The organism is Komagataeibacter xylinus (assembly GCF_031081985.1).
In the GTDB taxonomy this organism is placed as follows: Bacteria; Pseudomonadota; Alphaproteobacteria; order Acetobacterales; family Acetobacteraceae; genus Komagataeibacter; species Komagataeibacter xylinus_E.
In genome coordinates, this window is sequence record NZ_JARWSK010000008.1 from 114,093 (window position 1) to 169,936 (window position 55,844).

44 protein-coding genes and 6 pseudogenes (1 of these 50 only partly in view) are annotated in these 55,844 nt (G+C 58.0%); 27 read left to right on the top strand and 23 right to left on the bottom strand.

Going from position 1 to position 55,844, the window contains the following annotated elements; genetic code table 11:
• Positions 1 to 615, top strand: the 3' portion of a protein-coding gene (locus QEG70_RS14660; protein ID WP_308721311.1) for a LysR family transcriptional regulator. Its footprint begins 309 nt before the window's first position; only the last 615 of its 924 coding nucleotides appear in the window; its start codon lies beyond the left edge, outside the window; it ends in the stop codon at positions 613 to 615.
• Between the two features lie 95 nt (positions 616 to 710).
• Positions 711 to 1,163 carry a Ros/MucR family transcriptional regulator gene (locus tag QEG70_RS14665; RefSeq protein WP_193731315.1) on the top strand — a complete coding sequence of 151 codons (453 nt, stop codon included), beginning with the start codon at positions 711 to 713 and terminating at the stop codon, positions 1,161 to 1,163.
• A 160-nt stretch (positions 1,164 to 1,323) separates the two neighbouring features.
• On the opposite strand, the gene serA is transcribed toward QEG70_RS14665, so the two are convergent.
• Positions 1,324 to 2,589: a phosphoglycerate dehydrogenase gene (gene serA, locus QEG70_RS14670; protein WP_308721312.1), complete on the bottom strand. Its 1,266-nt coding sequence runs from the start codon at positions 2,587 to 2,589 to the stop codon at positions 1,324 to 1,326.
• A gap of 383 nt (positions 2,590 to 2,972) precedes the next feature.
• Between serA and QEG70_RS14675 the strand changes: the two genes are divergently transcribed.
• From QEG70_RS14675 to QEG70_RS14685, 3 genes are all read left to right on the top strand, one after another.
• Positions 2,973 to 4,058 (top strand): Dyp-type peroxidase, encoded by a 1,086-nt coding sequence (locus QEG70_RS14675; protein ID WP_374762614.1) that lies wholly within the window; start codon positions 2,973 to 2,975, stop codon positions 4,056 to 4,058.
• 1 nt (position 4,059) lies between these two features.
• Positions 4,060 to 4,878 carry a family 1 encapsulin nanocompartment shell protein gene (locus tag QEG70_RS14680; RefSeq protein WP_308721313.1) on the top strand — a complete coding sequence of 273 codons (819 nt, stop codon included), beginning with the start codon at positions 4,060 to 4,062 and terminating at the stop codon, positions 4,876 to 4,878.
• A gap of 106 nt (positions 4,879 to 4,984) precedes the next feature.
• Positions 4,985 to 5,227, top strand: a complete 243-nt coding sequence (locus QEG70_RS14685) for a hypothetical protein (RefSeq protein WP_308721314.1) — start codon at positions 4,985 to 4,987, stop codon at positions 5,225 to 5,227.
• Positions 5,228 to 5,696: 469 nt separating this feature from the next.
• On the opposite strand, the gene QEG70_RS14690 is transcribed toward QEG70_RS14685, so the two are convergent.
• Positions 5,697 to 6,323, bottom strand: coding sequence for an SOS response-associated peptidase (locus tag QEG70_RS14690; protein WP_308721315.1), 627 nt, complete (start codon positions 6,321 to 6,323; stop codon positions 5,697 to 5,699).
• Between the two features lie 264 nt (positions 6,324 to 6,587).
• Between QEG70_RS14690 and QEG70_RS14695 the strand changes: the two genes are divergently transcribed.
• Genes QEG70_RS14695 through QEG70_RS14705 form a run of 3 tightly spaced genes read left to right on the top strand, consistent with a single transcriptional unit; the run spans position 6,588 to position 11,966 of the window.
• Positions 6,588 to 7,364 (top strand): ImuA family protein, encoded by a 777-nt coding sequence (locus QEG70_RS14695; protein WP_308721316.1) that lies wholly within the window; start codon positions 6,588 to 6,590, stop codon positions 7,362 to 7,364.
• Positions 7,264 to 8,802, top strand: a complete 1,539-nt coding sequence (locus QEG70_RS14700) for a Y-family DNA polymerase (protein ID WP_308721317.1) — start codon at positions 7,264 to 7,266, stop codon at positions 8,800 to 8,802. Before QEG70_RS14695 ends, QEG70_RS14700 begins: the two co-directional genes overlap by 101 nt.
• Positions 8,799 to 11,966, top strand: coding sequence for an error-prone DNA polymerase (locus tag QEG70_RS14705; RefSeq protein WP_308721318.1), 3,168 nt, complete (start codon positions 8,799 to 8,801; stop codon positions 11,964 to 11,966). Before QEG70_RS14700 ends, QEG70_RS14705 begins: the two co-directional genes overlap by 4 nt.
• Before the next feature lie 319 nt (positions 11,967 to 12,285).
• Here the strand turns inward: QEG70_RS14705 and QEG70_RS14710 are convergent, their stop codons facing one another.
• From QEG70_RS14710 to QEG70_RS14720, 3 genes are all read right to left on the bottom strand, one after another.
• Positions 12,286 to 13,845: an ATP-dependent nuclease gene (locus tag QEG70_RS14710; RefSeq protein WP_308721319.1), complete on the bottom strand. Its 1,560-nt coding sequence runs from the start codon at positions 13,843 to 13,845 to the stop codon at positions 12,286 to 12,288.
• Positions 13,846 to 14,232: 387 nt separating this feature from the next.
• On the bottom strand, positions 14,233 to 15,126 hold the full coding sequence (locus QEG70_RS14715; protein WP_308721320.1) for a nucleotidyltransferase domain-containing protein: 894 nt from the start codon (positions 15,124 to 15,126) through the stop codon (positions 14,233 to 14,235).
• 9 nt (positions 15,127 to 15,135) lie between these two features.
• Positions 15,136 to 16,089 (bottom strand): patatin-like phospholipase family protein, encoded by a 954-nt coding sequence (locus QEG70_RS14720; protein ID WP_308721321.1) that lies wholly within the window; start codon positions 16,087 to 16,089, stop codon positions 15,136 to 15,138.
• A 41-nt stretch (positions 16,090 to 16,130) separates the two neighbouring features.
• Here QEG70_RS14720 and QEG70_RS14725 point away from each other — a divergent pair, with 41 nt between their 5' ends.
• Positions 16,131 to 17,903: a diadenylate cyclase gene (locus tag QEG70_RS14725; RefSeq protein ID WP_308721322.1), complete on the top strand. Its 1,773-nt coding sequence runs from the start codon at positions 16,131 to 16,133 to the stop codon at positions 17,901 to 17,903.
• A gap of 29 nt (positions 17,904 to 17,932) precedes the next feature.
• On the opposite strand, the pseudogene QEG70_RS14730 reads toward QEG70_RS14725, so the two are convergent.
• Positions 17,933 to 18,181: pseudogene (locus tag QEG70_RS14730) on the bottom strand (IS110 family transposase); the annotation flags it as partial.
• Between the two features lie 415 nt (positions 18,182 to 18,596).
• Here QEG70_RS14730 and QEG70_RS14735 point away from each other — a divergent pair.
• Both QEG70_RS14735 and QEG70_RS14740 read left to right on the top strand, forming a co-directional pair.
• Positions 18,597 to 18,962, top strand: a pseudogene (locus tag QEG70_RS14735) (antitoxin Xre/MbcA/ParS toxin-binding domain-containing protein); the annotation flags it as partial.
• Between the two features lie 17 nt (positions 18,963 to 18,979).
• Positions 18,980 to 19,417: an RES family NAD+ phosphorylase gene (locus QEG70_RS14740; RefSeq protein WP_244192241.1), complete on the top strand. Its 438-nt coding sequence runs from the start codon at positions 18,980 to 18,982 to the stop codon at positions 19,415 to 19,417.
• A gap of 197 nt (positions 19,418 to 19,614) precedes the next feature.
• Here the strand turns inward: QEG70_RS14740 and QEG70_RS14745 are convergent, their stop codons facing one another.
• On the bottom strand, positions 19,615 to 21,033 hold the full coding sequence (locus QEG70_RS14745; RefSeq protein ID WP_007396762.1) for an alkaline phosphatase family protein: 1,419 nt from the start codon (positions 21,031 to 21,033) through the stop codon (positions 19,615 to 19,617).
• Between the two features lie 604 nt (positions 21,034 to 21,637).
• Here QEG70_RS14745 and QEG70_RS14750 point away from each other — a divergent pair.
• Positions 21,638 to 22,162 (top strand): heavy metal-binding domain-containing protein, encoded by a 525-nt coding sequence (locus tag QEG70_RS14750; RefSeq protein ID WP_180967616.1) that lies wholly within the window; start codon positions 21,638 to 21,640, stop codon positions 22,160 to 22,162.
• Between the two features lie 397 nt (positions 22,163 to 22,559).
• Here the strand turns inward: QEG70_RS14750 and QEG70_RS14755 are convergent.
• A protein-coding gene (locus QEG70_RS14755; RefSeq protein ID WP_085948970.1) for an IS5 family transposase occupies positions 22,560 to 23,314 on the bottom strand; the annotation gives its coding sequence in 2 pieces (ribosomal slippage) (positions 22,560 to 22,975 and positions 22,975 to 23,314; 756 coding nt in all).
• A 339-nt stretch (positions 23,315 to 23,653) separates the two neighbouring features.
• Here QEG70_RS14755 and QEG70_RS14760 point away from each other — a divergent pair.
• A pseudogene (locus QEG70_RS14760) lies at positions 23,654 to 24,764 on the top strand (IS3 family transposase).
• A 25-nt stretch (positions 24,765 to 24,789) separates the two neighbouring features.
• On the opposite strand, the gene QEG70_RS14765 reads toward QEG70_RS14760, so the two are convergent.
• Positions 24,790 to 25,674, bottom strand: coding sequence for an iron-containing redox enzyme family protein (locus tag QEG70_RS14765; RefSeq protein ID WP_007396755.1), 885 nt, complete (start codon positions 25,672 to 25,674; stop codon positions 24,790 to 24,792).
• A gap of 19 nt (positions 25,675 to 25,693) precedes the next feature.
• Positions 25,694 to 26,602: a methyltransferase gene (locus tag QEG70_RS14770; protein WP_010509896.1), complete on the bottom strand. Its 909-nt coding sequence runs from the start codon at positions 26,600 to 26,602 to the stop codon at positions 25,694 to 25,696.
• A gap of 40 nt (positions 26,603 to 26,642) precedes the next feature.
• Between QEG70_RS14770 and QEG70_RS14775 the strand changes: the two genes are divergently transcribed.
• A complete protein-coding gene (locus tag QEG70_RS14775; protein ID WP_039998446.1) occupies positions 26,643 to 27,728 on the top strand; it encodes an ATP-grasp domain-containing protein in 1,086 nt (361 codons plus the stop codon).
• Positions 27,729 to 27,824: 96 nt separating this feature from the next.
• Here the strand turns inward: QEG70_RS14775 and QEG70_RS14780 are convergent, their stop codons facing one another.
• Both QEG70_RS14780 and QEG70_RS14785 read right to left on the bottom strand, forming a co-directional pair.
• Positions 27,825 to 28,634, bottom strand: a complete 810-nt coding sequence (locus QEG70_RS14780) for an ABC transporter permease (protein ID WP_010509899.1) — start codon at positions 28,632 to 28,634, stop codon at positions 27,825 to 27,827.
• Positions 28,631 to 29,260 carry an ABC transporter ATP-binding protein gene (locus QEG70_RS14785; RefSeq protein ID WP_025440182.1) on the bottom strand — a complete coding sequence of 210 codons (630 nt, stop codon included), beginning with the start codon at positions 29,258 to 29,260 and terminating at the stop codon, positions 28,631 to 28,633. Before QEG70_RS14785 ends, QEG70_RS14780 begins: the two co-directional genes overlap by 4 nt.
• A 341-nt stretch (positions 29,261 to 29,601) precedes the next feature.
• Between QEG70_RS14785 and QEG70_RS14790 the strand changes: the two are divergent.
• Positions 29,602 to 30,079 (top strand): annotated as a pseudogene (locus tag QEG70_RS14790) (multicopper oxidase domain-containing protein); the annotation flags it as partial.
• A 25-nt stretch (positions 30,080 to 30,104) separates the two neighbouring features.
• Here the strand turns inward: QEG70_RS14790 and QEG70_RS14795 are convergent.
• On the bottom strand, positions 30,105 to 30,500 hold the full coding sequence (locus QEG70_RS14795) for an RcnB family protein (RefSeq protein ID WP_308721323.1): 396 nt from the start codon (positions 30,498 to 30,500) through the stop codon (positions 30,105 to 30,107).
• A gap of 122 nt (positions 30,501 to 30,622) precedes the next feature.
• On the opposite strand from QEG70_RS14795, the gene QEG70_RS14800 reads away from it, so the two are divergent.
• From QEG70_RS14800 to QEG70_RS14825, 6 genes are all read left to right on the top strand, one after another.
• The gene (locus tag QEG70_RS14800) at positions 30,623 to 30,976 is read left to right on the top strand and encodes an ArsR/SmtB family transcription factor (RefSeq protein ID WP_048852226.1); all 354 of its coding nucleotides are present in this window, start codon (positions 30,623 to 30,625) and stop codon (positions 30,974 to 30,976) included.
• Positions 30,973 to 31,395: an arsenate reductase (glutaredoxin) gene (gene arsC, locus QEG70_RS14805; RefSeq protein ID WP_007396746.1), complete on the top strand. Its 423-nt coding sequence runs from the start codon at positions 30,973 to 30,975 to the stop codon at positions 31,393 to 31,395. The genes QEG70_RS14800 and arsC overlap by 4 nt, the downstream gene beginning before the upstream one ends.
• Positions 31,395 to 32,690: an arsenic transporter gene (locus QEG70_RS14810; RefSeq protein ID WP_007396745.1), complete on the top strand. Its 1,296-nt coding sequence runs from the start codon at positions 31,395 to 31,397 to the stop codon at positions 32,688 to 32,690. The genes arsC and QEG70_RS14810 overlap by 1 nt, the downstream gene beginning before the upstream one ends.
• Before the next feature lie 20 nt (positions 32,691 to 32,710).
• Entirely contained in the window at positions 32,711 to 33,409 is a 699-nt protein-coding gene (arsH, locus tag QEG70_RS14815) for an arsenical resistance protein ArsH (protein ID WP_007396744.1), read from the top strand.
• A 628-nt stretch (positions 33,410 to 34,037) separates the two neighbouring features.
• Positions 34,038 to 35,639, top strand: a complete 1,602-nt coding sequence (locus tag QEG70_RS14820; protein ID WP_007396741.1) for a B12-binding domain-containing radical SAM protein — start codon at positions 34,038 to 34,040, stop codon at positions 35,637 to 35,639.
• Between the two features lie 294 nt (positions 35,640 to 35,933).
• Entirely contained in the window at positions 35,934 to 37,184 is a 1,251-nt protein-coding gene (locus QEG70_RS14825) for a carbohydrate porin (protein WP_265176191.1), read from the top strand.
• Between the two features lie 73 nt (positions 37,185 to 37,257).
• On the opposite strand, the gene QEG70_RS14830 is transcribed toward QEG70_RS14825, so the two are convergent.
• Entirely contained in the window at positions 37,258 to 38,799 is a 1,542-nt protein-coding gene (locus tag QEG70_RS14830) for a carbohydrate porin (protein WP_039998442.1), read from the bottom strand.
• 569 nt (positions 38,800 to 39,368) lie between these two features.
• On the opposite strand from QEG70_RS14830, the gene QEG70_RS14835 reads away from it, so the two are divergent.
• The 3 genes from QEG70_RS14835 (at position 39,369) to QEG70_RS14845 (ending at position 41,376) form a co-directional block, all read left to right on the top strand.
• Positions 39,369 to 39,851: a hypothetical protein gene (locus tag QEG70_RS14835; protein ID WP_029335552.1), complete on the top strand. Its 483-nt coding sequence runs from the start codon at positions 39,369 to 39,371 to the stop codon at positions 39,849 to 39,851.
• Positions 39,852 to 40,109: 258 nt separating this feature from the next.
• The gene (locus tag QEG70_RS14840; protein WP_231289985.1) at positions 40,110 to 40,679 is read left to right on the top strand and encodes a cytochrome b; all 570 of its coding nucleotides are present in this window, start codon (positions 40,110 to 40,112) and stop codon (positions 40,677 to 40,679) included.
• Complete coding sequence (locus QEG70_RS14845; protein ID WP_308721328.1) at positions 40,669 to 41,376, top strand: VIT1/CCC1 transporter family protein; 708 nt, start codon at positions 40,669 to 40,671, stop codon at positions 41,374 to 41,376. The genes QEG70_RS14840 and QEG70_RS14845 overlap by 11 nt, the downstream gene beginning before the upstream one ends.
• Before the next feature lie 431 nt (positions 41,377 to 41,807).
• Here QEG70_RS14845 and QEG70_RS14850 read toward each other — a convergent pair whose 3' ends face one another.
• The gene (locus tag QEG70_RS14850) at positions 41,808 to 42,494 is read right to left on the bottom strand and encodes a response regulator transcription factor (protein WP_007396728.1); all 687 of its coding nucleotides are present in this window, start codon (positions 42,492 to 42,494) and stop codon (positions 41,808 to 41,810) included.
• Between the two features lie 453 nt (positions 42,495 to 42,947).
• Here QEG70_RS14850 and QEG70_RS14855 point away from each other — a divergent pair, with 453 nt between their 5' ends.
• The 3 genes and pseudogenes from QEG70_RS14855 to QEG70_RS14865 all read left to right on the top strand — a co-directional run.
• The gene (locus QEG70_RS14855) at positions 42,948 to 44,345 is read left to right on the top strand and encodes a sensor histidine kinase (RefSeq protein ID WP_053324002.1); all 1,398 of its coding nucleotides are present in this window, start codon (positions 42,948 to 42,950) and stop codon (positions 44,343 to 44,345) included.
• 190 nt (positions 44,346 to 44,535) lie between these two features.
• A complete protein-coding gene (locus QEG70_RS14860) occupies positions 44,536 to 45,282 on the top strand; it encodes a sulfite exporter TauE/SafE family protein (RefSeq protein WP_241503147.1) in 747 nt (248 codons plus the stop codon).
• Positions 45,283 to 45,491: 209 nt separating this feature from the next.
• Positions 45,492 to 46,246: pseudogene (locus QEG70_RS14865) on the top strand (IS5 family transposase); the annotation flags it as partial.
• A 244-nt stretch (positions 46,247 to 46,490) separates the two neighbouring features.
• Here the strand turns inward: QEG70_RS14865 and QEG70_RS14870 are convergent.
• From QEG70_RS14870 to QEG70_RS14905, 8 genes and pseudogenes are all read right to left on the bottom strand, one after another.
• Positions 46,491 to 46,901 (bottom strand): RrF2 family transcriptional regulator, encoded by a 411-nt coding sequence (locus QEG70_RS14870; RefSeq protein WP_082267083.1) that lies wholly within the window; start codon positions 46,899 to 46,901, stop codon positions 46,491 to 46,493.
• A gap of 167 nt (positions 46,902 to 47,068) precedes the next feature.
• Positions 47,069 to 48,406 (bottom strand): histidine kinase dimerization/phospho-acceptor domain-containing protein, encoded by a 1,338-nt coding sequence (locus QEG70_RS14875; protein ID WP_014106854.1) that lies wholly within the window; start codon positions 48,404 to 48,406, stop codon positions 47,069 to 47,071.
• Complete coding sequence (locus QEG70_RS14880; RefSeq protein WP_014106853.1) at positions 48,403 to 49,074, bottom strand: response regulator transcription factor; 672 nt, start codon at positions 49,072 to 49,074, stop codon at positions 48,403 to 48,405. Before QEG70_RS14880 ends, QEG70_RS14875 begins: the two co-directional genes overlap by 4 nt.
• Positions 49,074 to 52,148, bottom strand: coding sequence for an efflux RND transporter permease subunit (locus QEG70_RS14885; protein ID WP_308721324.1), 3,075 nt, complete (start codon positions 52,146 to 52,148; stop codon positions 49,074 to 49,076). The genes QEG70_RS14880 and QEG70_RS14885 overlap by 1 nt, the downstream gene beginning before the upstream one ends.
• The gene (locus tag QEG70_RS14890; protein WP_110569787.1) at positions 52,148 to 53,299 is read right to left on the bottom strand and encodes an efflux RND transporter periplasmic adaptor subunit; all 1,152 of its coding nucleotides are present in this window, start codon (positions 53,297 to 53,299) and stop codon (positions 52,148 to 52,150) included. The genes QEG70_RS14885 and QEG70_RS14890 overlap by 1 nt, the downstream gene beginning before the upstream one ends.
• Positions 53,296 to 54,543 carry a TolC family protein gene (locus QEG70_RS14895; protein WP_019092071.1) on the bottom strand — a complete coding sequence of 416 codons (1,248 nt, stop codon included), beginning with the start codon at positions 54,541 to 54,543 and terminating at the stop codon, positions 53,296 to 53,298. The genes QEG70_RS14890 and QEG70_RS14895 overlap by 4 nt, the downstream gene beginning before the upstream one ends.
• Positions 54,544 to 54,554: 11 nt before the next feature.
• Positions 54,555 to 55,031 carry a hypothetical protein gene (locus QEG70_RS14900; RefSeq protein ID WP_370664434.1) on the bottom strand — a complete coding sequence of 159 codons (477 nt, stop codon included), beginning with the start codon at positions 55,029 to 55,031 and terminating at the stop codon, positions 54,555 to 54,557.
• Between the two features lie 198 nt (positions 55,032 to 55,229).
• Positions 55,230 to 55,742, bottom strand: a pseudogene (locus QEG70_RS14905) (transposase); the annotation flags it as partial.
• Positions 55,743 to 55,844: the final 102 nt, after the last annotated feature.

Sequence of the window (55,844 nt, forward strand, 5' to 3'; positions counted from 1 at the left end):
ATCATCCCTCTCCTTATGGATGCGGTAAAGGAGCGTATCGGGGACTTCGTATGTGACGTTCTGGTTCTTTCCAACGCAGAAATCATTGAAAAGCTGAATATAAAGCAGCTGGACATTGGCATCATGTATTGCGAGGAGTGCCCCAGAGCACCAGCCTTCGCCATGCACGAACTTTATAAGGAAAACCAGGTCCTTGCCGGAGCGGCGGATTACGATTTTCCGCCAGGCGATGAAGTCAGTTGGGAGACGGCCGGACAGTTTCCGCTTGCTTTACTTAACCGAAGCATGCGCTGCAGGCAGTTTATCGATGTGGGGTTCCAGACCGCGGGGGTCAAGCCGGCTGTCCGGCTTGAAACCACCTCGCTGGAACTGATCCATGCTGCGATCATGAAGGGAACGCATGCGACAATATTGCCAATTTCCTCGTTTCCGCTAAGGGTGCCCCCTCGGGGCAGATTGCAGATACGGCGTCTTTCCGGGTTTTCCGCGGGTTCGATTGGTCTGGTGAGATTGTATGAATCCCCGTTGCCCTCTTTTGTGGGGGAGGTCTGGAAGATCATCGTAAAGATAGATTTTGAAGGACAACTGGATGATCTCTGTCGCCAGCAGCCATAATGAATAAAAAACCTTACATAACGAATATATATTAAAAATAAACGCATAAATACGGTTTATGTTTTTCACCATTTAGAACATATATGGAGCATTCGATGCATGACTGCCCGATCGTTACGCGTATAGGTAGAGACGATATCCGGAGACAGGTTGTAACTATTGTTTTGTCGTATATAAATAACAATAAGATTGCGGCAGATGATATTGATCCATTGATCAGATCTGTCTACGCTGCGCTCAGCGGTGAACGACCCGGGAAATCGGGAAAGGGTCTCAAGAAGAAACCAGCCGTCCCTGTAAGCAAATCAGTGTTTCCTGAATATATCATCTGTCTGGAAGACGGTACAAAGCGTAAAATGCTTAAACGCTATCTCCATACTGTTTACGGTATGACGGTAGATGAATATCGTGAACGATGGGACTTGCCCCGGCACTATCCCATGGTTGCGCCAAATTACGCGATACGACGATCAGCTATCGCACGCGTGGCGGGTTTTGGGCGCGTAGTTCAAAGTCGCGCCGGCGACGATATAGACAAGGGTGTCTAACTTCTTTCGGGCATTCGACGGGCTGTCATATTCTGGATACACTTATCGTTTTAGATATATATGTGTATATAGGCATAAATAAAAATATACATAGACGAATATATTCGGTGAAAGGGACACACCATTCGGTGTGTCCCGATATGATATCTAGAATAATTGTCTACTTCTGCTTGTACAACAGGCGGGCACGCAATGTGCCCCTGAGTGCGCGCAGGCGGTCAAGGAGACGGTTGTCTTTTTCGACATCGTGGCCGGTATCGGCTTCCACCACCACATAGCCCAGTTCGCCCGCTGTCTGCAGGTACTGCGCGGTGATGTTGCAGGACTCACTGGAGAAGATCTCATTGACCCGTGACATGATGCCTGGCACGTTTTTATGCACATGCATGAAGCGCGTGCCGCGCGGGTTCTCGGGCAACTGCACGGTAGGGAAGTTCACCGCGCCCAGCGTGGAGCCGACATCCGAATATTCCGCCAGCTTGCGCGCCACTTCCACGCCGATGCGCTCCTGCGCTTCCGCTGTGGAGGCGCCGATATGGGGCGTGAGGATCACATTATCCAGGCCACGCATGGGCGTTTCCAAAGATTCACCGGCCTGCTTTGGCTCCTTGGGGAACACGTCGATCGCGGCACCCAGCAGGTGGCCGTCCTTCAGGGCGGCGGCCAGCGCGTCAAGGTCCACCACGTTGCCACGGGCGTTGTTGATCAGGAACGCCCCCTTTTTCATCGCGCGGATCTGGGCTTCGCCAATCATGCCCGCCGTTTCCGGGGTCTGGGGCACGTGCAGGCTGACAACGTCGCTCAGCGCCAGCAGGGTTTCCAGCGAATCGACCGGCGTTGCGTTGCCATGCACCAGCTTGTCGATCACGTCGTAATAGAACACGCGCATGCCAAAGGCTTCGGCCAGCACGGAAAGCTGCGAGCCAATCGAGCCATAGCCCACGATGCCCAGCGTCTTGCCGCGTACTTCCCAGCTGTTGGTAGCGGATTTTTTCCAGATCCCGGCATTGCATTCTTCCGACTTGGGGAAGATGCGGCGCATCAGCATCACGATCTCGCCCATGACCAGTTCTGCCACCGAGCGGGTGTTGCTGTACGGCGCATTGAACACCGGGATACCGGCCTCACGCGCGGCATCCAGGTCCACCTGGTTGGTGCCGATACAGAAGCAGCCGATGGCGATCAGGCGGTCCGCCTTCTCGATCACTTCGCGCGTCAGCTGCGTGCGCGAACGGATGCCCACGATATGCACGCCTTCAAGCGCCTTCTGCAGGGCTTCGCCTTCCAGCGCCGTTTTCAGGAATGTGATGTTTTCGTAGCCGTTGACCTGTAGGATTCTGACGGCGCTTTCATGAACTCCTTCAAGCAGGAGGATACGGATCTTGTCCTTGGGAAAGGAAAGGTGCCCGTTGGATTGGCTGGTCATATCGCATGCTTTCGCTTCGGTAGGGAAAGGCTGGGGCAGGCCGCGCGAATAGCCGACACGGTCCAGTTGCCGGAATGCGGCGTAACGACAGGGAACGGATCCTGTCCGGCGCAGGGCGGAGTTTAAGGGATTTGCCTGCCTTCCGTCCGGATCGGTCTTATCGTCCATGTACGAATAAACGTCTGCCCCCAAAACATCCCGACGCTGTCTGTTGTATTTTGATATGCTGTCTATATCGTCATGTAATTAGGTGTCTAATACTATCTGTTTATCTTAATATGCGGTTTGGTTATGATGATATCTGTATTCCTTTGCTCCCGGTTATGCTGTAAGGTCATCAAATCAGGATTATTTGTCAGGTTTTTCGCCAGAACGCTTTCTCCATGTCTTTCGAAAGCGATACAAGGAGGTTCCATACATTGGTCACACCTCAATCCGTTGATACCAGGCTGACCCGGGCGGCTGTATTCCTCGTCCTTACCCTGAACGAAGGCGATCGCACCGTTCTTGGCAAACAGGTTCGTGATTTGCTTGGTGACATGTCTTCGTTATTGCGTGGCGTCGGTTTTCGCATACCCGATGGACGCCTGACCTGTGTGACCGGGATTGGGTCGTCAGCCTGGGACGTGATCTTCGGTGTGCCGCGTCCAAGGGATCTGCATCCGTTCAGGGAAATCCATGGCGTTCATCATGCGCCAGCAACATCTGGTGACTTCCTGTTTCACATTCGGGCTACACGAATGGATCTGTGTTTTGAACTTGCTGCGACAATTGTTTCACGCCTTGAAGGTGCAGCAACGGTTGTCGATGAGGTCCACGGGTTCAAATATTTTGACGAGCGTGATTTGCTTGGTTTTGTGGATGGGACCGAGAACCCGTCCGGTCAGGCGGCCATCAACTCTACGATCATTGGCGAGGAAGATTCGGAATTCGCTGGCGGCAGTTATGTCATTATTCAGAAATACCTGCACGACCTGAAAAAATGGAACGCCCTTCCGACCGAGACGCAGGAGGACGTCATTGGTCGCAAGAAGCTTTCCGACATTGAACAGGCGGATGCCGCCAAGAAAAGTTATGCCCACAACGTTCTGACGACGATTGAAGAAAATGGCGAGCAACTTCAGATCGTCCGCGACAATATGCCGTTTGGCCAGGTGGGGAAGGGCGAATTCGGTACATATTTCATCGGATATGCCCGTTCCCCCGCGCGGATGGAACAGATGCTACGAAACATGTTCGTTGGACAGCCGCCGGGGAATTACGACCGTATTCTGGATGTCAGCACGGCAGTCACCGGCGCGCTTTTTTTTATCCCGACAGCTGACTTTCTGGATGGCGCGCCGGACATGGGGCCGCCCGCTTCTTCGGCTGATGCCGCCTTCCATGCAGAGGTATCTCCAGCGCCCGCAATCGTAGCAGCAGCCGATGGCACGTCCCTGCGTATCGGTTCACTCAAAGAGGACTCATGATATGAATAATCTCCATCGTCATCTTGCCCCAATTTCCAGTCCGGCGTGGAGCCAGATTGAAGAGGAAGCTTCACGCACCATCCGGCGCCATCTGGCGGGTCGATGCATTGTTGATATGCCTGAGCCAAAGGGACTGCCGCTGGCGGGTATCGGAACTGGGCGCGGCAGCGAGATCGCATCGCCGGATAATGGTATTCATGTTATAAAGCGAGAGGTCCTGCCGCTCATCGAACTGCGTGTTCCCTTTACGCTTTCACGCGACGAAATTGACGCCGTGGAGCGCGGTTCCCAGGACTCCGACTGGCAGCCGGTGAAGGACGCGGCAAAGAAAATCGCTTTTGCTGAAGACCGGGCCATTTTCGATGGTTATGCAGCCGCCGGGATTCCAGGCATTCGGGCAGCCACGTCCAATATTCACCTGAAACTCCCGTCCGTCGTAAAGGATTACCCGCGCGTCATTGCCCAGGCGCTGACCGAACTGCGTCTGGCCGGTGTTAATGGTCCGTATTCGATTGTTCTGGGCGCGCAGGCCTATCAGGCAATCAGCAGTGGCGATGATGATGGCTATCCTGTTCGTAAACACATCGAGGCCATAATTGACGGCAAACTCATCTGGGCGCCTGCTATTGAAGGGGCATTTGTCGTTACCATGCGTGGTGGTGATCTTGTACTGGATATCGGACAGGATTTTTCGATCGGTTATCTGGCTCACACGGCCGATACTGTCGAACTGTATCTGGAAGAAAGTTTCGTTTTCCGTGTACTGACGACCGAAGCGACGGTCGCCATTGATCAATCTGGTCAGTCTACAAGGTCCTGATACGCAGAAAAGTCGCTATTCTTCGGCGTTGGTCCATGACCGATAATATAAATCATGGCATATCTTGTCGATTAGGTTTCTTTTTATAGCATAAAAGGTTTGAGTTATGTCTGATGATCGCGTTCTGCATGCGGCAAGTTCACTGCGAGACCTTGGACGAAAAGCCTTGCATTCGCCAAAACTTCTTACGCGTGAAAAAGTTATCCGCCTTGCCGAGCACGTGCTCAAAGGCGACGAGCATGCAAACGAACTGGAACGAGAAATAGCCAAAAAGGCAACGCACAATCCCGAAGGCGTTGAAGTCGATCAGTTGGAGCTTCTTGAGAAAAAGATACTCAAAGACAAATAATAGTATCTTATTGTGCGGATCTCGTTGCGGCGTCCTTTGTTTTGTCGTTAGACGAGTATCAACAAACGGGCATTGCTGTTCAGAAACGGAGAAAACATTATGATCCCTTTATTTCTCGATAAAACGACGAACCCGCCAGCACCTCAGGAAGATGGTTGGTATGTTCTCAGTGGTTCCAGGATTCTCGACGGTGGCCCATTCACAAGCGAGGGGGAGGCATTGCTCTGGATCGATGATCGGCAGCCAGATCCTGATGCGGGTGGACAGTCACCGTTCTGAACACGCTTAGGTTATTGTTCCAGTGACATTGGTTCTGTAATACAATCAGGCGCTAAGGTAGTAGGAGCGCCTGATTGTCATCGTATAGATAATATGATTTATTCCCGAAAATCATGAATTATGTTGTAATTAATAATTAAAGTTATAATATTCTATACTTACTGATTCGGTTTCGTATTTCCTGTATATATTACGGAATAGCCAAGGTATTGTCAGGTAAGGGACGTTGCAATCGCAGCGCTTCGGCCAGCGGCGCATTCATCCACAGCTCCAGTTCTTCCGACCGAGTCAGGATGACCGGCATGGCTTTTGGGTGAATGGCACCGACTTCCCGATTGGCGGTGGTGGTCAGGAAGCCGAACAGGTCATCCGTCGTCTCGCCATCCGCCAGTTTTCGCACTGACGTCCACTGGCACCAGATCCCTGCAAAGAAAGCCAGAGGCTCCCCATCACTCCGGGCAAACCAGGCGGGCCTGCTGGTCCCATCCGGCAGGCGCTCCGGTTCGGAAAAGGCCGTGAGCGGCACCAGGCAGCGATGCGCGATACCTTCCCAGCGCTTCCACCAGGTCGAGGTGGGATTGCGGATATTGGTCACACCCCGATCGACCCTGTGGCCTTTCAGGTAGCCCGGCGGCGTGGGCATGCCCCAGCGCGCCATGACCAGTTCACGCCCATCCGGCGCGTTCCGCACGATGGGCGCCATGGTGTTGGGCCAGATCTCGGGCAGGGGTTGGAGATTGCCGGTGCGGTCGGTCATGACCCGGGCCGCCTCCCGGATCGCCTGCTGACTGCTGGTCATCGCATAGAGGTTGCACATCACGCCATCCTTTCGCGAGTCCGGATATGGGTGTCCTGACGGACGGTATCCACCCTGCAGGACGGGGGTGGCCGGACTGTTCCTGATAAATCCCTGTACTTCAGACAGTTTTCATCAAGCCTGGACCGTGTGGCAGGCCTGTGCCCGCGTCCGGATCACAGTCGCTCTTCCAGGATGGGTTGACATTCGTCACCGTACCAGAACAAATAACGAACACAATCATTGATTCCATGCCAGAAACACCCGAATGGACTGTCCGACCCCATGCCCGCATCCCAACCCCATCCCGCGCTGGAGGCGCTGAGAGCACAGGTCAGCCGTCTTGAAGGCCAGGGTCGACGCAGGCGGGGCGTGCTGCCCTTCGGCATGCCCGAGATTGACGGTCGCCTGCCGGATGGCGGCATGGCGCTGGGCGCGCTGCATGAGGTGGCAGGTGGCGGCCATGACGCCCTGAATGCAGCAGCGTCCGGTCTGTTTTCCGCCGGGATCGCAGCGCGGACACGGGGCAAGGTGCTGTGGATCGCCACCCGTCAGGACCTGTATGCCCCGGCACTGCAGCAGGTCGGCCTGTCGGCGCGACGGACCATCTATGTCGCGGCCAGTTCGGACGTCGATGTCCTGGCCTGTTTCGAGGAGGCATTGCGCCATCAGGGGCTGGGCGCGGTTGTCGCCGAGGTCGCCCGCCTGTCCATGACAGCGTCACGCCGCCTGCAGCTGGCGGCCGAGACATCCGGTGCGCTGGGCATCGCCATACGGCGCTGGCGGCGACAGACGGATGCGGCCGACTTCGGCCAGCCCACGGCTTCGGTTACGCGGTGGCGGGTCTCGGTCCTGCCATCCGTGCCGCTGCCAGTGCCCGGCGTCGGCCGGTCCCGCTGGCTGCTGGAACTCATCCGTGCCCGCGCGGGCGAATGCGCCGATTTCGAAGTGGAGGCCTGTGATGCCAAAGGGAGACTGGCACCGTGTCGTCTCGCTCTACCTGCCGCTCTGGCCGACAGACCGGATCAGGAAGCGGCTGGGCACCGACGTGCCCGCGCCTGACTGCCCATTGGTGCTGGCCGGACGGGAAGGGCGGCGACGGGTCATCCTGTCGGTAGACCTCGCCGCCCGCAGGCTGGGCCTGCGTCCCGGCACGCCTGTCGCGAAAGCGCAGGCGCTCCATCCCGATCTGCTCATCATGGATGCCGACCCGGACGGTGACCGGGCAGGGCTGGAGCGGCTGGCGCTGTGGTTCCAGCACCGCATCGCCCCCATCGTGGCCCCCGATCCGCCAGACGGCATCGTGCTGGATACGACCGGTGCCGATCACCTGCATGGGGGCGAGGCCGTCATGCTGGAGAACATGGTCACACGCCTGAAGGAGTCCGGGATTACGGCCCGGGCCGCGATTGCCGATACGTGGGGTGCCGCCCATGCGCTGGCGCGCTATGGCCGGGGACGCATCACCCTCGTGCCGCCCGGTGAGACGGCGGCAGCGATTGCCGACCTGCCCATCGAAGCCCTGCGCCTGCCAGCGGATATCATTGATGGCCTCCATGGACTGGGCGTGTCACGCATCGGGCCGCTGGCCGGCCTGCCGCGCGCGCCGCTGGCCCTGCGCTTCGGCCCGGATGTCGCCCGCAGGCTGGACCAGGCTTTCGGACGGCAGGCAGAAGCCATTGTCCCGGTCCGGCTGCAGGCACCGGTGCAGGTCAGCCGGAACTTTGCCGAACCGATCAGCGCCGCCGAGACCATAGCCCGCTACATCACCAAACTCGTGCCACCCCTGTGCGCCGGGCTGGAGGAACGCGAGCAGGGCGTGCGCCGCCTTGACCTGCTGCTGCACCGGGTGGACAGCCGCACCGAGGCCATCCGCGTGGCCACGGCCATGCCGGTGCGGGATGTCAGACGCCTGACCCGTCTGCTCTGTGACAGGATCGAGACCATCGATCCGGGCTTCGGGATCGAGCGCATGGTGCTGACCGCGTCGCTGGCCGAGCCGATCCTGCACCGCCAGGGTGTATCCGCCCTGATCGAGGAAGAAGAGGCCGACGTCTCCGACCTGATCGATACCCTGGCCAATCGTGTCGGCACGCAGGCCCTGTATCGCTTCGCCCCGGTGGAAAGCGACGTGCCAGAGCGGGCCGTCTGCCGCGTGGCTGCCCTTGCACCCGAAGATACACGGGACTGGCCTGATCACTGGCCGCGCCCCACGCGCCTGCTGCCCCGTCCCGAGCCGATCCAGACCATGGCGGTGTTGCCCGACCATCCGCCGGTCTTCTTCATCTGGCGTGGTATCCGCCGCCGGATCAGATGCGCCGATGGCCCTGAGCGCGTGTTTGGCGAATGGTGGAAAGGGGATGCCGAACTGACCACCGTGCGCGATTACTTCCGGGTGGAGGATACCAGCGGCGAGACATTCTGGGTTTACCGGACAGGGGATGGCGAACATGGAGAGACCGGTTCGCAGGGCTGGTTCCTGCATGGTCTCTTTGAATGAGCGTGCCATACGCCGAACTGCAGGTGACGAGTTACTTCTCGTTCCTGCGCGGCGCATCCTCACCGATTGAACTGTTCGAGCAGGCAAAGGCCCTTGGCATTGAAGCGCTGGGGATCTGCGACCGCAATTCGCTGGCAGGCATGGTGCAGGCCCATGTCGCGGCCAAAGAGACGGGCATCCGCCTGGTCGTGGGCTGCCGTCTGGACCTTGCCGATTTCGCGCCAGTGCTGGTCTACCCGATGGACCGGGCTGCCTATGGCCGATTGTGCCGACTGCTGAGCCTTGGCAAGGCCCGGGCCGGGAAAGGGAAATGCCATCTGCTCTGGGATGATCTGGTGGCATGGGGCGAGGGCCTCCTTGTCATCCTGCTCCCGGATACGGCGGATGATGCCTGCGCCCTGCATCTGCGCAAGCTGCAGGACGTCTTTGCCGATCGGGCCTATATGGCGCTGACCCTGCGGCGCCGGCCCAATGACCAGATGCGGCTGTATGAACTGGCGAACCTCGCCCGGCAGGCGCGGGTGCCAGCGGTCGTGACCAATGACGTGCTGTTCCACACCCATGACCGGCGCATCCTGCAGGATGTGGTGACCTGCATCCGCAACCACACCACCATCGACGAAGCCGGCTTTGCCCGCGAGCGCCATGCGGACCGTTACCTCAAGCCGCCCGCGGAAATGGCCCGGCTGTTCAGCCGCTATCCCGAAGCGATGGCCCGGACCATGGAGATCGTGGCCCGTTGCCGGTTCAGCCTTGATGACCTGGCCTACCAGTATCCCGATGAGGTCTCCGTCCCGGGCCAGACGCCGCAGCAGGCGCTCGAAGCCCTGACCTGGGAAGGGGCGGCAGCGGCCTATCCTGAAGGCATTCCCCCCGAGGTCAGGAAAACCCTCACCCATGAACTCGCCCTGATCGGGCGCATGGATTACGCGCCGTATTTCCTCACCGTGCACAGCATCGTCCGTTACGCCCGATCGCAGGGCATCCTGTGCCAGGGGCGGGGATCGGCGGCCAATTCCGCTGTCTGCTACGTGCTGGGGATTACCGCCATCGATCCGGCACGGACGTCACTGCTCTTCGAGCGGTTCGTGTCCGAAGAGCGCCGTGAGCCACCCGATATCGACGTGGATTTCGAGCATGCGCGCCGGGAGCAGGTGATCCAGTGGATTTACGGTCATTATGGCCGCAACCACGCCGCTCTCACGGCGGTGGTTACGCGCTATCGCGCCAAGGGCGCGCTGCGCGATGTCGGCAAGGTCATGGGCCTGCCCGAAGACCTGATCCGCACCCTGTCCGGCCAGATCTGGGGCTGGGGGCGGAAGCTGGATGAGGACGCGCTGAATGAGACGGGGATCGACCTGTCCGACCGGCGCATCCGGCTGACGCTGGATCTGGCGCGCTGCCTGATCGGCGTGCCGCGCCACCTGTCGCAGCATCCCGGCGGGTTTGTCCTGACCCATGACCGACTGGATGAGCTGGTACCGATCGAACCAGCGGCCATGGACGCTCGCCAGATCATCGAATGGGACAAGGATGATATCGACGTCCTGAAATTCATGAAGGTGGATGTGCTGGCACTCGGCATGCTGACCTGCATGAAGAAGGGGCTGGACCTTCTGGGCGAACACAAGGGACAGCATTACACGCTGCAGACCATCCCGGCCGAGGACCCGCGCACCTACGCCATGATCCGGAAGGCCGATACGATCGGGGTGTTCCAGATCGAGAGCCGGGCGCAGATGTCCATGCTGCCGCGTCTCAGGCCCCGGGTGTTCTATGATCTGGTGATCGAGGTGGCCATCGTCCGGCCCGGCCCCATCCAGGGCGACATGGTGCATCCCTATCTGCGCCGGCGGGCCGGGCAGGAAAAGGAAATCTACCCGACGCCGGAACTCGAAAAGGTGCTCAGGAAGACCTTGGGCATTCCGCTGTTCCAGGAACAGGTGATGCAGGTGGCCATGGTGTGTGCCGGGTTTTCGGCATCCGAGGCCGACCAGCTGCGCCGGGCCATGGCGACGTTCAAGAATACCGGCACGGTCTCACGCTTCCGCACGCGCCTGATCGAGGGGATGACGGCGCGCGGTTATCCCGAGACCTTTGCCGAGCGCATCTTCCAGCAACTGGAGGGGTTTGGCAGTTACGGCTTTCCCGAAAGCCATGCCGCCTCATTTGCCATCCTCGCCTATTCGTCATCCTGGATGAAATGTGCCCATCCGGATGTATTTCTGGCAGCACTCCTGAACAGCCAGCCCATGGGATTCTATGCCCCGGCGCAGCTTGTGCGTGATGCGCGCGAACATGGGGTCGAGATCCGGCCGATCTGCATCAACGCCTCGCGCTGGGACAGCACGCTGGAAGGCCCGGAGCGGGATGACGGGCTGTTTGCCGTCCGCCTGGGCATGAACCTGGTGAAAGGGCTGGCCAATGAGGATGCGGCCCGCATCGTGGCGGCGCGGGGCGACCGGCCCTTTGCCTCGGTCGATGATCTGTGGCGTAGGGCAGGGGTGAAGGGGGTGACCCTGACCCATCTGGCCGAGGCGGACGCCTTCCGGCCGGGACTGGGTCTGGCCCGGCGCGAGGCGCTTTGGGCGATCAAAGCACTACGTGACGAACCCCTGCCGCTGTTTGCTGCAGCCGCTGTCGTGCGTGAAGCAGAAGAACCTGATGTGCTGCTCCAGCCCATGCGGGACGGGGCCGAGGTCGCACGGGATTACAACCGCACCGGCCTGACCCTGCGGGATCATCCCCTGGCCTTCCTGCGTGCCGATCTTATCGAGCGTGGGATGGTGACGTGTCGGCAGGCCTTCGAGGCACGGGACAGGAGCAGCCTGTCGGTGGCTGGGCTGGTACTGGTTCGTCAGCGGCCCGGTTCGGCCGAGGGCGTGGTGTTCATGACGCTGGAGGATGAGACGGCGGCGATCAACGTGATTATCTGGCCCGATATGTTCGAGCGCTGTCGTCGTGTGGTCCTGTCGGGCCAGATGCTGGGGGTTGTCGGGCGGCTGCAGAAAGAAGGGGAGGTGGTGCATCTCGTGACGCGTGAGATTGTGGATCTCTCCTTCCTGCTGGCCGATGTGGGAAATCGGTCGTCGCAGATACTTCCAGACTTCGATCAGGGCAGGTCTTCCGAAAATATCATTGTGAAGGCCCGGAATTTCCATTGAATGTTGTGTCAGCAGGATAATCCAAGTTCGTGATGTCTGCTTACGCCCTCACTCCAGACATAGAGCACAATAGTATGTGTTCCCGTTAACGGACAGTTCGCAATAATTCACCCTGCATCTGATAGTCAAAGTACCATCCCTGCTGCACACTGCAGCAGTTCAGAAGATAGTATTATGGAGCAAAGTCGACCGTTTCCATTTGGAGGGTTCGAAAAACCCTATCAGGAATTTTACATATCTTTAAATGTTAATTGGTTATAATTGTCTTCGATATGAAAGGAGAGTTTTTCGAACTCTCCAATCTTAAGGACGGAATTTATTATGCGGCAGGTTGAGAAACGATAGTGGCCGCGTGATTTAACCAATCGCGCACTTGTTGTGTATAAGTATCCCAATAACTTGACTTCGCAGCCAAATCAATAATTTGGGACAATCCTACAGATCTCTCCACATTTAAAGTATCTATTATTTTTCCTATGAGATAATGCTTATCTTTTTCATATTCTATATTGGAAGATATATCATAAATTTCTCGATCATTACCAGAAAGATCATCTGGATTTAAACTTCTTATCATATGATGTATCTGAGACTCTGGGGATAAACCAAAATCGGAAGAAGGGTTAAATTGTCTAATACCATTAACACATTTTTCTCTAAATTGTTCGCGCCCCTCTTCAGTCCCACTGACTACTTTCTCTAACTGCGTTTTTCTTTCGTCTTCCTTCGAGAGAACATCTCCGTCCAAAACGTAAAGCTGTTTTTCAGGATCATATTTTTTTGTTAGCGCAAGCCCTCCCACAACGCTAAAACAATTACTTGCTGATCCGTAGAAAACGGTATTTACATGTCTTTTTATTTTTAACTTAGAAGCTTCCCAGTCAATAATAGATTTGGCAACATCGTCTTCAACGAATACTTCAAATGTTCTTGCCATATCTCCTGTAAGTCTGTAAAGTATATCTGGCGTAGTATTCGAAAAACATAAAGTCTTTGCTTTTATTGCATTCGTCGCATCGCCCACAGCTACAGAAGAATCTTTAATTTCAATTGTCTGAAGATGCTTGATGCTAACAATGTCTGTTTCAGTAAGTATTGTCTCTCTGTGTGATGTGAAAATTACCTGCAAATTCTTGGATGATGCCCTTCCGGAAATGGACCTAAGTAACCTTTTTAATGCATCTGTGTGAAGAAGAAGATCTATTTCATCTATCAAAATTAATCCATATTTAGGCGCAGTAAATACTGATGATAATATTTGTATAACTCTTTGCTCTCCAGCCCCCATAGCTAAAGAGGAATATTTTATGCTTTTTAATGATAATCCAAGAACCATCTTTTTATTTGCTGTTACATGAATGCTTAGTTCATCATAATTTTTATTAAAAATAGAACTCATCTCGGATATAATTAAATCCGAATCCTTGTGTTTTGTTGTGCTGAACTTAATTGTTCCCGCTGCTCTTTCCTCTTCAATGCGCGGAACGCATGTTTTAATTCCAATAAAATCTACAAATCTTTCCGGTCTACGAATATATTTTGGAGACCATCGATCAGTCATTTTTCTATAAGTGGTCTCTTCATGTTTAATTTCCTGCTCCCCTTCCCGATAAGAATGGACCATTGTAAATTCACTACCCTTCCACGTACTGTGTGTTGTGGGAGTAAAAAAATCACTAAACTTCCAATTTCTTTGAGTTTTTTCATCTTCTGGCTTATAACAACAAGCTAAAGCGTGAAGGATGGTTGATTTTCCGGATCCATTCACTCCAACAATAGAAGTTAAATTCTTTTCATCGAATCTTATTTCTTGAAGATTCCTAATGCCCTTGAGGTGATCTATTTTTAAGTAATGTATTACTTGCTGCGACGCTGACATTTTGAATCTTTCTAATTTCTCTCTTCCAGAGCGACAATACCCCCTTCGAGCCTTTTTGGAAATTCAAGTATGAGCATTTCGGCGTAGCATGATGCTCCCCATGGGAGGAGGCTCATGACCTGTGACAGGTCAATATGCTGCTTGTAATCCGCAAATGACGCATTATCCGCCCTTAGGAGGCTGGCATCTCGCATAGCTCAGATGAGCGCGACCGTCTCCAATGCACATTGCTTGAATGACTGCTTTCCTTGTCCCGTTGCCCTGAATCGGACATTCGGTTCTCCCCCCAATGCGGAATTGGTTCACCTGGTGATGTTTCGCTGGTCGATTTCCTCTGGCGGCCCTTAAAGTTGGTGAAAGCGCCTCAACGGGAGAAGCCCCACTTGCTCAGTCTCCGTCGTTCCAGAAATTAATCAATGCCGTCAAAAATATCTCGAACTGCTCACGACGCCACGTAGCCGGCGACGTTGGGTGAAAGAGAAAGTACTGCCCGTTGGCGCATTCGAGCTTTGCCCGATCGCAGCCATTCAGCCAATTGAGCACGTTGATCAGCGTGGCGCAGTAGCTTAACCCGAAGTTGGCGTCAGGCACATTATAAAGCATGCCTTCGACGAAATAGGAGGGCGCGATCCCGTCCGCCAATCGGCCTTGAGCGACCATAGCGTTGCGCATATTTTTGAAGATACGAACGATCGGCTTGAACCAAGATCTGGTACGCTGATGCTTGGCGGTGCAGTTCACCGAATGCTGCTTCGGATAATTAACAACTTGTATCCCGTCACGGAGCCAGAAACAGATGCCCTCGGCGTAGCGCTGATCGGAGGGGCTGGCGTAGCGAAAGTAGCGGCGAAACTCCGCTACGAGCAGCACATCGGCATCACGACGTCCGCCATTCCCCGCGACGTAGATCGCCTTCGAGCCGGGCTGAACGGCGGAGCCATAGGCTTTGGTGAGCTGCGCGATCACCTCTTTACGAAACTCGGTCCAGCTATATTGCGCCGGTGAGCGATTGGTCTCGTAATTGGCCTTATCGCTCGCGGAAAGTTCGGACAGGTCAGTGTAGAAGACCGAATCTAGTTGCATGACAATGTCGACATCGCTGTCGGCATATACATTGGTGTCGTTGCCATAAGACCCCTGCAGGAAGGTCGAGTAGCTTCGGTGCGCGTAGAGCGCGTCATCACGCTCCAACACGTTACGCAGCGCCTGGTACGTCGCCGCCGACTGGATGATGGAGCCTTGCCGCGACCAGATGTCGAGCTGCTTTTCCGATATGCTCATGGTCTGAGCTTACGTCAGAAGTGTCGTCAAGGCAGCCTCATTCTTCGCGAACGACTCAGCGCCGCGCTGACGCAGTAGATTGAGCTTGTTCAGGTCGTGTTCGAACAGGTCAGTCGCCATCTCGGGGTTCGCGAACGTGTCGCTGATCCGGACAGTGTGGATGTCACTGTACAGGATCTCCCGCAACTGGTCCATCGACTGCGTATTGATCTCAAGCGTCTTTTGAAGAAGCTGGACGCTCAAGAGTCGGCTAGCGAACGCCATCTTGCTGAAGAAGGCCGGCTTAGGCTCGGGATAGGTGCCGACGCCCACACTGACCACACGCACCGCTGACCGCGGCTGAGCCAGCGACCCCAGCGCGTCGGCGATCGCGTAAAGAGTCGGGTTGTTGGCGCAGTAGCCGCCATCGACGAGTTCGACTCGGTCACCAGCGGCAGTGGTGAGGATTTTGCGCTTGAAAAAAGGATAGGCTGAACAGGATGCTACCACAGCCTCGCCTATGGGGACCCCGAAGCCGGGGACGAACGTGCCGCGGCGGCCGTGCGCCTGGGCGGGTTGACCCTTGAAGATCATTGGTCGTTCGATGTCCCATTTGGTCGTGACGATCCCTACGCCGGTCCGCATGCTCTCGAACTTCGTGTCGGCATACACCTCGCGGGCCAACGTGTTCAGAGCCGCCGTCTTGTCCGCGGAGGATTGGCGACTCATGATCTTGACGACGTGCTCGACGTAGAGTGCGTGGATCTCTTCGACAGAGCGGCCTAGTGCGAGGAGCGAGGCGATGATCGCGCCCGTGCTGGTGCCAAAGATCAAGTCGAAAACCTCGTGCAGCCGCTTGCCCGCAAGAGCCTCGATTTCACGCAGCACGCCGAGCGAGTAAAAGCCCTTCGCGCCGCCGCCATCCAAGCTTAGGATGCGAAACGGTGTGGGCGCGTCCGCGCTCTGAGGGGACTCATCGGTCATCACGTTTTCTTCTAGCAAACTTTGCTGGCAGAAGGAACCGCTTGAGCATCGCGCGCCGCGCCTGCAAAACTATCCCGACCATGTCGAATACAATCAACCTTTTCATGTGGGGGTACCAAACCCACTTTCGCGCTCAGCTCGAATACCGGGCCAAGAGCATTTTCCAGCTGATCGGAGCTGAAACCGAACTGCGAGTCCTGCTCGTCGGCATGCGACGTCCGGGCCTCCCGCCCGGACACCCCGTCTGCATCGAGCCGGAGGACGGGATCTGGCCATTGGCCCTCTTCAGCAATTTACCAGCCAAGGTGGAGCAAGCAATCCCCGCACACCCCGATCAGATGATGGTTTACGGCGACGAACGCGCGAACAGAGAAAAACCCGAGCGCATCAGACAGGAAACCATCGCCGACGAGGTCAAGCGCGCGCTTGACCGAGCCGACCAGATGGCCGGCTGGCAGAGCTTCTGCAGTACGGCCCATTCGGTCGACGACTATGACGTGGTTTGCGTGTTGCAACTACCCGACCGCCTGTTCAGGAAGTTCCCGTCGGTGTCGATGGCCTACCAGCGCAAGGTCTACGAAACGAGCCTTATCCACGCCTGCATTAACGTGTTTCTCCAAGAGAGTCGGCACGGCCTTGGGCAGCCTGAACCCGGACGGAGGATCGGCGACAATGGTCTTCGATCGCCGGAAGAGATCATCCGGCGGGCCGCTTCGAATTTCATGTGCTCGCCGTTCATCGCCGGCAAGTTCTGCGACTTGGATCTATTCGAAGCGGTAAACCGCTTGTCGCAGCAGAGATACGAAGGCGATATTGGCATCGGCCGGCTCGTGCTGGCGGCGGCCAACGATCCTAACGTCAAGTATGTCTTGCGCCTAGCGCAGCCGGTAAGACTCGCAGAGCCGCGTTGGGCGCGCAAGTTGCTGCAGATGGCGACCGGACCGTCAGCGTTGGTGGCCGAATACGACACGATATCGGGACTTGGTACAGTCTCCGATGTCAGTGCTCCGCCATTCTCGATCGAGTTCCTTGATCATCACCAATGGAACCTGCGTCGCGGCGAGTTGGTGCTCATGCGCTGCCGCTTCGGCGAGGTGCAGTTGCCGCAGGAAACGATGGGCAAGGAGCGCTTCATCGACAACATGCAGCGCGTCTTTCCCGGGATCGACGAGCCAGCCATCGCCCGCTTCCGCATCGTCCTCGATCTGCTCGCACAACTGCGCCACGGCAGCTCGCTAGTTATAGCCAGCGACGCGAAGGACGAAGCAGAGCGTCTGGCGCGGCAGGGCACAAACATCGTTCCAACCCCGCTTACCAAGGAGCTACTCGAGCGCGCTACGGCGATTGACGGAACCATCCTTGCTGATCCGGCCGGCGTCTGCCATGCGATCGGCGTCATCCTCGACGGTCCGGCGAGTGAAGAAAGCACGCCGTCGCGCGGGGCCCGCTACAACTCTGCGGTACGATACGTCGCCGCTGGCGCTGTGCCGCGCATGGCGTTCGTCATCTCGGAGGATCGAACCCTCGACGTCATCCCACTCCATCGTCCCCGCGTGCTCCGGAGCCGTATCGAGGCGGCCGTGGCAGAGATTGCCAGCGCCACGTTCAACACGTTCCATAAGGCGCGATCGTTCTTGGACGAACATCGATTCTACCTTGATGCCGAGCAATGTCGGATCGTGAACGAAGCGCTGGATCGGATCGAGAACGAGCCAGCCGAGGTCGGTCGAATCATAATTCAGACGCGGCGGTTCGAACCCCATCCGGCATTCGATGCGACGTACCTGTTAGCCGATGATGCTGTTAGCCGTTAAGGCAACGACTTCAGTAGCGCAGCGCCGCGATACGGTTTGACAAGCTGTGGCGCCATCAGCCTCACTTCGTGGCCAAGCGCACCAAGGGTTCTGGCCCAGTGATGGGAAGCCCCACAAGCTTCAATGCCAATCACTGTCGGCGGAAGTTTCTCGAAAAACCGGATCATCTGATGTCGGCTCAGTTTCCGGCTTAGCGCAACCCGCTCTTCGGCATCCACGCCGTGGAGCTGAAACACTTTTTTCGAGGTATCCATGCCGATACGGACCAACTGACGCATGATGGTTTCCTTCACTGACATTCAACTCCTCAGCATCCTCTCAGGACCACAGGGAGCCGTCCACACCATCAGTTCTCAGTGAAAATCAACAGACACGATCCACGCCTGGAAACAGAAACTCTCGGGGCGATCAATAACCACGTCACGCAGCGGCTAAGGACATTGTCTGCGTCTCAGACCTACGCCGTATCAGCGCGCCTTGTTGGCATAACAAATATTATGGGATTTACAAGTTTGATTGTTCGGGAAGGCAACCAATGATACTTGCGATTAGCGGACAGCAAGATACCCCGTCTCGCCGCGTGACAAGGTAATCATGCCAAAACGCATGGGCATACCCAATTGGAATCCTTGTCATGGACAGACCGCCTCATATATAATCCCATTCTATGGTCAATATATGAGGCAACCTGTCATGTCCGAGACCACGTTTCTCTACTGACGCCTACGATCCGTCCGGACTGATCGCGGCCGAACGGCTGAGTAGCATGCTGCATATCACTCGTGGCGAACTGGCTGCCACCCTGGGCCTGTCCCGCGACGCCGTCTCCAAAAGTGCCCACCTCGGCCGCCCCGCCACCCAGGCGAGGCTGCGCGACATGGTCGAGATCCTCAATCGTGTCCGGCCATGGGCGGGCTCAGCCCAACAGGCTTTTGCATGGTATCGGTCACAGCCCCTGCCCTCCTTCGGTGATCAGACTGCCGAGGCGCTCGTTCGGGAAAGATACGCCGACGCCGTCCGGCGCGCTATCTCGATCGGATTGCAACCGGCGGTTACGCGCGAGGTTTACCGGACGGGTGTTCCGGGCTCATAATCCCCGCTGGTCTTTCACCCCACTGTCAGGCGACGGTGCGGCGCTTCATGGAGGCCGGTTCAACCTGGACGGCACACCTACCCTTTACACATCTCTGCGGATGGAGACTGCCTGGCTCGAGGCCCAGCAAGGCTTCCCGTTCAAGCCTCAGCCCTTGACCATCTGTGGCTATGACGTCGATAGCGAACCCGTCCTCGATCTGACCGACCCGTCCAATCTTGATAATCTCGGTTTCTCCTCCCCTGCCCCTGGGAAGATCTTGCCGATCAGGGCAAGATGCCGCCCTCGTGGGAACTCGCAAAAATGCTCACAGCCAATGGTGTGGCTGGCATCATCGTCCCGAGTTTTGCCCCCGGAGCAATGGAAAATGACAGGAAGCTGGTCTTCTGGCAGTGGTCAGACAGTCTACCCTCCCGCGTAACCGTCATCGACGATGAAAAGCGTTTGCCAGCAACCGCAACGTCATGGTTGTAAACCGAGAATAAATGAAGGACTTGCGACGATATTAGTCGGTTAAAAGTCCCAACGGAAGCCATTGGGACCATTACGTCACGTCGACCACCAACCATAACAACGGGCGCCCCTCTTTTTGAGGAGCGACAAACAACCAAGCGGCAATTATGCATTCCGTCCTGTAAATGCGTTCATATGAGCCTGAATTTCGAGAGATGCCTCTCCAACGGTCGACGGGTACGTTTGAGCAGTAGTCATCGCCGCGACGCGCTTGTTGTGAAGCGCGAGATCAGCGCCAGCGGTTGGCAATTGTCTAGCTGCCTGCGCCAGACTGATCTGAAGGCTGTTTAAAGGCTCTTTGACGGCATCAATCGAATCACGCATCGAATAAGACGTTGAAGCCTGAACGCTGCTTGGACCTTGATTGTCAGGTGTTTTAAGAAGCTCATCAAGAAAGTCCGGCGCTGCCTGGTCACGTTTGGTTAGAGAACGAATACCAAATAGTTTTCTAAGTGTCGCTATTATTGTCGTATGATCGTAAGGGGTATTGCCTTGTGGCCTGAATACGTGACCCGGCTTTACATATGGTGAGATGATTATTGCAGGGACACGGACACCGAAGTAATCAAAATTAAAACCATCTTGATGTTTATCGTCGGGTGATACTGCTGCTGGTGGAGTCACATGATCATAACATCCTCCGTGTTCATCGTAGGTAATGATTAAAAGTGTCTTATCCCATAAGGGACCATTGCGAACCGCATTATAGACCGATGCAATGAGTTCCTCCCCGTATACGACATCGTGCGCCGGATGCTGGTCATTGGGCATCTTTCTCAAAATGGGGTGAGCAAAATATCGCGGCTCGATGAAACTATACGCGGGTAAAGTCCCTTTTCTCGCATCATTCTCAAACTCCTCAAAATATTTGAAATTCGAGAGCGAGAATTCCCAAAGAGAGGACAAAGTCGTCGATTGCGCAAAGTCATGAAAATATATTTTCCAATCCTTATGAACCTCCCTTAATCTGTTGAATACGGTGGGCATTTCAAACGGGAGCTTGTCCGGATAGTTATTGACCCATCCACCAGACGTGCCCGTATGCGCAAAGATACGGTTTGGCCATGTCTGACATGGCGCAGATGCATGCCAACGGTCTGAAATGCCGAATTCCCGACCCAGCGTCGTCAATACAGGTAGCTGATCGGGGGTGAAGAAATGCATGACTGACTCAGGACTACGCGAACCCGGGCGATCAGGCTGGGCCATATAATTATCTACGAATCCTGACATGTCTGGTAATTTCGAAGCCAAGCTGCCCTTTTCCTGGCGTCCATGAATCTGTTCGTAAATGTCTTTAAATGATTCACCGGGATCAGGATCTGGAATGCGCACCACCTGACGGTCGGTTCCGTCCGTAGTCCACACGGCTATCGATTCGACGGAGCCGTCCGGATGATGCCAGGGATTAGTCTCCGTTCCCGTTAGTCGGTCGATCGGATCGGTGGACGATGGCGACTGTCCAAACATACTATCGAATGACCGATTTTCTAGCATTAATACAACTACGTGCTCAATACCCATTGATTTCCACTCCTTTTATTTTTTACACCATTTAATAAGTCATATATCAGAAAGTTATTTTCTTTTATCTTGTAAATCATACAAATCTCCCGGACCCGAAACCCACGTCTCAGTCATTGATCAAGTCCCAGTTCCCAATGATCACGGGCTGACTGCCCCGCCCAACAGAATGCCAAAAGCCCCCGAATATTGTTACAGTACCAGCTATACTCATACACTAGTTTGTGGGAACTCCGCTAATCCCCTTTTTTAAACGGGTGACACAAGAGAATGTAGAGAACAAGCCTGCAGTTTCTGTACAGACACTAGCTCGGCATATCCGCGTTGCCCTTCTCCCAACAGTATATCCCGCGTGGCGACGCCACGTAACCCCTGATGGTTAGAGACAGAGATCCAGTCGCAGAAACTGGCCATGACCAAATCGGGTCCCACACCGATGACGCCTCCTTGAGGCACGTTTTCATATCCAATCAATAGGGTAACGGCTTCAGACCTTTTACTCTTCCTTCGGCTCGACTGCGGATGTACCATGACATTCTAAATGTCTGACCGAGACGCCTCTTCTTCCTCGTCTTCACCCGTTGCGTCCATCGGGAGAGACCGCATGTCAGGAAAACAGCAGATGGACGGTCAGCATACGTCCACATCTGGTGCCGTTTGGAGCTGTCCGATGCATCCGGACATCAGGGAAGCGCATCCCGGCAAATGCCCGATATGCGGTATGACACTTCAGCCGATGAGCAGCCCCGATACTATGGAACCAAAGAAGGGAATGGGCCACGACCAGGCGATTCATGATATGGCCTGCCATGATCAGAACCGCCATGCGCCCCAGACCGCTGCCTGGCCGCCTACTGGTGGCCACACGATCTGGACATGCCCCATGCGTCCGCAGATCCGGCAGGACCATCCTGGAAACTGCGCGCTTTGCGGCATTGCGCTGGAGGCGGAGGAACCGACCGAACAGCCTGACGACAATTCGGAGCTGAAGGACTTCACGCACCGCCTGATCGTGGCCCCCGCTCTTGCCATCCCACTCACGGTCGTCACCAATGCGCTTAGGCTCGGCGCCCTACGGACCCGCACCATGCTGGTTCCATATAGTTGGTCCGCTATCTCCCTCATCTAAGACGCGCCGCCGCCCGTCTAACCTGCTCGGGAGCGGACGTTCGTGGTCTTAGTCCATCGCATCTCTTCCGACGAAACCTTCGATCCAGCGTCTCGTCAGGTAGACCATGAAGCTTTGCACGAGTTCCGCACGCGTGGGCGCGTGGCATATGTCAGGCGCACGACGTGGAGCGACATCTCCTCGGTACGCCAGTCGCGCACGGTCTCAACGACACGGCCGTCCGCCCATCTCTCGTGTCCCATGAAGCCGTGATCGCCGTGCCCCGCGCTGTAGGATGTCAGCCACGGTGCTCGGGCAAGCCATACACGCGGCTACTCGATGTCTTCCGACCTCGTCCATACAGTCGGCAAGCGCTTCGCCAAGGCGCACCTTAAAAGTGCCCAGCTACGGTGTGTCGTCAGTTAAGCAGGATCATGATTGAGGCGAACTGCACGGCTGCAAGGAATGTTGACTTCAGTTTATCGTAGCGGGTTGCGATAGCGCGAAACTGCTTGAGTTTATTGAAAAACCTCTCAACAAGGTTTCGTTCGCTGTAAAGGGAAAAATCGGTTTTCCGTCGTGTTGTTCTGTTGCGTTTTGGCGGGATGACCAGGGTAATCCCGCGCTGTATCAGCCGATCGATCAACCTGTCCGCGTCATACGCCTTGTCAGCAAGGAAAGCATCCGGGTCGATGTTTTCCAGAAGCGGTTCCGCCTGGGTGATATCTGCGTCCTGTCCCGGTGTGATGCCGAGTTCCACCGGATTGCCCAGAGCGTCGCAGATGGCATGGATCTTTGTAGTCAACCCGCCTCGTGATCGTCCGATGGCCTGATCCGTGCCCCTTTTTTGAGAGCTCCGGCACTATGCTGATGCGCCCGGACAATTGTGCTGTCGATCATCATGTATTCATTGTCGTGATCAGCGGCCAGATAACGAAATATCCGTTCGATGACACCGCTTTCACACCAGCGGCGCAGACGCCGGTGCACGTTTTTCCAGTCCCCGAAACGGGCAGGAAGGTCGCGCCATGGAATGCCCGCGCGATAGCGATACAGTACCGCCTCCACGAACAGACGGTTGTTCGCCGCAGTGCCGCCGACATAACCCTCACGACCGGGGAGAAGATCCTTTATCCGCTCCCACTGGTCATCGCGTAAACCATAGCGCCGCATCCCTCTGTCTCCCCCAAAACTGGGAAAACAGTCAGCACACGCAGCCATAAAGTACAACCCACACGTGCCACATTCAGGGCTTAACTGACGACACGCCGTAAGATAGATGCTTCGAAGGTCAGGGTTATGCCGCATGGCAACCAGAGTAGGCATGTACAGAGCGTTTCTGACATGAATCCGACCAACCCGAATAAAGCTTTTACCCTGCCACTTTCCACACTGCCTGGTCTGCGAGCCCAACAACCTGTCCATTTCCCAGTGTTCCCAGTTCGGGAATATCGACCCTGCCCCCTGAAATGCCCTCGATTTGAAGTAAGGTCTGTCCATAAGAGACAGACGATGAAGAAAGCACGTTTCACACAGGAGCGGATCATCGGGATCCTGAAGGAGCATCAGGTGGGCGCGACGGCTGCGGATCTGTGCCGCAGGCACGGGATCAGCGACGCGACCTTCTACACCTGGCGGTCGAAATACGGCGGCATGGAAGTGTCGGAAGCGCGTCGGCTGACGGCTCTTGAAGAAGAGAACGCGAAGCTGAAGCGGCTCCTGGCGGAGAGCGTAATGGACGTCTCGACGCTGAAGGCCTGCTGGCAAAAAACTCGTGACGCCCGGTTTGCGGCGGGACGCCGTGGCCTGCGCGATCCGGGAGAAAGACTATTCGCAGCGACGGGCCTGCCGGCTTATTGGCATGGATCCGAAGACCTGGCGCTATGCGTCACGCCGCTCGGATGATGCCACAGTGCGGGGGGGGCTGCGTGAACAGGCTGCAGAGCGACGACGATTTGGCTATCGGCGCCTGCAGATCCTGCTCGACAGGGAGGGGCTGGTGATGAACCACAAGAAGCTGTTCCGGCTGTATCGCGAGGAAGGGCTGTCAGTCCGTAAGCATGGCGGCCGTAAACGGGCGATGGGCACGCGCTCGCCGATGATGCTGCCCGACGGGCCAAACCAGCGATGGAGCCTGGACTTCGTCTCGGACGCGCTGAACAACGGACGACGCTTCCGTGTGCTGACAGTGGTGGACGACTACACGCGAGAGTGCCTGGCGCTGGTAGCGGATACGTCGCTGTCAGGCGAACGGCTCGGCCGCGAACTCGACCGGATCGGGGAACAGCGCGGCTTTCCCATGATGATCGTCCGTGACAACCGCACCGAGATGACCTCGAACGCGATCGAGGCCTGACAGGAAAAACGGTCGGTGCTGTGGCACTACATCGCACCAGGCAATCCGCAGCAGAACGGGTTCATCGAGAGCTTCAACCGCCGGTTCCGTGACGAATGCCTCAACGAGCACCTGTTCCGCAACCTCGCCCACGCCCGTTCGGTCATCAAGGGCTTGCGGCCTGACCACAATGCCGTCAGGCCCCACACCAGCCTCGGGGGCATGACCCCAGAGGTTTTCGCTCAACACACCGACAAGGCATACAGCAACCCACAGACCCTAACTTAAAACTGAGGGCACGCTCGGGGTAGGGTCACTTCAGGCCCAGATGATCCCGATAGCGGCGAAAGCAGGCCGCGCCACATTCCAGCCGCATCAGGGCGCCTTCGGCGATGGCCGGGGCACGACGCGAATCTTCCGCGATGAGCGGGCTGATAACCTCTGCATTCCATGTTGCGGAATGGCGCACATCCAGCACGGCATGCAGGTCGAAATAATGCCGGTCATCGGGCTGCACGCCCAATCGTTTCAGCCCTGCCGCGACCATGGCCGCCCTACCCGGCGCGGTCAGTTCGATCACGCCCAACGCGCCGACCGCGTGAAACGCCAGATGCCGGCGGCAGGCCAGACCGGACATGGTGTTGGCTAGGGCCAGCGACTGCCACACCGTCGTCTCCGATTGGGACCGCAGCCCGAGGGCATGGACCAAATGCGCCAGCATCGGACCGTGCATGCCGGCTTCCCGGCCATGACCCATTTCGTCCCAGTAATTGCGCGCCAATTCCAACTTGGGGCGCGTTGGCATACGGACCTGGACCAGTGCCGTCAGGTCCTCGAAACCCGCTTCCCCTGCGGCTTCCTGTTCAAGGAACCAGCCCATGGCCTCACGGGATGCATCATGCGCCAGCCAGGGGAAAAGGCTGTCGTGCTGGCCGGGACCGGTCTGTTCCAGTTCCTCGAACCATGCGAGGAAAGCCGCGGGCTCCCGGGGAGCCTGGGCGGCGATCGGTGCGACCTGTTCGCGCAGGGAGCGCAGAAAACCCGCTTCCTCCGCCAGCAGACGGGGCAGATCCAGTCCCGCCGCACCGTCCTCCTCGGGCAGGCACGGCGTCAGCCTTAGACGATTGAGCCCGGCCAGTGCCAGATGGAGTTCCCGCTGCGCCCGGTCGCTACTCTTGCCCGTCAGGATATTGTTCATTGACACCATTCCTCTCCTGCTATCGCCGTGTCACGGTCAGGCAGATCACCGCGATCCGCTCCGCCGTGGATAGCGGACCATTCTCCAGCTCCTCACCAAAGACATCCGGATCGAGCTCAGTGGCCGCCCACGTAAACTCCCGGCCATCCAGCAGGGCCACCACATCGCGCAGGAAGGGATTGTCCCCATTGATGATTGCGGTCCCGGTATAGAGCAGCAACGTCCCGCCGGGCGTCAGCCGCTCCATGGCCGTTCTGACAATCGCCAGTGACAGGCCCGCCCCCAGCCTGCCGCCGCCATCTCGGTACAGTCTGCAACCGGGATCGGGCAGATAGGGTGGGTTGGAGATGATCAGGTCGAATGCACCCGAAAGCCCCGACAGGAGATCGCCCTGCCACGCCATGATGCCGCCGACGCCGGCAAGACCAACGTTGATCCGCGCCAGCCGCAATGCGTCGGGGTTGATATCGACCATCACCACTTCGGTTGACGGGCAGACCTGTGCAATCATGATCGCGCCAAGTCCCGTGCCGCAGCCAATGTCCACTGCCCGCACGGGCGGCGGGGCGGAGCGCAGGTGGGCCGCCAGCACCGCGCCGAACCGGTAGCTGTCGGGGCCGAAGAACACCGCATCCGCCGCCACGGTGGGAAAGGCGGAATGGAAGAACCCGTTGCCCCCCAGCGTGGAGAACCGGAACCGGCTGCGCCAGGCCCCGTTATCAGCGACAAGCATCCCTGCTTCCGTCGCCTGCGCAAAGAGGGACACGGGCAGCGCATCACGCCGGAAGGGCCGGCTCCAGCCAAAGATATCGACGGGGTTCGCCGCCCACCCATTACCCGGTCGCGCGTTGACGCGGCGCTGGGTCTCTGGCGTGGGGCAGACAAACCTGTAGCCTGATCGCAACAGCGTGATCCCCACCTGTTGCATTGCGTGATCCCGAACTGCCGCGGGGAAGATAGGATTGTCCATGATGAAGCCCCAACGCAGCACGAATTACGCCTGTTCCCACCATGCTGGCAACGCCTGCAGCTTTGGTGCGATGGAACAGCTTCCGAAGCCGGTATTGTGTATACCCCTTGTCCTGCAGTGGCTATGGCTGGGGCTACGCTATCGCAGCCTGACGCTGCCATCGGTGGTCAATCCGGCGATCGAGACCGGGGGACTGGCAGGCGAATCAAAAGCAGCCTGCCTGGCCCGGATCGGTCAGGCGCATGCGCCATGGGTCGCCCGTACCGTCCTCGTCTCCCCCGCTGACATCCCGGCGGCAGCGTCCATGGCGCGGACATTGGGCTACCCGCTGGTTGCCAAGCCCGATATCGGCTGGTGCGGCCATGGCGTGCGACGGATCGATGTCGTAGATGGGCTGACGGCCTACATCGCGGCCTTCCCCCCCGACGCCAGCTTCCTCTTGCAGGAATTCGTGCCCGGCCCCTTTGAGGCCGGACTGTTCTACAGCCGTGGCCCGACCGAAGCCCATGGCCGCCTTATCGGTCTCGCCATCCGGCATTCCCCACAGGTCACGGGCGACGGCGTGCGTTCCATCGCGGCCCTGATGGCCGCCGACCCACGGCTGTGCTCGCGGATCGGGCATTACCGGCGCGCCCTTTCCACCAGAGGGATTGACCATGTTCCGATGCGTGGCGAACGCGTCATCCTTGGCACGGTCGCGTCCCTGCGGGTGGGCGGCCGCTATGAGGATGCCATGCGGCTCAATACCCCTGCCCTTGAAGACCGTGTCGATGCCATAGCCCGCTCCATGCACGGCTTCCATTTCGGTCGCCTGGACGTACGTTTTGGCAGCGAGGCGGCCCTGCAACGCGGAGAGTTCCGGATTATCGAAATCAACGGCGCCGGATCCGAAGCCATCCAGTTCTGGGACCCGACGATGCGCCTGCGGGATGCCTATCGTGGCGTGTTCGCCAAGCAGGCGGCCCTGTTCGCGCTGGCGGCCCGGATGCGGGCCGATGGCGCGGTCCCGATCAGCGCAATGGCGCTGGCCACGGCATGGTGGCGGCAACTCAGGCTGATGCGGCGCTATCCTTCGTCCAATTAGTTCATATGTGCAGCCCGGATCATGATCTGGAAACAGGCTCCGCATCTGTATGACCCTGATCGGCGCTGTCATGCCATGATACGTGGTTCCACCGCCTCACCCCTTCTGCAATCGGGGAAGCAGGCGTTCCAGCCGCAGCCTCCCCCGGCTGTCCGTCAGCCGCCAGGCTGCCAGGTAGGCCGCGGCTGTCGCGCCGATCAGGTTGCCACTGACGATAAGTGACATCAGCAGGACCTGGTACCTTGAGGCTGCCAAGGGGTTCATCCCCGCCAGGATCTGCCCTGTCATGATTCCGGGCATGGTAATGATCCCGGCGGCCGCCATCTGGTTCAGCGTCGGCAGCAGGGCCGTCCGGATGGCCTGGCGAATCAGGCCGTTCATTGCCTGCGCGCGGGTCGCGCCGAGAATGATCCGCGCCTCGATGGCCTGCCGTTCGCGCGTGATGGCGGACAGGAGTGTATTCATCGACAGGCTTGTTGCATTCATGACATTGCCCAGCAGCAGGCCCGTCAGGGGAATGGCCGTGCGGGCCACATACCACGGGTGGGGCTGGAGGCCGGTCAACAGCCCGATCAGCACCACGATGACCGTCCCTGTTACCGTGGAGGCACCCGCGATCCCGAAATGCCACCACAGACCAAGGCGGACCTGCTGGCGTGACCCGGCTTCCCGGGCGGCGGCGGTGAACATGAAGGCCAGCAGCCCGATGGTCAGCCACACGGAGGCATGACCAAACACGAACAAAAGCACACTGCCGACAAGCGCAAGCTGTACCGCCATGCGCACGGCGGAAACCAGCAGCACCCGCTGCAACCCCAGCGACAGCAGGAACGACAGCGCGCTGCCGATGGCGATCAGGGCAGCGGCCACCAGCATGTCCCCGGTCGTCAGCACTATGGGTGTCATGGCGCGATTTCTTCCATGTGTCCCCGTGCCATCCGGAACCGCGTCCCGGCCATGCGCCCCGCCTGCCCCATGTCGTGCGAGACCAGGACAATGGCCGTCCCCTGCGCCCTTGCCTCCTGAAGAACGGCTTCAACCCTGTCCGTCGTGGCGGCATCCAGCGCCGAACAGGGTTCATCAAGCAGCAGGACACGGGGATGCAGCAGCAGGGCGCGGATCAGGGACAGCCGCTGGCGTTCCCCCGTGGACAGGCGTGACAGCGGCGAGCGCAGGCAGTCTTCCCGCAGGCCAAGGCGCGCGACCAGCGCGCGCACCGCGTCCGTATCCACCATGTGGTCCAGCACGATATCGGACCACCACGCGGGTTCCGCCGGGACATATTGCACCAGGCGGCGCCACTGCGCCGCAGGCATGCCCGAGCAGGCCTGTCCATCGATGCGTGCATCGCCTTCATGCGGGTCAAGATCCGCGATCATGCGCAGCAGTACCGACTTCCCGCTGCCTGATGACCCGGTGATCGCCACGCACGCCCCCGCCGGGACAGTGAATGCAAACGGGCCACCATGGACGCTGCGCAAGGCCAGTACCTCCAGCGCCACAGGCCTGGCCTGATCTGTCGCTACAGTCATCCATCCTCCTGAACAGCCATCCCTGCCCGTTCGCGCGAAGACATCAGCCACGTTGCGTCCAGTCCCGGGCCTTTTCTCATATCTGAATTTCTCGATATGAGGAAATATTATATCCTCGCCGGACATGGCGACCGGCATCGCGCCGGTGTGCATGGCCCGGGCTACGGTCCATTTATGGACAGGTCCCGGCGACAGGACGGCCTGCCCCCGCGCCAGCCCGATGAAACCGGCCAACGCTGTAGGCGTTGGGAACCCTGCCTGTTTGCCCATAATCGGATATTACCATGATGCTGGATCGCCGTTCCTTTCTGGCATTGTCCGGACGAACGACGCCGGCGGCCATGATCCCGCGCCGGGGCCGTGGCGCTGGCCCCGTCATGGGTGGAAAAGCGGACCATACGCTGCGGATCGCCACGGGACAGGTCGAACTTGCCCCCGGGCGCATCATTTCAACCACGCTTTATAATGGCCAGTTTCCCGGCCCCCTGCTGCGGCTTGAGGAAGGCAGGCTCAGCGTGATCGACATCTTCAATGATACCGATACGCCGGAACTGGTGCATTGGCATGGCCGGGGGCGATCTCAACCGTGGTACCTATACCGGGCAGGTCGGGCTGGTCTATATCGAGCCGAAGGATAATCCTGGCGCCCATGACCGCGAGATATTCCTTGTGCTGAAGGAATTCGCGCCATTCTTCAGCCGTGGCGGCGACATGGCGGTGGGTGCGCTTGCGGGCGACCCGGTAGCCGAACTCCAGCGGCTGGGAAAGGGCGCCGACGCGGTCGCCACGCAAGGGACGAAGGGGTTCGAGGTCGGCTACAGGTCATTCACGATCAACGGCCCATTCAATAAGGTGGCGTATAAGCTGGTGCTGCCGGATAGGGCGCCGTCGGGTAAGCAGGCACGACCGGTACAGGCATCGCCACGCCTGTAGTGGCAGCAACCACGCCCGCGATCAGTCCGGTTACCGCCGCCACAAGCAGGTACTGCGCTCCGGACTGCATCCAGTAATAGCCTGATGGCGGCGCCCACAGGCCATGGTAGCGCCGCCAGTCACGGCCCCGCCACTGCCGCGACCGCCAGTTGACATAATACTCCCCCCTTCGCCAGTCCCTCATATGGCCACGCTCCCCGCCACGACGGTCATGACCGCCATGCCCCCATGGCGGATCCGCACGGGCCGTCGCACTGGTCAGGATCAGGCAGGCTGACAGGATGGCGGCCGGAAATCGATCTATCATGGTGCCTCCATCGGCAAGCAGGGTAAGGAACACAGGCTCTCATGGCTTATGCATGAACGTACGCCCCCCCCCGCGCCAGGACAGGGATTGACATTATTTTATATATCCACAATCAAAGATATATGGATATGGAATCGGCCCTTGCCGCGCTCAGCGCCCTGTCCCAGTCCACGCGGCTGGCTATCTTCCGCCTGCTTGTGCGCCATGAACCGGACGGCCTGCCCGCCGGACATGTCGCTCGCCATCTTGATATGCCGCAGAACACGATCTCGACCCACCTCGCGATCCTGACACGTGCCGGCCTGCTGAGCGCGCAACGCCACAGTCGGCAGATCGTCTATCGCGCCTGTCTTTCTCGCCTGCAGGACCTGATGCTCTTCCTCGTCAGGGACTGCTGTGCGGGCAGTCCCGAACTCTGTGCGCCCCTGATCGCGACCCTGTCCTCCTGCTGTCCGTCCCCCGAATCCTGCTCATGACCATCACGATCTATCACAACCCGGCCTGCGGCACGTCGCGCAATGTGCTGGCACTGATCCGCAACAGCGGCGAGGAGCCTCGCATTATCGAGTATCTGAAAACGCCTCCCAATCGTGCGGAACTGGTCGATCTGATTGCCCTTATGGGCGTTCCGGTGCGCTCGGTCCTGCGGGAAAAGGACACGCCCTTTCACGAACTTGGCCTCGATAATCCGGCCCTGAGCGATGACGCGCTGATCGATGCCATAATCGCACACCCAATCTTGATGAACCGACCGATCGTCGTCACCCCGCTCGGCGTTGCGCTCTGCCGTCCGTCCGAGACGGTTCTGGACATCCTGCCCAACCCACAGCAGGGCGCATTCGTCAAAGTGGACAACGAGAAAACCGTCGATGAATCCGGAAAGCGGATCGTCTGATGCTGGCGCTTCTGATTTTCGTTGTCACGCTGGTTTTTGTCATCTGGCAGCCTCGGGGGCTGGGCATCGGCTGGAGCGCAATGGCAGGTGCCGCCGTGGCTCTGGCGGCTGGTGTGATCCACTGGCACGACATTCCGGTCGTCTGGCACATCGTCTGGGACGCGACCTTCACCTTTATCGCGCTGATTGTTATCTCGCTGTTGCTGGACGAGGCCGGGTTCTTCCATTGGGCCGCCTTGCACGCGGTGCGTTGGGGCAAAGGGCGAGGCCGGACGCTATTCCCGCTGATCGTGGTGCTGGGAGCGGCCATTGCAGCGGTTTTCGCCAATGACGGCGCGGCCCTGCTGCTCACGCCCATTGTCATCGCCATCCTCACTCAACTCCGCCTGAGCCATACTGCAGCCCTGGCCTTCATCATAGCGACCGGCTTCGTCGCGGACACCACCAGCCTGCCGCTGGTCATCTCCAATCTGGTGAACATCGTCAGCGCCAATTTCTTTGGCATTGCGTTCGATCGCTATGCCACGATCATGGTCCCTGTCGATCTGGTAGCACTTGGTGCAACGCTGGCCGTCTTGTGGCTGTGGTACCGGCGGCAGGTGCCTGCGACCTATCCCGTCGCCGAACTGCCCGCACCTGCCACGGCCATTCGTGACCCTCATGTATTCCGAGCGGCATTTCCGCTGCTAGCCCTGGTTCTGGCGGCCTATTTCCTGACCGCGCCGTTTCATATCCCGGTCTGTGTCGTAGCCTGCCTGGCCGCTGCAATCCTGCTGCTCGTCGCCGGATATGGCCGGGTGATCTCTGTTCGCAAGGTGCTGCGGGGTGCCCCGTGGCAGATCGTGATCTTCTCCCTAGGCATGTATCTGGTGGTCTATGGGCTGCGCAATGCCGGGCTGACCGACTATCTTGCGACCGCACTGGTCTGGCTCGGTCATCAAGGGACGTTCACGGCCACCATCGGCACCGGCTTTCTAGCGGCTGTTCTGTCGTCCATCATGAACAATATGCCGAGTGTGCTGGTCGGGGCGCTGGCGATCCAGCAGGCTCACGACATCACGCCGCTGACACGCGACCTGATGATCTATGCCAACGTCATCGGCTGCGACCTCGGGCCGAAATTCACGCCCATTGGTAGTCTCGCAACACTGCTGTGGCTGCATGTGCTGGCATCCAAGAATCATCGGGTCACGTGGGGGCAATACATGAAGGTCGGGCTGGCCATCACCCCGCCGGTCCTGCTGGCCACGCTCATCGCGCTGGCCCTGTGGCTGCCCCGGGTCAGCCACCCGTAACGCATGAAGGGAACCGCTCCATGACCGCACCTGACTTGCCCGCCCTGCATCCGGAATATCTCGAACGGGTTGACCTCGCGCGGCTTGAGCCACACCCACGGGTTGACCATCCGCCCCGCATCCTGCTGCTCTATGGCTCGCTGCGACCACGCTCGTTCAGCCGCCTGCTGGTGCTGGAGGCGGAGCGCATCCTGAAAGCCCTCGGCGCGGAAACGCGGATATTCGACCCGACCGGCCTGCCGGTGGCGGATTCCGTACCTGCCACCCATCCAAAGGTGCAGGAACTGCGCGCACTCTCGCTCTGGTCGGAAGGCCAGGTCTGGTGCAGCCCCGAACGGCACGGTAACATAACCGCTGTGTTCAAAAACCAGATCGACTGGTTGCCACTGTCCGAAGGCTCGATCCGTCCGACGCAGGGCCGCACGCTGGCGGTGATGCAGGTCTCAGGCGGATCGCAAAGCTTCAATTCCGTCAATGCCCTGCGGGTTCTGGGCCGATGGATGCGGATGTTCACCATCCCCAACCAGTCCAGCGTGCCGATGGCCTATACGCAATTCGGTGATGATGACCGGATGAAGCCCTCCCCGCTCTATGACCGCATGGTGGATGTCATGGAGGAACTGATGAAGTTCACATGGCTGCTGCGGGACCGGGCCGATTACCTCGTTGATCGCTATAGCGAGCGCAGGCAGGACCATCGCCCGCCTGAAGCGCGGTGAGGCCGGGACGGGACGGAACCGTTCAACGTGGTGATTGCGGATGGCGGCCATGCTGCGGGGCCGTAAGCCTGCTACGCTCCAGCCAACGCCAAAGCGGCAACACTTCAGGCTTACCATATCCGTGATCCTGTGATCTGGATTAATAAACCCCAATCTTCGTGCGACCATCTTGTCGCTTTATCAAAGCTCTTGTAAAAACAAAAAGAAATACTTTGTCATGAACATAGCGTTATGGAATCTTTCCAATTGAAAACCTCCATAAACAGTAAAATCCGTCACGATCCACAAGAAACTACCAAGGTTCTTGTGGTCAACACCCTCCTGACGTGAAGACAAACACCGTGTCCTGATTTCGCATATAGCGATCTTCCTATACCGCCTTGATGTGCCTGGGCATCATAGCCTGCTCATGCCGTTGGCCACGGTCGTTCGAGATTACCAGGATAAAAGCAATAGTGGCGGTCACCGATATTGTACCGGCCCACCTGACCGACACCACTACGAAAGGGGTTCACCCCATGTCACCCTTACAGTCGAGTTGCGCCCTGCCTGAGGCTGCCACGTCTCGAAATGGACGGGAAGGCATCTGTCTTGATCATGACCAGTCCTTGCAGCAATGGATCCTTGCATGATGACCGAAACCTGCAAGGTCCTGATGATCTTCCCGCTTTTCAACGCCAATTCATTCTGGAACTACAAGGAAGCCTGCGATCTTGCGGGCGCACGCTATCCGGCGGCCCCCCTTGGCCTGGTCACGGTCGCAGCCCTCCTGCCCCGGGACTGGGAAGTCCGGCTGGTCAACCGCAATACCGAAGACCTTGTGGATGCCGATTACGACTGGGCCGACATGGTCATGACCGGCGGCATGCTGCCGCAGCGCAATGATGCGCTGCACATCATCGAGACCTGCCGCGCGCGCGGCAAGCCGGTGGTGGTGGGTGGCCCCGACGTGACCTCCAGCCCATCGCTTTACAGCGCCGCCAATTTTCAGGTTCTGGGCGAGGCCGAAGAGATCATGGATGATTTCATCGCCGTCTGGCACAGCGGCGTGCGGCAGGGCATGTTTGAGGCTCCCATGGGCAAGACGGATGTGACCAAAAGCCCATTGCCGCGCTTTGACCTGCTCAAGCTGGATCAGTACCTGCACGTGGGCATCCAGTTCTCGCGCGGTTGTCCGTTCAGTTGCGAGTTCTGCGACATCATTGAACTCTATGGCCGAGTGCCGCGCACCAAGACCAATGCGCAGGTCATGGCCGAACTCGATGCCCTGTACGCGCTTGGCTATCGCGGACATGTGGATTTTGTCGATGACAACCTGATTGGCAACAAGAAGGCGCTCAAGAAATTCCTGCCCGACCTGAAACGCTGGCAGAACGAGAAGAACTTTCCATTCGAGTTCTCGACCGAGGCATCGATCAACCTTGCCGATGATGCCGACCTGCTGCGCAGCCTGGCCGATACCAATTTCTTCGCCATATTCGTCGGCATCGAAAGCCCGGATACAGACTCCCTCGTGCTGATGCAGAAAAAGCAGAACACGCGGCGCAGCCTGCAGCAGAGCATCGAGACGATCCACAAGGCCGGGATTTTCGTCAATGCGGGCTTCATCGTGGGTTTCGACAGCGAAAAGGGCAGTGTCGCCCAGGGCATGATCGACTGTATCGAGGATACGTCCATCCCAGTCTGCATGGTCGGCCTGCTTTACGCCCTGCCCACGACGCAGCTGACGCGGCGCCTGCTGGCGGAAGGCCGCCTTTTTTCCGGCAGTGAACAGACGCAGTCGGGCGACCAATGCACGGCGGGGCTGAATTTCGAGACAAAACGCCCGCGTCGCGACGTGCTGAACGATTACAGGACGGTGCTTGCGGCCATCTATGACCCAGTCGCCTATTTCGGCCGCGTGCGCAGGCTGGGCCGGATGCTCGGGCGCAAGCGCGCGCACCGGATGATAAAGGGTGATTTGCGCAGCTTTGTCCGGCTCATGTTCCGCATCCACCGTGCGGGGCCGGGAACGGCCGGGCAGTTCTGGCGCATGATGCTGGACTGCGCCCTGCATAACCCGCGCGCGCTGCCCTATGTGGTGATGACAAGCGCGCTTTACCTGCATCTTGGCCCGTTTTCACGCCAGGTCATTGCCGAGATCGACCGCGAGATCGCGGATGTGGACCAGGGCCGCTGGCACGTGCCGCCCGTTGTACGTCATGTCAAGGCAGAACTCGTGCCAGTCTAAACCGTGTTAAGGGAAGATGAAGGAGTATGCATGATGTACAATAAAAGCGCTAATATGCATTGCCTGTTAAAGCGCATTTCGTATAAATTCCGACATAACGAAGCTATTCCACTTATCAAAATATATATTGAATTAATGAAAAGAATTGTTCAATAAATAATTTGTTTTAAATTTTATTATACGATATTTTCTCGAAAAATGAGGCGCATCTGGCATAATCATCATATATGGTTATTTACAATCATATTATTGAAAACCTTCTCTTTTGCATATGCCCAGCCTGTTCCCGTAAGCGTGCTGAGCGCGGGCGTTACGCCACAGCAGAATATTCCCGACCATATTGACCCGCGCACCCATCTGTCCGGCAACTGGGGCGGAATACGGAACCGGCTGCTGGCACAGGGAATTGATATCCGTATATCGGATACCAATGAATTCTGGTCCAACCCGGTGGGGGGCGCGCAGGCATCCAGCAACTACATCGGGTCCGCCGCGGTTGAAATGGTGACGGATCTGCACACCCTGACGGGCCTGCCACTGGGTACATTTGACATCAGCGCCATGGAAATCCGTGGGCGACCATTCAGTAATACGCCCCTGTATGTTTTCAACCAGACATCGAATATCGAAGCGGATGATAACGGGCGGCTATATGAACTGTGGTACAGCCAGAAATTCATGGGAGAACGCCTGGCCTTCCGGATTGGCAAGCTGGATCTCGGGCATGACTTCATGGTCAGCAGCGTCGGGCTGAACTTCCTCAACGCGTCCTTTTCCTGGCCCATCATGCCCGATAATGACCTGTATGACCAAGGCCCCGTCTCCCCCGTGGCCACGCCTGCGATACGGTTGCGCTATACCCTGTCCCCACACTGGAATTTCCTGTTCGCGGCAGCCGATGACAATCCTGTGGGCGGCCCCTTCATCAACGCGAAGGACCCGTGGAACCAAAACCGCGACCCCGGTGGCACGCGCTTCAGTTTCCGCACGGGCGCTCTTTTCTTCGGGGAGGTCCAGTACCGGCGGACCCTGTACGGAAGGCAGGGCACATATAAACTTGGCGGTTACTTTGATACCGGACGCTTTCCCGACCAGTCCGATCTCAGAAAAAACCATAAAACCAACTGGGCCGTCTACGCCATTGCGGATCAGACGCTGCAGCATTTCGGGCGAATAACGGAGCTTGACGCTTTCATTCGGGGGAACTGGACAGCGGACACCGACCGCAACCAGATCGTCTATGCCGCAGATGCTGGGTTTACCCTGAAGGGGCCGTTTGGACGTGCAGGCGACATGGCGGGGTTTGGTGCGGGCCTGGGGGCGGCTAGTCCCTATCTTGCCCAGGCGGACCGGCGTTCTGGCCTGCCCATGCAGGGCACCGAATATCATCTGGAGTTGACCTATCAGATCCCAATCACGCCATGGTTCATGCTTCAGCCTGATATTCAGGGCATCATATCGCCCAGTGGTGGTGTTCTCGATAATAAAGGGCAGCATGTGCATGACGAAGCCATCTTCGGTCTGCATAGCAGCGTAACATTCTGAACCATTCTGTACAAGGTTTTTTTGAAAAGATCCGACCAGACTGTGTTGCCCCGCCTTTTCATTCTAGGTTCAGCTAGAAATTCACATTGGTATGCAACCCGAATACGGCTTCATTACCAATCAGGCGCGTCGGACAGGATGGATCTCCCGTGCCGCCCGAGGGGTTCAGGACATATTGGAAATCGGGCTGCACGACCATCCATGGTGTGATCTGGGCCTGATAGGTCAGTTCAAAATGATTTTCGTTTCCCTGCACCAGCGCACCGCGCGCGCGATCATAGGCACGCACGCCTGATGTGACGCGACCGATACCCCAGCCCAGACCAAGTGTATCATTCGTCCTGCCTGAAAAGGGCGCCTTCAGGTTAAGGCCGGCATCAATGGCGAAGTTTATGATATTGCGATCACCACTATTACCCGTCGCCCGGACAAACAGGCCAAGTGCGCGTGATGCATCAGGCGACGGACGCCAGATCAACTGGTCGATTATCCCGTAAATCAGCCAGTTTCCCCGATCCCAGCGGGGTGTACCACCATCCGCGCCAAGAGACAGTCCCTGTGTGTTATATCGATAATCCGGAAATCGTGCCGTATCATAATAGCCTCCAAGTTTATAAACGCCTGACAGGCCCGGATGACTGGCCGCGCGTCCACTGTCGCCAGATTGAGGATTGAAGGCATACTGAATTTCGGTAATCAGTAGCGCGCCGGTTCCCATATTGAACTGCGTGCCACTTCCATCCCTTATGGTCTGGCTGGTGGGGTCCGCCGGGTTTCCGGTCACGCCAAAGACACTGCTATCCTGATTACCCGACGGATTGTCATCCGCCGCCGCGAACATGAATGTGTATTTTTCACCGGGTCGGTAGCGCAACCGGATTGCGGGAGCTGCAAGCGGCCATGAAGGACCGCCAGCATAAAGATTGACCGAAGGACCCATTGGCCATCCGAAATTGGCGTTGAGGTACAGGGACGCGTAATCGCTGATCAGGAATTCCGTATCGAGATCCTGCTGGCCGATCTTGACGTCCAGCGCGCCCCTGAGAAAGGACTGCTGGTACCAAAGTTCAAACAGGCGGGTGGAGCGATCCGCCTCAAATCCGCTGATGGGGTTGAAATTGCCCAGATGGTCCTGAGTGACGGCACGTCCCCGGATCTGCAGGGCACTGATGTTGATTGTCGCGCCTTTAAGCCCGATCATCCTTTCCAGATCCGCCATCAGGGTCGGCATGGTAATGCCGATATAGGAAGGGCCCGTGCCCGATCCCCTGCCATCGCCATTGGTACTGCCGATCCCGCCCGTGGCGTTACCCCATAACTCGTTGACGTCCTGAATGCTCAGCGTCAGGCCGTAGCGGGCCAGCCATGGACGCAATCCCCCCATATTCCCCAGCAGGCTCCCACCGGCAGACGGCGTATCTTGGCTGTGGCTGGTCGTGATTGCGCCTGCTTGCCAGGAATCACGCACGGTCGCCGGGTCAATCTGGGCCAAGAAAGGTGTACTGGCGCCCAGATGGGCCTGCCCACCCGCAATGGCGGTCTGGGCCTGCCCCGCAACGGAGATGAAACCGCCGATGCCCCAGAAGAAAATTCCCTCACATACACGCCGGGACAATCGGGTAACGCAAACCGCCGGAATCCTGCGTGATGTCAGTTCGCACGGTCGCAAATGTTTCTCATATTATCGTAAAAAAGGTCGTAATCCAGACAGATATCATATACCCGGTCTTCTTTCCACAACATGATGTTTTTGTTAAAGACACAATGTGAATAAAAGAGAATTGTGATATTATATCGTTCTCGTAATTTAATTTATTATTTTTAAAAAATATGCCTGAAGGTCATAAAAAGGTGTCTATTCTGCTTTGGCGATGGACGAAAACACATAGCGGAAAATAAATTATCGCGGCTGCCGCTTCTATGGAAAACAATTCAGACTTTTCACTTTGGCTGCCTGCACAAAATGATCGCCGGCATGCGTGGTAATACTGAGTACCATGCTGCCTGCTACAAGGATTGGCCGCCCTACCATTGCTCATAACGGCTGATCTCTTGCTAGCAGCGTCTCCCCCGTGACCTTATTTTCCGTGTTCAGGTTCACGTCATGTCTGCGTGTTACAAGAACAGCGAGCATCGGCATGATGGCATGGCCAGGGTCAGGTGCCAGGAGGCCGGACAAATATTATGAGATCGATAGTGCATTACGGATTGGCAATCCTGATGATAGTCAGCATATCCGGCTGTGTGGCGCGCGCCGAAACAGAAACAGAAACAAACGGTATTTGCGAGACAGTGGAACAGGGTATCCGGCTGCATGTCGACGGCACGTATGGCGGATATCCCCATTCCGTCCTGCGTGATGCGGTGCTGGAGAGCGTAGCCTGTCCTTCGGGGGATGCAGAACTACGCGCTTTCCATACCATTGCGATACCGCCGCCCCATATGCGTATTGCCGTCATGCGCCCCATCGGGCAGGGCCAGCAGGGATCGCTGTCCATCATGCTGTTTTCACAAGGGCATTTCGTTATCGGCGAACGGATGTCCCTCTCTCCTTTCTCACGCACCCAGTCTCCTTTTTCGGTAAAGGCAGACATCAACCTTGCAACAGCACGCCTATGGGGCGATCTGGCGAACCGGATCGCACAGGGGAAGCGTGCCATTCCATAACGGGGAAACAAGCTCAGTCCATCACATTTGCGATCCGGTTTACCGAAAATGGCCGTAGCTTGCACATATTCTGCGATGTCATTAGGTCACGGGCGCCACACAGTTATCTGGATACAGGTTCCTTGCTCGCTGCCGGTGTCGTCGTGGGTTTACCATCTCCATTCTTTTTTTACAGTCTGAACACCAACGGACCGCAGGTATCGACAAGGCGGCCAATCGTTCAGGTTCGCGTCATGTTTGAGTGATATGATCGTTCGGATGAAATACAAATCTGGCCTTTCCCCAGCACGTTATGACGCACCAACAATCATTTTCCACTGGGGATGCACGGCCATTATCATACTGCAGTTCGCAACCGCGAATTTATGGGGCCTGTTCCGGAACCCGCTACACCATCAACTGGTGGTGACCCACCTGACGGCAGGCATGGTACTGAGCGTTCTGTTTCCCGCACGCCTGCTATGGCGACTAGGCTGGGGACGGCAGATCCGCGCCGCCGATCGCTGGCTTGATGCCATGCTGGCGCGCTGCGTGGAATACAGCCTGTATGGTTTAGTCCTGCTGGAAATCCTCCTGGGATATCTGTGGCGATGGGGCAATGGGCAGGCCATGAGTTTCCTGTCCATCCAGATCATGCCGCCCTTTGGCAGGTTTCCGACATCGACAGTCGGCATTCTGCACTGGCTGCACCAGTGGAATGGCTGGCTGATCATCGTGCTTGCCACGGGTCATGCGCTGGCCGCGTGTTTTCATTACTTCATTCTCCGGGACAATGTTTTTCAGAGAATGCTGCTGACAGGGAATGTATCCGATGAATATGGAAAGTAAAATACCGCTGCGCCCCAAAGAAATCCACGCGACCTCCCGTCTGGGCTGGCTGCGGGCCGCTGTTCTGGGGGCGAATGATGGTATCCTGTCAACATCCAGCCTGATCATTGGTGTCGCCAGCGCCCATGCGACACAGGGGAGCATCCTGCTGGCTGGAATTTCCAGTCTGGCTGCCGGGGCCATGTCCATGGCCGCAGGGGAATATGTGTCCGTTAGCTCGCAGGCGGATTCTGAGAAGGCTGACCTCGCCCGCGAAAAAAAGGAGCTTGGCAGTAGCTGGGACGCTGAAGTGAGCGAACTGGCCGGGATATACCGTCAGCGTGGCCTGGATGATATTCTGTCACGCAAGGTTGCCCTTCAGCTCATGAAGCATGATGCACTGGGGGCGCACGCCCGCGATGAACTCGGCATTTCGGACGCGACTGCGGCGCGCCCGGTACAGGCCGCCTTTGCATCGGCTAGCGCATTCTCTTCCGGTGCCATACTGCCCGTGCTGGCAGCCCTGCTGTCGCCAGCCAGCGTGGTCTCGTGGAGTGTATCCGCTGTATCCCTGATTGGTCTGGCGGTGTTGGGAGTCGTGGGTGCGCGTGCAGGTGGGGCCTCACCATGGCGTCCGGCAATGCGGGTCATATTCTGGGGCATCGTAGCGATGGCCGTGACGGCTGCCATCGGCCGGATATTCGGGGTACAGAGATAATGTATTAAATATTTCTGTATATTGAACGAATGGAATGATATCGTGAATGTACTTCTTGTAATTGTGCTATCAAAGGCTGTCGTTTCAGTGCTCTGCATGCGACTTGTATTTCATTTATATCGTGACAAAAACAATATAATATTACATAGAAATGGGTCTGTGGGATAATGCTATCCCGGCAATAGATAGTGGGCATCAACTTCCTTGAAGACTTTCCCAAGGCGGCTATGGGAACCCCGCTTCTCCTGCGGGACGCGAATTATATGCGCAGTGATCTCTATTCCGTTGTCGCTGCGATCGTTAATGGCCGACTACGATGTCGGACCGAAAGGCATTTGCCTACACGCCATGGTCATCCTGCTTGCGTACCCATCTCATCCAGGATGGCCGCACCGGGCATGCATGCAAGATCATCCTATACCGCCAGGGAGTCACGCACTCATGACATAACCGCTACCCCTGACGGTGTGGATCAGAGGTTGGCCGTCCTGCCCCAGTTTTTCCCGCAGACGACAAATATGCGTTTCGACGATGTTCGTACGAACCGGGAAATCCATATGCCAGACATCCTTCAGCAACATTTGCCGGGAAAGCACCGTGCCTGCATTCCTCATGAAATATTCCAGAAGTTTTAGTTCCTGAGGCTGCAGAAGAACCTTTTCGCCATTCCGTGTCACTGCAAGCGTCAGCAGATTGAGTTCAACGTCAGCCACATTCATTATTGTTGTATGCTGGAAGGAAGATGATCGACGAAGCAGTACCTGCACGCGCGCGACCAACTCGCGTAATGCAAATGGCTTGATCATGTAATCATCCGCACCATGCCGCAGACCGGCGACACGGCTTGGTACGCCATCCATCGTCGTCAGGAACAGGACTGGCGTCATGATGGCATAAGAGCGCATGCGCATGAGAATTGTCAGTCCATCCAGACCAGGCAGCATGCGATCCAGAATGACGATATCCCACGTTTGCGACAGGGCATGCTGCGATCCATCGGTCCCGTTAGCGACACAAACCACGTCAATTCCGCTTTCCTCCAGTCCCTGCCGCACGTAATCCGTAGTTGCGTGGTCATCTTCAACCAAAAGCAGGCGGGGGCGTGTTACCAGCGTCATGAAGCAGGCCAATCAACAAATTTAATGTCCCGCCCAGCGAGACTGAGTTCTTGATCAGGTTATCAGAATCATTGTTACATGACACCATCCATGACGATGGATAGACAATTATTGGCATTTTTTAATGTATCGACCATGTCTCCAAATTGAATACAGAATAAATAATATCAATATTTCATGTGATACATATCATAAATGTGGATGTATATGTATTATATTTTATACGGTATTAAAACAAATACTACGTACGCGCAGGCATATAAAAAATAAAAGACGGTAAGTTCTCTCCGGACAGGACAAGGCAAAGGGGTTAACGCGGAAAGACCATTGAGGGTAAAGTCAGGCCACAGGGCTGGAGCCTATGCCAACCGGACCTGTCATGATCGGGGACGGGTGGATCTTGTCCGGTCATCCATATCCTGAGAGGATGTCGCTACATGATAAATATGTCCAATGATGTCGTGGAATAGGATATCCCGACGCCGAAATGTGGAGACACGACGTATCATCGCCACGACGTCGTTTCGTATCGTCACGTTGTTCGCCGGTCTTTTTATATTGGGCGGCATGGTCATGACTATAACGTCAGGCCTTTACAGCCAGTCAACCATGCGCCAGCAGATCCGCCGGGAAGTGGAGAACGAGAGCCATGAGACATTTGCAGATGCTGGTGTTGCGGATGTCCGTCATCTCCTGCCAGTTGTGCAAGGACTGATCGAACATGAACCCGGTTTCCATTATTTGCTTCAGGACTCCGGACAGGTCATTGTCGCAGGCAACATGCTGCATCTGCGACCAGTGCCGGGCGAACGCTGGCTGGCATGGTCCCATCGCCTGCCGAAAGAAATCAACCAGGATATCGTTTATGGAATAGGTTATCGCCTTGATGACGGCGGCTATTACTTCGTGGGCATGGATGCCTCGCCCCTGACGCATCTCCAACGCGCATTATGGACAACGATCCTGTGGGGCATTGCAGGATTTGGTCTGATAGGGGTAGCGGGCGGCCTTTTCCTGAGCAACCTGATCCTGAAATGGATCGAGACGATAAGCAGGACGGCACGGAGCATCATGCAGGGCGATATGTCTCGCCGCATCCCGCTACGTGGCACGGATGATGAGCTTGATCATCTCTCGGAGAGCCTCAATGCGATGCTCGACCAGAATGAATACCTGATTGCAAGTCTGAAACAGGTCTCCAATGACATCGCGCACGACATGCGCCGCCCGCTGGCGCGTATGCGCCAGAATCTTGAGCGCGCCATTGGGGCACATGGACCTTCCGATACCATGCATGAGCAGGTCGAGTGTGCAATCGAGGATCTGGATGCCGCATTGGAAATATTTTCCTCGCTGCTCAAGCTGGCGCAACTTGAGTCCGGGGCATGGAACAACGAAATGGAACCCCTCGATCCCGCACGACTTCTGGAATCAGTTCTAGAACCGTATCGCTCCGTTATCGAAGACAATGGACAGCGCCTGGAAACCGAAATCATTCCCGCCTGCCCTACCGTCACCGGTCATCCAGTCCTTTTACGGCAGGCATTCTCCAACCTGATCGAGAATGCCGTACGCCATACGCCTGACCAGACCACCATCACAGCGACCATAATGCTTTCGGACAAGACCATCACGATAGAAATAGCCGATAATGGTCCAGGCATTCCGGACGAAGCCATGCTTCGGGTATTCGACCGCTTTGTCCGTCTTGATACAAGCCGTACGCATGACGGTAACGGGCTAGGGCTTACCATGGTGAAAGCCGTAGTACAACTGCACCGGGGCACGATCGTCTTGTCTCACAACAACCCTGGCGTAAGGTGTATCGTTAAATTACCCATAGAGATCTAGCCTTCACGGCCTCATAGACAGCAGACCTCCTGGCTGGTTAGAGATGTGCAAATACGACTGAAGATTGGGGCATTGTAAGCTGACATCCCCGTGAGCTTTCGCCAGAAATAATGATGCCGCGCGCCCATGCGATGTGGCCGCCTGCAACGGTCCCGGCGAGCAGGGATCCAAATCGGGATTCATACAAACCATGCTGCTCTGGTCCCTGATTCTGGTTGCATCAGCCGCGGCATTTGGCCTGAGCGCCGTGTCGGGAGGCGGTGCCGGGCTGCTCCTAATGCCCCTGCTGGGGCTGGTGCTGCCTGGCACTCAGGTGCCAGCCGCCCTGTCGATCGGGACAGTTGCCAGTTCGGCGACGCGCATCATCTCGTTCCGGCAGGCGATCCGGTGGGACATCGTCCGGCATTTTGCGCCCACCGCGTTGCCCTTCGCCGCCCTGGGCGCATGGGCATTGAGCCGTATGGAGCCAGCCTATCTGTCGCTGCTTCTTGGCGTATTCCTGATGGGCAATCTTCCCCTTCTCTTTCGCAAGCCTGCACCCCAGGTCACTGTGAAAACGCCCCACGCTATCGAACTGCACGTGCTGGGTGCTACCGCCGGCTTCATTTCCGGTTTTACCGGAGCGGTCGGCCTGGTGTTCAATGGGTTTTATTATCGACTTGGTCTCCGGAAGGAAGAAATCGTCGCAACCCGCGCGGCCAACGAAATCATGCTGCATGTGCTCAAGATCGCTCTCTACGCTGAGTTCGGCCTGTTGAATACCCGGGCCAGCATTGCGGGTATCGCTGTTGCTGCGGCGGCGGTTCTGTCATCAATAATCATGAAGTACCTGTTGCCGCACCTACATGATCGCTTGTTTCACCATATTGGTCATGCCGCCATGGTCGTGGCGGGTGTCATGATGGTGATCTCCGCCAGTAGTCAGTTAGCGCGGTAGGCAAATGTCACGGTGCATTTCGCCCACGTAGCCCATGAAGCCGCAGCGTCCGTGTCATGGCGGCAACACACTTTCGCGGTCGAATGGGAAAATAGTGATGAACGCGAGTTGAGCCCCCGAGTGCTTTCCAGACTGGCTTCATCCCCTATGATAACAACCCATTGATTTGAGTGCGGGAATCTGATTCAGGCTCTGTGAGGAGACTGGAGATGAGCGACCTGTTTTGGCTGCCGGACGAACAAATGGAGCGTCTGCGGCCCTTTTTCTTTAAGAGCCATGGTAGAGCCTGCGTTGATGACCGCCGAATGCTGAGCGGCATCATTTTTGTCAATCGGAACGGCTTGCGCTGGCGCGATGCGCCCCGGGGATACGGTCCACATAAGACGCTCTAAAACCGTTGGAAGCGCTGGGGCGCCATGGGGATCTGCGCCCGGATGATGGACGGTCTGGCTGCCGGAAAGGCAGAGCCCCAGACCATCATGACTGATGCGACGTATCTCCAGGCACACCGCACGGCTTCGAGCGTGCGGCTAAAAAAGGGGATCCAGGTCGCTTGATCGGCCGCACCAGAGGGGCATAAACACGAAGCTGCATGCGATCACCGACCAGAGTGGGCGACCGCTGAGCTTTTTCATGACTGCGGGACAGATAAGCGATTATACCGATGCCGCTGCCCTGCTGGATAGTCTTCCTGAAGCACAATGGATGCCGGGAGATCGCGGGGATGACGCCGACTGGTTCAGGGACGCCCTGGAAGCAAAAGGTATAAAAGCCCTGCATTTCAGGACAGAAATCTCGCGGAAAACCGGTCAGATACGACAAGAGAAAATATAAACGCCGCAATCGCGTCGAGATCATATTCGGAAGGCTCAAGGGCTGGCGGCGGGTTGCAACCCGCTACAACAGGTGCCCGACCGTCTTCTTCTCAGCCATCTGTCTCACCGCAACCGTCATGTTCTGGCTATGTGTCCCGAGCCTAGAAGCCGTCCGTACTTTGGTAAAAATCTTTCAACACCGTAATAATAATAACGTCCGCTATCATTATATTACCCGCAACAAAGTGAACTTTTCACCTGAAGATTATATGAATCTTACTTCACACGAGATTCACTATGACTACAGTGATATTTTTTTCATCGACGGCTTCAAATGTTCTATCAAGTGTTTGAGGGAGGCATCATGCCAGGATGGAAAAGTGAGCAAACACATTATCCTGAACCACTAGTGAGATCCAGTAAGCTCATCCCATCGGAAAATGCCATAAATGCATCAACGGCCTGTACTATGAGATGGCGAAACTGACAAGCATTGCCCAGTATACACTGGTTATTGCCAGATGAGTGACAGGCACCAGGGGATTCTTTTTCAGTTTCCATGAGCCGCATAATATGACCGACGTTTATGTTTCTGGCAGACACAGCCAGACGGATGCCACCAGTACGTCCCCGGGTACCTTGTACGATCCCGGCATGACACAGGTGTTGTACAACTTTCACAAGATGATTGTGCGAAATGCCATGCAACTCAGTGATGTTCCTGACGGTAACACGCGAATCAGGATTACACGCCAAGTGGATCAACACACGGAAAGCGTAGTCGGTACGCAGCGAAAGACGCATCAACCCCACCACCCATAGGCACGTGTTGACTGATTTTCCCAAGCAGGCTCTCAGAATATTGCCAACGGGCTGCTACCAGGCAACCGTGACGTAGGGCATTCGTGACATAGGGGAGTAGAGTACGCAAAATGGAGTTGCCTGCGCGTCTGTTCCTCTACAGTCATGAATTAGGTTACCTTCGAGTTTGGAAAGGTGACACACACACCAAATCCTCTGGCAGATCCTGTAAGTGGGGAACGTAAGCGCAGAGTAACGTCCATTTGGGTAGCGATATTACTGGCAATGGCGAGACCCAGGCCACTGCCATGATTACCGGTCCCGCCGCGCACGAATGGGCTAGTCAGCCGCTGGAATATGCCGGGTGGCAGCGCGGGGCAGTCATTGGTGATGTCGATTCCACCATCTGGTAGCACGGCCACCCGCACGGGCATATGGTGCCCTCCATGCAGCAGGGCGTTTTCAAGCAGGTTGCGCAACATGATGCCGGTCGCATCCATGTCACCATGTACGAATATGTGGTGAATCCCGTCTGGCGCGATGACAATGCCCTGCCCGTCACACGGATTATGCCCAAGATCATCGACAAGGACACGCACTACGGTCATCAGGTCGAAACGGTCGCGCCGGAAAGCGACGCCGGACGAGGCGCGGGAAAACTGCAGCAGTTTTTCCACCGTGCGGCCCAGCCTGCGGGTCCGGTCGGCAATGACCTCCACCCGCCGGCCCGTATCCGAACCCGCCGGCATCAGTCGGCCCAGCATCTGTACCTGCGCCAGAAGGGCTCCAAGCGGGTTACGCAGTTCATGCGCAGCGCTTGCGGCAAAGGCGCGCTCGGTAGAGAGCGCTGCCTCCAACCGCGCCAACAGCGTATTGATCGAGCGCTGGATGGAGACTAGTTCGTCAGGGAGATCAAGGGGAGGAATGGGCTGAAGGTTGCCGCTGCCACGTGCGCGCATCTCGTCATGCAGCAGGTCCAGCGGGCGCAGGGCGCGCCGCACGATCAGGCGCACCAGCCACCAGATCACCGGCATGAAAAGCAGCATGGGCACGACAGAGATCAGCATCGCGCGCCGGACGGCCTCGCGCCGGTGGAAGGTCGGTTCCCCCACAAGGACACGGTATTTCTCCGCCACGGGTGACGCGACATAAACGCGAAAATGCGGGACGTTGGCAAACCCGGTCCGCCAGTTGCTGACAAATGCGGTTTGCGGGGCATTCTGGGAACGCAGCACGACATGTCCACTCACGTCCACGACCTGATAGGCCAGTGTGCGCGGTCCGGCCTCGGGCAGCCAGGCGATGGATGACGCCGCACCCGGTTCGTGCAGTCGCGTGGCCACCGCCGTCTGCAACCGCTCGGCCACTTCCTGCAGCGAGTTATCCAGCCGTTCCGTCACCTCGTAGCGGGTAAATCCGCCCACGGCGATACTGAGGATCAGCAGCCCCAGAATAACGACCATAAGTACGCTGCTGATGATGCGGGTGGACAGGCTCCAGCTTTTCATGAGCCGTTCTTTCCATCCAGGCAGTAACCACGACCGCGTATGGTCCGGATCACGTTATTGCCCAGCTTGCGCCGCAGGCGGCTGATGAAGACCTCGACAGTATTGCTGTCCACTTCGCGATCCAGCGCATAAAGGACCGTGTCGATCTGCTGGCGCGAATAGATCCGGCCCGGACTGCGCGAGAGCAGTTCCATGATGCTCCATTCGCGCGCGGTCAGGTCCAGCCGCTCGCCATCACGCGATACGGACCGGTTCTCCCGGTCTATCGTAATCTCTCCCACGCGGCAGTGCGCCTGCCTGCGCGGCGATGCATACCGGCGGGCTACCGCCGCAATGCGGGCCACGAGTTCATTCAGGTCATAGGGCTTGACGATATAATCATCCGCCCCTTCGGACAGACCCGCGATACGGTCACTGATCTGGTCTTCTGCCGTGGTGATGAGGATGGCGATGTCAGACGATGTCCGGCGGACCTCACGCAGCAGGTCGCGCCCGCTTCCATCGGGCAGGCCAAGGTCGAGCAGTATGAAATCATAATCGACCGTTGCCATGGCCGCGCGCGCGTCCTCCAGCGTCGTGAACCAGTCCACGGCATGCCCGTCCAGACCCACGCGCTCCTGCACCGCCACACCCAGATCGTATTCATCCTCGACAATAAGGATACGCATCAGTCCTGATCCTTTTCCCGCATGACCCGGGCGTATAATGAAGGCAATACCAGCAACGTCAGGAGCGTGGACGAAACCAGTCCCCCGATCACCACGCTGGCCAGCGGGCGCTCGACTTCCGCGCCCGCACTTTCGGAAAACGCCATGGGAAAAAAGCCAAGGCTGGCGACAAGGGCTGTGGCCATGACGGGACGGAAGCGGGATTCCGCGGCCGCAAAGGCCGCCTGTGCCACGGCCATTCCCCGTGCCCGCAGGGCTGCGATCTCACTGACCAGCACCACGCCATTCAGGATCGCCACGCCAAACAGCGCGATGAAGCCGATCCCCGCCGAAATGCTGAACGGCATGCCGCGCAGCGTCAGCGCCACGATGCCGCCGGTTGCCGCCACCGGCAGGTTGACGAACACCAGCAGCGCGGGCCGCACCGCGCCAAACGCCACCACCAGCAGCGCAAAGATCAGGCCAAGGGCAACGGGCAGCACGATTTCCAGCCGCCTTGTGGCTGATTGCAGGTTACGGAACTGCCCGTCCCATTCCATGGTATATCCTGCGGGCAGTTTCACCTCCCGCGCCACACGGGCCTGCGCTTCGGCCACGTAACCGGCCAGGTCGCGCCCGCGCACATTGGCCTGCACCACCATGCGCCGGCGGACCCGGTCACGGCTTATGCGCGGCGGGCCATCGACTTCATGCACATGCGCCACCTGTGACAGCAGGACATTGCCCTGCCCGTCCATGCGCCGGACCTGCAGCGCGGCGACGGCGGCGGCAGATGTAACAGTGCGGGGGTCAAGACGCACCTGCGTGCCGATGATGGCATTGTCCACGATGACCGGCCTTGTACCGACATGCCCGCCAACCGCCTCCACCGTATCCAGAATGTCCTGCACCGCCACATTGCGGCTGGCGGCCTGCGTGCGGTCGATATCGGCGACGATCAGCGGTACGGTGCCATCACCCGCCGCCGCGACGTCTGCCGCTCCCTTCACCCCCGACATGGCTGCCACCACCCGGTCACCCAGATTGGCCAGCGTGGCCAGGTCATCGCCAAAGATCGACACCGCGATCTGCGTGCGCACGCCAGACAGCAGGTCGTCCATGCGCATCTGCACCGGCTGGCTCCACGAATACAGCGCATCGGGCAGTTCGCGCCGCAGGGTGTCATCCATCGCGGCCACAAGCCCCGCCTGCGTGCGGGCGGTCTTCCATGTAGAGGGCGGGTTGAGGAAGATGAAGCTGTCGGTCTCGTTCACGCCCATCGGGTCGGTCGGAATGGCGGATGTGCCGGTATTGCTGACCACGGAGCGCACTTCGGGAAAGCGGCGCAGGATCTGTTCCTGCTTCGTGACCGACGCCAGCACGGTGTCGAGCGAGGCCGAGGGCAGCCGCGTGGTGGTGACCGCCAGCGCCCCTTCATCAAGCTGGGGAATGAACTCACCGCCCAGCCTCATCGCAAGCCCCGCTGAAAGGGCCAGCACCACCAGCGTACCGCCAAACAGGATGCGTGGATGGGTTTCCCCCCATGTCACCATATGGGTATAGGGCCGGCGCAGGAAGGCAATCAGCCGCGTATCACCCGCAGGCCGCACGCCCCCCAGCGCAAGGGCGGCCAGGACGGGCACGCAGATGAAGCAGTACGCCAGCGACGCCAGCAGCGCCATGATGACCGTCTGCGCCATGGGGCGGAACATGTGCCCCTCGATCCCCTGCAGGGTCAGGATCGGCAGGTAGACCATGATGATGACCAGTATGGCAAACCCCACCGGGCGCATGACCTGCTGCACGGACGAGATGACCAGCGGGATGAATTCCGCTTCCGGTTCTTCCTCCCGCCGCGACAGCACATGTTCGATCACCACCAGCGAACCATCGACAATCATGCCGAAATCGATTGCGCCAAGGCTGAGCAGGTTGGCCGAGATACCGAACTGCCGCATGCCCGCCATCGCGCAGACAAGGGCAACCGGAATGACCGAGGCAATGACAAGGGCGGCCTGCCAGCTCCCGATCACCACCACCAGCACCCCCACCACCAGCACGGCGCCCATGACCAGGTTGTCACGCACGGTGGCGATGGTCTGCCCGGTCAGGGTGGCGCGGGTGTAATAGGGTTCGATCGTAACCCCGGCGGGCAGCGCCTGCCTTATGCCCGGCAGGGCGCGGTCGATCGCGGCAAGGGTGGCGTTGGAACTGGCCCCGCTTTCCATCATCACCACGCCGATCACGATTTCGCCCTGCCCGTCGCGCGTTACCGCCCCCAGCCGGGTGCGCGCACCGGTGGTGATGCGCCCCAGGTCACGCAGCCGCACGACTGAACCATCAGGGTTGGTCCGCACGGCGATGTTGCCAAAATCTGCAAGGCTGCCCACCAGCCCGCGTCCGACCACGCTCTGCTGTTCGGCATGGTGCGTGATCCATCCGCCGCCGGATGCCGCGTTGCCGGCATCCACCGCACGATAGACCTCGCCTACCGAAAGGTTGCTGCCGATCAGCCGCGCGGGGTCCAGCGTCACCTCATAGGTTTCTTCCGCCCCGCCATTGACGTTGACATCCACCACACCGGGTACAAGACGCATCTGCGGCACCACGGTCCAGTTCATGATGCGGTTGAGTTCCATGAGCGAACGCCCCGCGCCACGGATCTGGAACTGCATGATTTCGCCCATGCCAGTGGCCAGCGGCCCCATGCTGACGGTAATGCCGGGCACGGATATGTTTGAACGCGCCTGCTGTATGCGCTCGTTCACGCGGGTGCGGTCCAGGTTGATGTCGGTATCATCGGCAAACTGCACATACACCACCGAGACGCCGCCGCGCGATACGGAACGCAGGTCAGTCATGCCGGGGATTCCGGTCATGCTGGTCTCGACGGGAAAGGTGATGAGTTTTTCCACTTCCTCCGTCGCAAGGCCCGGCGCCACGACCGAGACGAGAACCTGCCGGGGCGAAATATCCGGCACCGCTTCCACCGGCAGGCCCAGGACAGTCATGATGCCCGCGGCCAGCAGCAGGCCAAGACCGCCCAGCACCAGCATGCGCGCGCGGATCAGGGTGGCAAGGTAGGCATGTGCCATCAGTCTGCATCCATTCCGGCCAGACCGATGACGGAACGCAGGGCAAAACTACCATGACCCACCACCGGCTCGCCCTCTGTCAGGCCGGAACGCAGCACTGCCTGCCGCCCGTCATCCAGTGCCACATCGACCACGACCGGCCGGTAGTCCGTCGCGTTCACCCGCACGAACACGACGCTGCGCCCGTCAATCTGCTGGATGGCTTCGGACGGCACGACAAGACCCGCCACGCTGTCACGCTGAGCCAGTGCGGAATCCAGCACCATACCGGGCACCAGCGCGCCAGTGGGGTTTGACACACGGCTTATGACCCGGACCAGCCCGGTCAGGGAACTGGCCATCCCGTCCACCGTATCGATACGGGATGTAAACGGGCCGTCTGCCGTCCGCGTTACCTGCTGGCCGCCTGGTGCGATCCGCGCCGCCTGGTCCGGCGGGATGTCGGAGACAAGCCATATGCTGGACAGATCCGCGACGGTGGCCACATCCATGCTCGGGTCCACATCACCCGCCACTGACGTACCGATCACCTGCACCATGCCGTTGACAGGGGAGATCAGGGTCGAGGTTTCGTCTTCCGCGCCCTGACTGTCCTGCTCCGATGATGAATTGAACTCCTCGGCAAAACGGTGGCCCAACGTGTCCACATCCGCCTGGCGTGCACGCATGGTGGCATCCGCCTGTGCCAGCACGTCCTGCCTGCGGCGCAGTTCGGCCAATGATATGCTCTCGCCAGCCAGTGCCCTAGCCCGCTGCACCGCGCCTGCCGCATCGGTCCGGGCCGCAATGGCGGCAGCAAGCGCTGCACGCATCTGAACCGCCTGCAGGCGCGCAACATGCAGGGAATGATCCTGATAGCGCACCAGCGCCTGCCCCCGCTGCACGGATGCTCCGGGCTGTACCAGTACTGCCAGCACCTTGCCACTGCCGGCGGGATGGATATGCACGACCCGCGTCGTATCGGGCATGACCCGGCTCATGACCGGCAGCATGGGTGCCACGCGACCCGGCGTGGCCGTGACGATGGTTACCCCTTCATTGGCAACCGCCGCCCCGTCCAGCTTCACGATCGGGGGCAGCGCCCCCTCCCCTGCATGGGCAGGCAGGGCGGGCAGGCCGAGAAGAAACAGGATGGAGGCAATCCGCTTCATGGCACAACACCTGTTGCAATCAGCATGCGGATGCTGGCGACATGCCATTCCACCTCAGCCCGGGCACTGGCCAGTCGGGTATTGGCGGCCGCCTGCCGGGCGGCAAGCGCCGTATCCACACCGGCTTCGCCTACCCGCCAGGCCCGTTCCTGCGCCTGGGCCCGCTTTTCCATATTCTCTGCGGCACTGCGGGTAGCCTGTCGTGCCGTGGTGGCCGCGATCAGGCGTTCACGCACGCGCATCATTTCCAGATGCACCATGCGCCGCGCCTGCGTTTCCTGGCTGGTGGCCGTGGCCAGGCGGTTGCGGGCTTCGGACATGATGGGCGTGTTACGGACCTCGCTGGGCAGGGGGATGCTGAAATTCACGCCCACACGATCATCCCACGGGCTGCCGTACTGCTTTTCATGAATGGCGTCCACGCCGATTTCCGGGTTGGGCATGAACGAACGGCGCGCCAGTTTCATGTTCGCTTCGGCGGCTTCCACATTGCGGTGCGCGACCTTTATGCGGGGATCGTTGTCTTCCATGTCGCGCGGGCTGACAAAACGGGCCTGCGTCACGTCGCCGCCACCATAACGGCTCAGGTCAGGCACAACCGGGCGCCCCAGCAGCACCTCCAGGGCCGTAGTCGCGTTCTGCGCTTCCTCCTGTGCCAGGGCCAGTTCATCGCGCGCGTTCTCCATCGCCGCCTGCGCCACCTGCCCGTCGGTCGCGGCCAGTTCGCCCCCCTGCACCGCGCGCGTGGCGCTGGCGGCCATGCGCGCGGTCGCATCATACAGGGTGCGGGCCACATCCACCCGGCTGCGGGCGATCAGGGCGGCGGCGCCTGCATCAAGCACCCGGATGGACAGTGCCATGTGTTCGACATTGAGCTGTTCATCAATCGACGCGGCTTCCGCGCTGGCGACCTGTTTCGTGGCGCTGCCCTGCCCCGGCAGCCATAGCGGCACCGACACGCCGCCCTGATAGGTTGTATAGCCTTCGTTACTGCCCAGCATGTGGTCATCCATGTATTCACCCGACAGGGTCGGGCCGCCGGCAAACCATGACCCGGCAGCGCTGGCGCGGGCGCGGGCGGAATGATGGCCGACCTGAAGTTCGGTGCGGACGGGATCGATCGCCCAGGCCATGCCGACGGCTTCATGGAAGGATGGGCCAGGGCGGGCGTCCTGGGCCAGGGCCATCCATGGCAGGGCACAGGCCATGGCGATCGACACGATGGGGGGGATGGCGCGGTTCATGCTTCAGGCCATCATGGAATGGCGCGACCACCATGGCTGATCCGTTCGGCCAAATCGCTCCACAGTCGCGCCATCAGCAGATTGATCTCGGACGTGACCGAAAACGGGGACTGCGAACGCGCCAGGGGCGAAAGGGACATGCGTTCCCCGATGACAAAATGCCCCTGCGAGAACAGCCGGGCCGAAATCGCCCCCTGCTGCCCCTGCCCCATGGGCCTCGTAACGGAAATACGCAGGTGTGGCGGCGGGTCGGCAATGAGACCGAAGACATGCCGTTCAGCTTCATCAGAGGGGCACGCCACGCCCTGCAGCACGGCGTCACGCAGTACGGAATGGGGATAACCCCCATACATGCCATCTACATGCAAACGTATACCATGCCGGACCGTCATACATATGCCCTCTGTCCCATCATCCGCCCAAGCGGCCGACACCCCTAGGAAGAAAATACAGGCTGCATACAGACTATCCCGCACTATCCTTTGCATAATAAGCGTCTGTTCCCCGGCGTACATAAAGTTCCTGCCATCACGACGACGACTTTCTGACGGTAACAGAGAAACCTGACGTGAACCTGAACATCCGGTCTACAAAAGAAAATTTATATTATGAAAATGATTATCATTTCTATATTTAGAGTAAGCGATAATTTCATATGTGAATTTAAGGCTCTGTTAGAGCCTGAATTAGAAAGCGGTTTGATTGATTTGTCTCAGCACCCTGCAGATATGGACAATCATCAACTGTGCACAGGATAACGAGATTGGTGCCTCGACATGTTTCGTGAAACGGCGGCAGCGTCCGAGTCATACGAAGCGACGCTCCACGATCCAGCGTTTCGGCATGATGATGAAGCCTTCAGCCCGATCGCTGCGCTTGACGATCTCGATCGTCCGTCGGCCACGTTCGACCAGCACACCACGCAACTTCTCGCCAGCATATCCACCCTCACCAATCAGATGGCGCAGCCAAGCGAACAATGAGCGTATTTTGCTTGCTGCCGGCGGCGCACCGTTATGATCCTGAATGTCGGCGGGATGCACGACAGCTGCCACGACATGACACAGCGTGCCGGTCGAGATATGCCGCTCGCGACCCTTGATTTTTTTTGCTCGCGTCATAACCACAGCGGCCGCTGTTGTAGCGGTTTTAACCGACTGGCTGTCAATAACACCCACCGAAAGCGTGGCGTCTTGCCCACTTGTGCTGCTCTGCCACAGCTGGCTAGAGGGTGTTATGCACCTTGGGCGAGCATAGCTGCATTTCTTAGCATGAAGCACGCGAACGCGATGACATGGAGA

Coding starts and splice junctions, on each gene's coding strand:
- arsC (WP_007396746.1), top strand. CDS start 30,973: ATGACCATCACGATCTATCACAACCCGGCCTGCGGCACGTCGCGCAAT.
- QEG70_RS14845 (WP_308721328.1), top strand. CDS start 40,669: ATGGAAAGTAAAATACCGCTGCGCCCCAAAGAAATCCACGCGACCTCC.
- QEG70_RS14860 (WP_241503147.1), top strand. CDS start 44,536: ATGCTGCTCTGGTCCCTGATTCTGGTTGCATCAGCCGCGGCATTTGGC.
- QEG70_RS14820 (WP_007396741.1), top strand. CDS start 34,038: ATGATGACCGAAACCTGCAAGGTCCTGATGATCTTCCCGCTTTTCAAC.
- QEG70_RS14785 (WP_025440182.1), bottom strand. CDS start 29,260: ATGACTGTAGCGACAGATCAGGCCAGGCCTGTGGCGCTGGAGGTACTG.
- QEG70_RS14780 (WP_010509899.1), bottom strand. CDS start 28,634: ATGACACCCATAGTGCTGACGACCGGGGACATGCTGGTGGCCGCTGCC.
- QEG70_RS14680 (WP_308721313.1), top strand. CDS start 4,060: ATGAATAATCTCCATCGTCATCTTGCCCCAATTTCCAGTCCGGCGTGG.
- QEG70_RS14695 (WP_308721316.1), top strand. CDS start 6,588: ATGCCCGCATCCCAACCCCATCCCGCGCTGGAGGCGCTGAGAGCACAG.
- QEG70_RS14770 (WP_010509896.1), bottom strand. CDS start 26,602: ATGCAACAGGTGGGGATCACGCTGTTGCGATCAGGCTACAGGTTTGTC.
- QEG70_RS14840 (WP_231289985.1), top strand. CDS start 40,110: ATGAAATACAAATCTGGCCTTTCCCCAGCACGTTATGACGCACCAACA.
- QEG70_RS14890 (WP_110569787.1), bottom strand. CDS start 53,299: ATGAAGCGGATTGCCTCCATCCTGTTTCTTCTCGGCCTGCCCGCCCTG.
- QEG70_RS14720 (WP_308721321.1), bottom strand. CDS start 16,089: ATGACCGATGAGTCCCCTCAGAGCGCGGACGCGCCCACACCGTTTCGC.
- QEG70_RS14700 (WP_308721317.1), top strand. CDS start 7,264: ATGCCAAAGGGAGACTGGCACCGTGTCGTCTCGCTCTACCTGCCGCTC.
- QEG70_RS14745 (WP_007396762.1), bottom strand. CDS start 21,033: ATGGGTATTGAGCACGTAGTTGTATTAATGCTAGAAAATCGGTCATTC.
- QEG70_RS14765 (WP_007396755.1), bottom strand. CDS start 25,674: ATGAACAATATCCTGACGGGCAAGAGTAGCGACCGGGCGCAGCGGGAA.
- arsH (WP_007396744.1), top strand. CDS start 32,711: ATGACCGCACCTGACTTGCCCGCCCTGCATCCGGAATATCTCGAACGG.
- QEG70_RS14900 (WP_370664434.1), bottom strand. CDS start 55,031: ATGCAAAGGATAGTGCGGGATAGTCTGTATGCAGCCTGTATTTTCTTC.
- QEG70_RS14685 (WP_308721314.1), top strand. CDS start 4,985: ATGTCTGATGATCGCGTTCTGCATGCGGCAAGTTCACTGCGAGACCTT.
- QEG70_RS14800 (WP_048852226.1), top strand. CDS start 30,623: ATGGATATGGAATCGGCCCTTGCCGCGCTCAGCGCCCTGTCCCAGTCC.
- QEG70_RS14885 (WP_308721324.1), bottom strand. CDS start 52,148: ATGGCACATGCCTACCTTGCCACCCTGATCCGCGCGCGCATGCTGGTG.
- QEG70_RS14835 (WP_029335552.1), top strand. CDS start 39,369: ATGAGATCGATAGTGCATTACGGATTGGCAATCCTGATGATAGTCAGC.
- QEG70_RS14795 (WP_308721323.1), bottom strand. CDS start 30,500: ATGATAGATCGATTTCCGGCCGCCATCCTGTCAGCCTGCCTGATCCTG.
- QEG70_RS14675 (WP_374762614.1), top strand. CDS start 2,973: ATGTCTTTCGAAAGCGATACAAGGAGGTTCCATACATTGGTCACACCT.
- QEG70_RS14810 (WP_007396745.1), top strand. CDS start 31,395: ATGCTGGCGCTTCTGATTTTCGTTGTCACGCTGGTTTTTGTCATCTGG.
- QEG70_RS14855 (WP_053324002.1), top strand. CDS start 42,948: ATGATGTCGTGGAATAGGATATCCCGACGCCGAAATGTGGAGACACGA.
- QEG70_RS14875 (WP_014106854.1), bottom strand. CDS start 48,406: ATGAAAAGCTGGAGCCTGTCCACCCGCATCATCAGCAGCGTACTTATG.
- QEG70_RS14775 (WP_039998446.1), top strand. CDS start 26,643: ATGATGAAGCCCCAACGCAGCACGAATTACGCCTGTTCCCACCATGCT.
- QEG70_RS14705 (WP_308721318.1), top strand. CDS start 8,799: ATGAGCGTGCCATACGCCGAACTGCAGGTGACGAGTTACTTCTCGTTC.
- QEG70_RS14870 (WP_082267083.1), bottom strand. CDS start 46,901: ATGCGTCTTTCGCTGCGTACCGACTACGCTTTCCGTGTGTTGATCCAC.
- QEG70_RS14665 (WP_193731315.1), top strand. CDS start 711: ATGCATGACTGCCCGATCGTTACGCGTATAGGTAGAGACGATATCCGG.
- serA (WP_308721312.1), bottom strand. CDS start 2,589: ATGACCAGCCAATCCAACGGGCACCTTTCCTTTCCCAAGGACAAGATC.
- QEG70_RS14880 (WP_014106853.1), bottom strand. CDS start 49,074: ATGCGTATCCTTATTGTCGAGGATGAATACGATCTGGGTGTGGCGGTG.
- QEG70_RS14715 (WP_308721320.1), bottom strand. CDS start 15,126: ATGAGCATATCGGAAAAGCAGCTCGACATCTGGTCGCGGCAAGGCTCC.
- QEG70_RS14690 (WP_308721315.1), bottom strand. CDS start 6,323: ATGTGCAACCTCTATGCGATGACCAGCAGTCAGCAGGCGATCCGGGAG.
- QEG70_RS14710 (WP_308721319.1), bottom strand. CDS start 13,845: ATGTCAGCGTCGCAGCAAGTAATACATTACTTAAAAATAGATCACCTC.
- QEG70_RS14850 (WP_007396728.1), bottom strand. CDS start 42,494: ATGACGCTGGTAACACGCCCCCGCCTGCTTTTGGTTGAAGATGACCAC.
- QEG70_RS14895 (WP_019092071.1), bottom strand. CDS start 54,543: ATGAACCGCGCCATCCCCCCCATCGTGTCGATCGCCATGGCCTGTGCC.
- QEG70_RS14750 (WP_180967616.1), top strand. CDS start 21,638: ATGTCAGGAAAACAGCAGATGGACGGTCAGCATACGTCCACATCTGGT.